General features: G+C 68.4%; 46 protein-coding genes (2 of these 46 running past the window's edge). 30 read left to right on the forward strand and 16 right to left on the reverse strand.

Features of this window, described 5'->3' with window-relative positions; genetic code table 11:
* The 5 genes in view from UAA55_RS04375 to UAA55_RS04395 are tightly spaced (at most 22 nt apart) and all read left to right on the forward strand, a layout consistent with a single transcriptional unit that may run on beyond the window.
* On the forward strand, positions 1 to 28 hold the end of the coding sequence (locus UAA55_RS04375; protein ID WP_322951927.1) for a thiamine pyrophosphate-dependent dehydrogenase E1 component subunit alpha. The gene continues 698 nt to the left of window position 1, outside the view; only the last 28 of its 726 coding nucleotides appear in the window; its start codon lies off the left edge, out of view; it ends in the stop codon at positions 26 to 28.
* Positions 29 to 32: 4 nt separating this feature from the next.
* Positions 33 to 1,046 carry an alpha-ketoacid dehydrogenase subunit beta gene (locus UAA55_RS04380; protein WP_322951437.1) on the forward strand — a complete coding sequence of 338 codons (1,014 nt, stop codon included), beginning with the start codon at positions 33 to 35 and terminating at the stop codon, positions 1,044 to 1,046.
* Positions 1,047 to 1,049: 3 nt separating this feature from the next.
* Entirely contained in the window at positions 1,050 to 2,348 is a 1,299-nt protein-coding gene (locus UAA55_RS04385; RefSeq protein ID WP_322951438.1) for a dihydrolipoamide acetyltransferase family protein, read from the forward strand.
* Positions 2,349 to 2,352: 4 nt separating this feature from the next.
* The gene (gene lpdA / locus UAA55_RS04390; protein ID WP_322951439.1) at positions 2,353 to 3,768 is read left to right on the forward strand and encodes a dihydrolipoyl dehydrogenase; all 1,416 of its coding nucleotides are present in this window, start codon (positions 2,353 to 2,355) and stop codon (positions 3,766 to 3,768) included.
* 22 nt (positions 3,769 to 3,790) lie between these two features.
* On the forward strand, positions 3,791 to 4,870 hold the full coding sequence (locus tag UAA55_RS04395; protein ID WP_322951440.1) for a branched-chain amino acid aminotransferase: 1,080 nt from the start codon (positions 3,791 to 3,793) through the stop codon (positions 4,868 to 4,870).
* 20 nt (positions 4,871 to 4,890) lie between these two features.
* Here the strand turns inward: UAA55_RS04395 and UAA55_RS04400 are convergent, their stop codons facing one another.
* A complete protein-coding gene (locus UAA55_RS04400) occupies positions 4,891 to 5,907 on the reverse strand; it encodes a DegT/DnrJ/EryC1/StrS family aminotransferase (RefSeq protein WP_322951441.1) in 1,017 nt (338 codons plus the stop codon).
* Complete coding sequence (locus UAA55_RS04405) at positions 5,904 to 7,094, reverse strand: acyl-CoA dehydrogenase family protein (protein WP_322951928.1); 1,191 nt, start codon at positions 7,092 to 7,094, stop codon at positions 5,904 to 5,906. The genes UAA55_RS04400 and UAA55_RS04405 overlap by 4 nt, the downstream gene beginning before the upstream one ends.
* A 181-nt stretch (positions 7,095 to 7,275) precedes the next feature.
* Between UAA55_RS04405 and UAA55_RS04410 the strand changes: the two genes are divergently transcribed.
* Positions 7,276 to 8,325 carry a hypothetical protein gene (locus UAA55_RS04410; protein ID WP_322951442.1) on the forward strand — a complete coding sequence of 350 codons (1,050 nt, stop codon included), beginning with the start codon at positions 7,276 to 7,278 and terminating at the stop codon, positions 8,323 to 8,325.
* 10 nt (positions 8,326 to 8,335) lie between these two features.
* Here UAA55_RS04410 and UAA55_RS04415 read toward each other — a convergent pair whose 3' ends face one another.
* Both UAA55_RS04415 and UAA55_RS04420 read right to left on the reverse strand, forming a co-directional pair.
* Positions 8,336 to 9,829, reverse strand: a complete 1,494-nt coding sequence (locus tag UAA55_RS04415; RefSeq protein WP_322951443.1) for a HesA/MoeB/ThiF family protein — start codon at positions 9,827 to 9,829, stop codon at positions 8,336 to 8,338.
* Positions 9,822 to 10,100 carry a hypothetical protein gene (locus UAA55_RS04420; RefSeq protein ID WP_322951444.1) on the reverse strand — a complete coding sequence of 93 codons (279 nt, stop codon included), beginning with the start codon at positions 10,098 to 10,100 and terminating at the stop codon, positions 9,822 to 9,824. The genes UAA55_RS04415 and UAA55_RS04420 overlap by 8 nt, the downstream gene beginning before the upstream one ends.
* A gap of 159 nt (positions 10,101 to 10,259) precedes the next feature.
* Here UAA55_RS04420 and murA point away from each other — a divergent pair, with 159 nt between their 5' ends.
* Both murA and UAA55_RS04430 read left to right on the forward strand, forming a co-directional pair.
* A complete protein-coding gene (gene murA / locus UAA55_RS04425) occupies positions 10,260 to 11,522 on the forward strand; it encodes a UDP-N-acetylglucosamine 1-carboxyvinyltransferase (protein ID WP_322951445.1) in 1,263 nt (420 codons plus the stop codon).
* Complete coding sequence (locus tag UAA55_RS04430) at positions 11,522 to 12,391, forward strand: glucosamine kinase nucleotide-binding domain-containing protein (protein WP_322951446.1); 870 nt, start codon at positions 11,522 to 11,524, stop codon at positions 12,389 to 12,391. The genes murA and UAA55_RS04430 overlap by 1 nt, the downstream gene beginning before the upstream one ends.
* Before the next feature lie 3 nt (positions 12,392 to 12,394).
* Here the strand turns inward: UAA55_RS04430 and UAA55_RS04435 are convergent, their stop codons facing one another.
* Positions 12,395 to 13,243, reverse strand: a complete 849-nt coding sequence (locus tag UAA55_RS04435) for a protein phosphatase 2C domain-containing protein (RefSeq protein ID WP_322951447.1) — start codon at positions 13,241 to 13,243, stop codon at positions 12,395 to 12,397.
* Positions 13,244 to 13,522: 279 nt separating this feature from the next.
* Between UAA55_RS04435 and UAA55_RS04440 the strand changes: the two genes are divergently transcribed.
* The 4 genes from UAA55_RS04440 to UAA55_RS04455 all read left to right on the forward strand — a co-directional run bounded on the left by UAA55_RS04440 (position 13,523) and on the right by UAA55_RS04455 (position 16,974).
* Complete coding sequence (locus UAA55_RS04440) at positions 13,523 to 14,467, forward strand: radical SAM protein (RefSeq protein ID WP_322951929.1); 945 nt, start codon at positions 13,523 to 13,525, stop codon at positions 14,465 to 14,467.
* Between the two features lie 62 nt (positions 14,468 to 14,529).
* A complete protein-coding gene (locus UAA55_RS04445) occupies positions 14,530 to 15,645 on the forward strand; it encodes an anhydro-N-acetylmuramic acid kinase (protein ID WP_322951930.1) in 1,116 nt (371 codons plus the stop codon).
* Positions 15,646 to 15,662: 17 nt separating this feature from the next.
* On the forward strand, positions 15,663 to 16,097 hold the full coding sequence (locus UAA55_RS04450; RefSeq protein ID WP_322951448.1) for a SufE family protein: 435 nt from the start codon (positions 15,663 to 15,665) through the stop codon (positions 16,095 to 16,097).
* Between the two features lie 34 nt (positions 16,098 to 16,131).
* Positions 16,132 to 16,974: a HesA/MoeB/ThiF family protein gene (locus UAA55_RS04455; protein ID WP_322951449.1), complete on the forward strand. Its 843-nt coding sequence runs from the start codon at positions 16,132 to 16,134 to the stop codon at positions 16,972 to 16,974.
* Here the strand turns inward: UAA55_RS04455 and moaD are convergent.
* Positions 16,902 to 17,153: a molybdopterin converting factor subunit 1 gene (gene moaD / locus UAA55_RS04460; RefSeq protein WP_088874980.1), complete on the reverse strand. Its 252-nt coding sequence runs from the start codon at positions 17,151 to 17,153 to the stop codon at positions 16,902 to 16,904. The genes UAA55_RS04455 and moaD overlap by 73 nt on opposite strands.
* A 130-nt stretch (positions 17,154 to 17,283) precedes the next feature.
* Between moaD and UAA55_RS04465 the strand changes: the two genes are divergently transcribed.
* From UAA55_RS04465 to UAA55_RS04515, 11 genes are all read left to right on the forward strand, one after another.
* On the forward strand, positions 17,284 to 18,438 hold the full coding sequence (locus UAA55_RS04465) for a CaiB/BaiF CoA transferase family protein (RefSeq protein ID WP_416235155.1): 1,155 nt from the start codon (positions 17,284 to 17,286) through the stop codon (positions 18,436 to 18,438).
* A gap of 30 nt (positions 18,439 to 18,468) precedes the next feature.
* Positions 18,469 to 19,707, forward strand: a complete 1,239-nt coding sequence (locus tag UAA55_RS04470; protein WP_322951451.1) for a cysteine desulfurase — start codon at positions 18,469 to 18,471, stop codon at positions 19,705 to 19,707.
* A 226-nt stretch (positions 19,708 to 19,933) separates the two neighbouring features.
* Complete coding sequence (locus tag UAA55_RS04475) at positions 19,934 to 22,666, forward strand: TonB-dependent receptor plug domain-containing protein (protein ID WP_322951452.1); 2,733 nt, start codon at positions 19,934 to 19,936, stop codon at positions 22,664 to 22,666.
* Positions 22,667 to 22,749: 83 nt separating this feature from the next.
* A complete protein-coding gene (locus tag UAA55_RS04480; protein ID WP_322951453.1) occupies positions 22,750 to 24,324 on the forward strand; it encodes a sodium:solute symporter family transporter in 1,575 nt (524 codons plus the stop codon).
* Positions 24,325 to 25,209: an N-acetylmuramic acid 6-phosphate etherase gene (locus tag UAA55_RS04485; RefSeq protein WP_322951454.1), complete on the forward strand. Its 885-nt coding sequence runs from the start codon at positions 24,325 to 24,327 to the stop codon at positions 25,207 to 25,209.
* A 37-nt stretch (positions 25,210 to 25,246) separates the two neighbouring features.
* Positions 25,247 to 25,972 (forward strand): GntR family transcriptional regulator, encoded by a 726-nt coding sequence (locus UAA55_RS04490; RefSeq protein ID WP_322951455.1) that lies wholly within the window; start codon positions 25,247 to 25,249, stop codon positions 25,970 to 25,972.
* Between the two features lie 144 nt (positions 25,973 to 26,116).
* Positions 26,117 to 27,385: an epoxide hydrolase family protein gene (locus tag UAA55_RS04495; protein WP_322951456.1), complete on the forward strand. Its 1,269-nt coding sequence runs from the start codon at positions 26,117 to 26,119 to the stop codon at positions 27,383 to 27,385.
* Between the two features lie 17 nt (positions 27,386 to 27,402).
* Positions 27,403 to 28,194, forward strand: a complete 792-nt coding sequence (locus UAA55_RS04500; RefSeq protein WP_322951457.1) for an alpha/beta fold hydrolase — start codon at positions 27,403 to 27,405, stop codon at positions 28,192 to 28,194.
* A gap of 122 nt (positions 28,195 to 28,316) precedes the next feature.
* Positions 28,317 to 29,372 (forward strand): alpha/beta fold hydrolase, encoded by a 1,056-nt coding sequence (locus UAA55_RS04505; protein ID WP_322951458.1) that lies wholly within the window; start codon positions 28,317 to 28,319, stop codon positions 29,370 to 29,372.
* 11 nt (positions 29,373 to 29,383) lie between these two features.
* Entirely contained in the window at positions 29,384 to 29,902 is a 519-nt protein-coding gene (locus tag UAA55_RS04510) for a cytochrome P460 family protein (RefSeq protein WP_322951459.1), read from the forward strand.
* Positions 29,903 to 29,952: 50 nt separating this feature from the next.
* Entirely contained in the window at positions 29,953 to 30,417 is a 465-nt protein-coding gene (locus UAA55_RS04515) for a DUF1348 family protein (RefSeq protein ID WP_322951460.1), read from the forward strand.
* Between the two features lie 31 nt (positions 30,418 to 30,448).
* Here UAA55_RS04515 and UAA55_RS04520 read toward each other — a convergent pair whose 3' ends face one another.
* Positions 30,449 to 31,654, reverse strand: a complete 1,206-nt coding sequence (locus UAA55_RS04520; RefSeq protein ID WP_322951461.1) for an MFS transporter — start codon at positions 31,652 to 31,654, stop codon at positions 30,449 to 30,451.
* Positions 31,655 to 31,929: 275 nt separating this feature from the next.
* On the opposite strand from UAA55_RS04520, the gene UAA55_RS04525 reads away from it, so the two are divergent.
* Genes UAA55_RS04525 through UAA55_RS04535 form a run of 3 tightly spaced genes read left to right on the forward strand, consistent with a single transcriptional unit; the run spans position 31,930 to position 34,918 of the window.
* A complete protein-coding gene (locus UAA55_RS04525; RefSeq protein ID WP_322951462.1) occupies positions 31,930 to 32,451 on the forward strand; it encodes a winged helix-turn-helix domain-containing protein in 522 nt (173 codons plus the stop codon).
* Positions 32,439 to 34,460: an ATP-binding protein gene (locus UAA55_RS04530; protein ID WP_322951463.1), complete on the forward strand. Its 2,022-nt coding sequence runs from the start codon at positions 32,439 to 32,441 to the stop codon at positions 34,458 to 34,460. The genes UAA55_RS04525 and UAA55_RS04530 overlap by 13 nt, the downstream gene beginning before the upstream one ends.
* Positions 34,461 to 34,495: 35 nt before the next feature.
* Positions 34,496 to 34,918, forward strand: coding sequence for a hypothetical protein (locus UAA55_RS04535; RefSeq protein ID WP_322951464.1), 423 nt, complete (start codon positions 34,496 to 34,498; stop codon positions 34,916 to 34,918).
* 112 nt (positions 34,919 to 35,030) lie between these two features.
* On the opposite strand, the gene UAA55_RS04540 is transcribed toward UAA55_RS04535, so the two are convergent.
* Positions 35,031 to 35,666 (reverse strand): Vgb family protein, encoded by a 636-nt coding sequence (locus UAA55_RS04540; RefSeq protein WP_322951465.1) that lies wholly within the window; start codon positions 35,664 to 35,666, stop codon positions 35,031 to 35,033.
* Between the two features lie 32 nt (positions 35,667 to 35,698).
* Positions 35,699 to 36,931 carry a hypothetical protein gene (locus tag UAA55_RS04545; protein WP_322951466.1) on the reverse strand — a complete coding sequence of 411 codons (1,233 nt, stop codon included), beginning with the start codon at positions 36,929 to 36,931 and terminating at the stop codon, positions 35,699 to 35,701.
* Between the two features lie 120 nt (positions 36,932 to 37,051).
* Here UAA55_RS04545 and UAA55_RS04550 point away from each other — a divergent pair, with 120 nt between their 5' ends.
* The 3 genes from UAA55_RS04550 to UAA55_RS04560 all read left to right on the forward strand — a co-directional run bounded on the left by UAA55_RS04550 (position 37,052) and on the right by UAA55_RS04560 (position 39,669).
* On the forward strand, positions 37,052 to 37,825 hold the full coding sequence (locus UAA55_RS04550; protein ID WP_322951467.1) for a DUF899 domain-containing protein: 774 nt from the start codon (positions 37,052 to 37,054) through the stop codon (positions 37,823 to 37,825).
* Between the two features lie 62 nt (positions 37,826 to 37,887).
* Positions 37,888 to 38,136 carry a hypothetical protein gene (locus tag UAA55_RS04555; RefSeq protein WP_322951468.1) on the forward strand — a complete coding sequence of 83 codons (249 nt, stop codon included), beginning with the start codon at positions 37,888 to 37,890 and terminating at the stop codon, positions 38,134 to 38,136.
* A 177-nt stretch (positions 38,137 to 38,313) separates the two neighbouring features.
* A complete protein-coding gene (locus tag UAA55_RS04560; RefSeq protein WP_322951469.1) occupies positions 38,314 to 39,669 on the forward strand; it encodes an amino acid permease in 1,356 nt (451 codons plus the stop codon).
* Between the two features lie 34 nt (positions 39,670 to 39,703).
* On the opposite strand, the gene UAA55_RS04565 is transcribed toward UAA55_RS04560, so the two are convergent.
* The 6 genes from UAA55_RS04565 to UAA55_RS04590 form a co-directional block, all read right to left on the reverse strand.
* A complete protein-coding gene (locus UAA55_RS04565; protein WP_322951470.1) occupies positions 39,704 to 41,608 on the reverse strand; it encodes a response regulator in 1,905 nt (634 codons plus the stop codon).
* 14 nt (positions 41,609 to 41,622) lie between these two features.
* Entirely contained in the window at positions 41,623 to 47,937 is a 6,315-nt protein-coding gene (locus tag UAA55_RS04570; protein ID WP_322951471.1) for a HAMP domain-containing protein, read from the reverse strand.
* 522 nt (positions 47,938 to 48,459) lie between these two features.
* Positions 48,460 to 49,413, reverse strand: coding sequence for a helix-turn-helix transcriptional regulator (locus tag UAA55_RS04575; protein ID WP_322951472.1), 954 nt, complete (start codon positions 49,411 to 49,413; stop codon positions 48,460 to 48,462).
* 233 nt (positions 49,414 to 49,646) lie between these two features.
* Positions 49,647 to 51,284 carry a carboxylesterase/lipase family protein gene (locus tag UAA55_RS04580; RefSeq protein WP_322951473.1) on the reverse strand — a complete coding sequence of 546 codons (1,638 nt, stop codon included), beginning with the start codon at positions 51,282 to 51,284 and terminating at the stop codon, positions 49,647 to 49,649.
* Positions 51,284 to 52,636, reverse strand: a complete 1,353-nt coding sequence (locus tag UAA55_RS04585) for a spinster family MFS transporter (RefSeq protein ID WP_322951474.1) — start codon at positions 52,634 to 52,636, stop codon at positions 51,284 to 51,286. The genes UAA55_RS04580 and UAA55_RS04585 overlap by 1 nt, the downstream gene beginning before the upstream one ends.
* A gap of 92 nt (positions 52,637 to 52,728) precedes the next feature.
* Complete coding sequence (locus tag UAA55_RS04590; protein WP_322951475.1) at positions 52,729 to 55,368, reverse strand: TonB-dependent receptor plug domain-containing protein; 2,640 nt, start codon at positions 55,366 to 55,368, stop codon at positions 52,729 to 52,731.
* A gap of 161 nt (positions 55,369 to 55,529) precedes the next feature.
* Here UAA55_RS04590 and UAA55_RS04595 point away from each other — a divergent pair, with 161 nt between their 5' ends.
* A complete protein-coding gene (locus UAA55_RS04595) occupies positions 55,530 to 56,270 on the forward strand; it encodes a TetR/AcrR family transcriptional regulator (protein ID WP_322951476.1) in 741 nt (246 codons plus the stop codon).
* Between the two features lie 7 nt (positions 56,271 to 56,277).
* Here UAA55_RS04595 and UAA55_RS04600 read toward each other — a convergent pair whose 3' ends face one another.
* A protein-coding gene (locus UAA55_RS04600) for an AMP-binding protein (RefSeq protein ID WP_322951477.1) crosses the window boundary here: on the reverse strand, positions 56,278 to 57,671 show its 3' portion. It continues 70 nt past the right edge of the window; the window shows 1,394 of its 1,464 coding nt (coding positions 71-1,464); its start codon lies beyond the right edge, outside the window; it ends in the stop codon at positions 56,278 to 56,280.

A 57,671-nucleotide genomic window follows, 5' to 3' on the forward strand; every position in this document is an offset into this window, starting at 1 on the left:
GGAACAGCGCCGTGAACTGGGGGTCTGATCCCATGCCCAAGATGGACATGATCCAGGCGTTGAACTCCGCCTTGGACGTGATGATGAGCCGGGACCCCGACGTCCTGGTGTTCGGCGAGGACGTGGGCTATTTCGGCGGCGTCTTCCGCGTGACCGACGGACTGCAGAAGAAGCACGGGCTGAAGCGCTGCTTCGACACGCCCATTTCCGAGGGCGGCATCATCGCCACCGCCATCGGCATGGGCGCCTACGGCCTGCGCCCGGTGGCGGAAATCCAGTTCGCCGACTACATCCTGCCGGCTTTCGACCAACTGGTGTCGGAGGCCGCCCGCCTGCGCTACCGCTCGGGCGGGGAGTTCTGGGCGCCCATCACCGTGCGCTCCCCCTACGGTGGCGGCATCTTCGGCGGGCAGACCCACAGCCAAAGCCCGGAGGCCATCTTCGCCCACGTGACGGGCCTGAAGACGGTCATCCCCTCCAACCCCTATGACGCCAAGGGCCTGCTGATCGCGTCCATCGAGGATGACGACCCCGTCATTTTCCTGGAGCCCAAGCGCATCTACAACGGCCCCTTCGACGGCCACCACGACCGCGCGCTGAAGACCTGGGCCGAGTTCCCCGGCTCGGACGTGCCGGAGGGACACTACACCGTGCCGCTGGGCAAGGCGGCGGTGGTGAGGGACGGGCGCGAGGCGACGGTGCTGGCCTATGGCACCATGGTGCACGTGGCCAAGTCGGGCATCGAGGAATCGGGCGTGGATGCCGAGCTGATCGACCTGCGCAGCATCGTGCCGCTGGACATCGACACCATCGTCGCCTCGGTCAAGAAGACCGGCCGCTGCGTCATCCTGCATGAGGCTTCGCGCTTCGGCGGCTTCGGCGGCGAGCTGTCGGCCCTGCTGCAGGAGCGTTGCTTCTATCACCTGAAAAGTCCCATCGGTCGGGTAGCGGGCTGGGACACGCCCTATCCGCATGCTTTCGAGTGGGACTATTTCCCCGGGCCCGCGCGCCTTGCCGCCGCCCTGAAGCGCGTCATGGAGGACTGACCCATGGGCACCTACCTGTTCCGCCTGCCTGACGTGGGCGAAGGCGTGGTCGAGGCCGAGATCGTCAAATGGCGGGTGCAGCCGGGCGACCATGTGCGCGAGGACCAGGATCTGGTCGATGTCATGACCGACAAGGCCACGGTGGAAATGAGCGCCCCCGTGGATGGCGTGGTCACCGCCATCCATGGCGAGGTCGGCCAGATGATGGCCGTGGGCAGCGTGCTGGTGGAACTGGAGGTGGAGGGGGCCGGCAACGCCGACGCCGCCCGCCCAGCGCCCAAGGCGGAGGCCAAGCCGGAACCCAAGCTGGAACCCAAGCCTGGGCCGAAACCGGAACCGGTGAAGGGTGAGGCGAAGCCCGCGCCCAGGCCGGTGGAGCAGCCCAAGCCCCAGCCGGCGAAGGCGGCGGCCTTCACCACCCGCCTGGCCGAGGATGCGCCCCTGGCCGCCCCGGCCACCCGGCGGCGGGCACATGAGCTGGGCATCCCGCTGCAGTACGTGCCGGGCACCGGCCCCGGTGGCCGCATCACGCCGGAGGATCTGGACGCCTATATCGCCGGTGGCGGCGCCATCCCCACGGGCGACGCGCGCTACATCGCGCGGGAGGGCGTGGAGGAGACCAAGGTCATCGGCCTGCGCCGCAAGATCGCGGAGAAGATGCAGGATTCCAAGCGCCGCATCCCCCACTTCACCTATGTGGAGGAATGCGACCTGACGGAGCTGGAGGCCCTGCGCCAGGACCTGAACGAGAATAAGCGGGACGACCAGCCCAAGCTGACCCTGCTGCCCTTCTTCATGCGGGCGGTGGTGCGCATCCTGCCCGATTTCCCGCACATCAACAGCCGCTACGACGACGATGCCGGGGTGCTGCACACCTACGAGGGCGTGCACGTCGGCATCGCCACGCAGACGCCCAACGGCCTGATCGTGCCGGTGGTGCGCCATGCCGAGACGCGGGACCTGTGGGATTGCGCCACCGAGCTGGCGCGGGTCAGCAAAGCCGCCCGCGACGGCACCGCGGCCCGCGATGAACTGAGCGGGTCCACCATCACCCTCACCAGCCTCGGGCCCCTGGGCGGCATCGCCGCCACGCCGGTGATCAACCATCCCGAGGTCGCCATCATCGGCCCCAACAAACTGGTGGAGCGGCCGGTGGTCAACGGGTCCTTCATCACCGTGCGCAAGGTGATGAACCTGTCGTCCTCCTTCGATCACCGCATCGTCGACGGCTATGACGCCGCCCGTTTCATCCAGCGGCTGAAGCGCCTGCTGGAACACCCCGCCCTCATCTTCATGGACTGACGTCATGGCCGAGACCATCAAGACACCCGTCCTCAATGTTGGCGTGCTTGTCATTGGCGGCGGGCCCGGCGGCTACGTCGCCGCTATCCGCGCCGGCCAGCTGGGGCTGGACACCGTGCTGGTGGACGCTGATCGCCTGGGCGGGACCTGCCTCATCCGCGGCTGCATCCCGTCCAAGGCGCTGATCCACGCCGCCGGCCTCTATGAGGAAATGACCTTGGCGGCGGCCTCATCCGGCCGCTTCGGCATCCACCTGGACGCCAGGCCGGCGCTGAACTTCACCGAGACCATGGCCTGGAAGGAGGGCGTGGTCGACCGGCTGAACGGCGGCGTCACCGCCTTGCTGAAGCGGGCGAAGGTGCGCACCCTGGCCGGCAAAGCGGTGTTCAGTGACGCCAAGCGCTGCACCGTGGAGACGGCGGACGGCCCCGTCACCGTGGTGGCGGAGAACGTCATCCTGGCCACTGGTTCGCTGCCGGTGGAACTACCCAACCTGCCGTTCGGTGGTAAAGTCATCTCCTCCACCGGCGCCCTGTCGCTGTCGGCGGTGCCCAAGCGGCTGGTCGTGGTGGGTGCCGGCTATATCGGCCTGGAACTGGGCATCGCCTACGCCAAGCTGGGCGCCCAGGTCACGGTGGTGGAGGCGCAGGACCGCATCCTGCCGCTGTACGATGCCCAGCTGACCCAGCCGGTGCGCCGTTGGCTGGAAAAGCACGGTGTCACGGTGCATCTGGGCGCCAAGGCCCTTGGCCAGGAAGGCGAGGGCTTGGCTATCGAGACCCGGGACGGCCAGCGCCAGGTGCTGCCGGCTGACCATATCCTGGTCACGGTCGGGCGCCGGCCCAATACCGAGGGCTGGGGGCGCGAGGCCATGGGCCTGGCCATGAACGGCCGCTTCATCGCCGTGGACGACCGCTGCGCCACGCCGACGACGGGCGTCTACGCCATCGGCGACGTGGTGGGCGAGCCCATGCTGGCGCACAAGGCGTCCGCCCAGGGCGAGATGGTGGCGGAGATCATCGCCGGAAAGCGCCGCCGTTTCGATCTCGTATCAATCGTGGCGGTCTGCTTCACCGAGCCGGAGATCGTGACGGCGGGCTTAGGCCCCGACGAGGTGCCGGCGGGCACGGAAACGGTGGTGGGGCAATTCCCCTGGGCAGCCAACGGCCGCGCCCTGTCCATGGACGCGGGCGATGATGGCGGCTTTGTCCGGGTGGTGGCGCGCAAGGCCGACCACCGCATCCTGGGCCTGCAGGCGGTGGGCCGCCACATCTCCGAACTGGCCGGCGAATTCGCCACGCTGTTGGAGATGGGCGCCGTGCTGGAGGATGTGGCCGGCATCATCCACGCCCATCCGACATTAAGCGAGGGCGTGCACGAAAGCGCCCTGAAGGCCCTGGGCCACGCTATCCACATCTGATCCCGGCACATTTGGAACCACCATGACCTTCACCATCGAGCGCACCGCCACCCCCACCGACGCCGCCACTCTGGCCCGCATCCTGGAAAACCCCGGCTTCGGCAAGGTGTTCACCGACCACATGGTGACGATCCGCTGGACGGAAGGCCAGGGCTGGCATGACGCGAAGGTGACGGCGCGGGTACCGTTCGCGCTCGATCCGGCCGCCGCCGTGCTGCACTACGCCCAGGAAGTCTTCGAGGGCATGAAGGCCTATCGCGCGGCGGACGGCGGTGTGACGCTGTTCCGGCCCGACGCCAATGCCAAGCGCTTCCGGGACTCAGCCGAACGCATGGCCATGCCGCTGATCCCGGAGGAGCTGTTCCTGGAGGCGGTGGAGCAGCTGGTGCGCATCGACCAGGCCTGGATCCCCGGCGGGGACGGCAGCCTGTACATCCGCCCCTTCATGTTCGCCAACGAGGCCTTCTTAGGAGTCAGGCCGGCCTCGGAATACATCTTCTGCGTCATCGCCTGCCCGGTGGGCGCCTATTTCAAGGGCGGGGCCAAGGCCATCACCATCTGGGCGCCGGAGAACTACACCCGCGCCGCCCCCGGCGGCACCGGTGCGGCCAAGTGCGGCGGCAACTACGCCGCCAGCCTGATCGCCCAGCTGGAGGCCAGCAAGCACGGCTGCGACCAGGTGGTGTTCCTGGACGCGGCGGAGCATCGCTGGATCGAGGAGCTGGGCGGCATGAACGTCTTCTTCGTCCGCGACGACGGCAGTCTGCTGACCCCGCCGCTCAGCGGCACCATCCTGCCCGGCATCACCCGCGACAGCATCATCCAGCTGGCGCGCAGCCTGGGCCACACGGTGGTGGAGCAGCCGTATACCCTGGCGCAGTGGAAGGAGGATGCCGCCACCGGCCGGGTGCGTGAGGCCTTCGCCTGCGGCACCGCCGCCGTGCTGGCGCCCATCGGCACCGTGCGCACGGCCGAGGGCGATTTCGTCATCGGCAATGGCGAGGGCGGGGCGACCACCGCCGACCTGCGCGAACGCCTGGTCGGCATGCAGCGCGGCACCCAGGCCCCGTTGGTGGATGGCTGGATCCGCCGCGTCATTTAAGAAAACGAACCGGGAGACCCTCACTCCGGGGACGAGCGAGGGTAGTACAGCGGCACGCACCAGTGGTTCTTGGCCACCCACTCCGTGTTCGGCAGGTCGGCCTCCACCCCCATGATGCGATGGCAGGGCAGCTCATAGACCTTGCCGGTCGAGGTCGGGATGCTCTGGAAGACGATGTACTTGTAGAAGCCGCTGCTCATGCCGTCGGGCAGCCGCACCCGGTCGGGGTGCAGCGCGTCCAGCACATCGCGGGCGTAGGCCTGCTTCCACGCCACGATTTCCGGCATGCGCCGGATTTGAACGGTGCCGAAGGCGGCGCGGAACTCGTCCATGCGGTGGTTCAGGCTTTGCACCTTGTAGCCCGAGCCCCGGCCGTAGTCGCGGTAGGAGCGGGCGTGGCGCAGCACATCCTCGTGTTTGCTGACCACCACGCCCCCTTCGCCCGTGGTGATGGTCTTGGTGGCGTAGAGGGAGAAGATGCCGGCATCGCCGAAGCTGCCGGGCTTCTGCCCGTTCCAGTCGGCGCCCACGGCATGGGCGCAATCCTCCACCAGGACGATGCCCTTGTCCCGGCAATAAGCCGCGATCTTATGGATGTCGAAGGCGATGTGGCCGCCGATATGGACGATGAAGGCCAGGGCCGGACGGTGGCGTTCCGCCTTGGCCACGAAATCGTCGAAGGACCCGCACAAATCGTGGCGGTTGCAGTCGTAGAATACCACCTCCGCCCCCGACAGCTGGGCGGCGCGGGGCGTGGCCAGGAAGGTGTTGGACGGGCACAGCACGGTGGCGCCACGCACCTTGAAGTGGTCCAGCACGGCCATGGCGCCGCCGGCCCAATTATCGAAGGCCACGGCCGGCAGCTCGTTCCACGCCCGCCAGGCATCCTCGAACTCTTCCAGATAAGCGGCGTGGCTCCACTTGTTCGAACGCAGGATGGCGCGCCAGCGGCGCATGATCTCTTCCTCATCCCGGTCGTCGTAGCCCAGGCTGAAGGGCAGGGGCGGGGAGGGGTTTTGGTCCGGCTGTCCGCTCAAAGCAAAGTATCCTTCACGTCCAATTGGAACAGGTGGGCGCCCAGCGTCCGACCATAGATTTCATACTGGTTGGCGGCGTGCTGGCGGGCGGCCTGGATGTCGGCGCAGACGCGCCCCAGCGGGTTGGCGACCGACAGGGCGGAGGCACCGGCGGCCTTGAACAGGCGCCGTGCCAGCCGGTCGCACCGTTCCACCACCGAGGTGGCGTGGACGCGATACAGCATGCGGTCGGGGATGGGCGCGTCCCGGCCCTGGCGGGCATGGTCCAGCATACGGTCGAAATTGCCTTCCAGGGTGCGGGTCATCTCGTCCAGCTCGGCCGCCGTCTCGCCGCAGGCCAGCTGGGCCACGGGGTCCGCCAGGGGGCCGCCGCCGCTGGGGCCGGCGCGCCGGCGGCTATGCTCGATAAAGGTGTCCAGCATGCCGCGCAGGCCGCCCAGCGCCGGGGTGGAAATGGCGCGGAACAGCATCTGGGGCAGGGGAATATGATAGAGCGGCGCCAGGTTCACCGCCCGGCCCGGTCCCCCAATCAGGAAACGTTCCTGCACGCCGTGGCGGCGGTGGGCGGGGACGAAGCCGTCCTCCACCGACACGTCGTGGCTGCCCGTGCCGCGCAGCCCGATGGTGTCCCAGGTGTCGTGGATGCGCACGTCGGCGCGCGGCACCAGGAAAATAACATGCTCCGGCCCTTCTCCTTCCAGCACCGCCATGGCGCCCAGCATGAACCAGTCGGCGTGGTCGGCGCCGCTGGAGAAACCCCAGCGGCCGCTGAGACGGAAGCCACCCGGCACCCGGGTCGCCTTGCCCGCCGGCATGTAGCTGGAGGCCAGCAGCGCCATGGGATCATCCCGCCAGACATCGTCCTGCGCCTCGGGCGGCAGCAGCGCCAGGTGGAAGGCCACCATGCCCATGACGCCCTGCAGCCAGCCGACGGACATGTCCCCGGCAGACAACGCGGCCTGCACGGCGAAGAAGGTGGCGGGATGACATTCGGCGCCGCCATAACGGCGGGGCTGCAGCAGGCGGAACAGGCCGGCCTGTTTGATGGCGTCGATTAGGGCGGCGGGGGCTCGGCGCTCACGCTCCCCCTCCGCCTTCAGGCTATCGACCAGGGGCAGCAGTTGGCGGGTGCGGTCCAGGATGCCGACGGGCGACAGGTCGTCAGCCACCGGCGGCGCATCCAACACTGGTTCCAACCCTGTTTCCGGCATGGGGCCTGCCCCCCGTATTTTTGTCCTGAACGGAAGGGCCGGCAACCCCGCCCGAGGAAGGCCGCCGGACCACTGGTTGCATACCATATGAATACCAGCTTGTCCAGGTCGGCCGGCCGTGCCACCCTGGCGTCAGCGATCCGGCGGGGAGGTGAGCATGCCCAACCTTGTCCTGAAGGCCGCCGTGGCCGATTACGGCCAACTGGCCGCGCGCGCCGCCTATCTCGTCTCCCAGGGGCGACCGGTACGGCTGGAGCTGCACACCTTTGGGGAGCGGGACGTGACTTCCGCCGCCGGTCTCGCCCTCGCCCGGCGGAATATCGCCCGGTTGCGACAGGAATTTCCGGTGGACGCGCTGATCGTTCACATCCCGCCGCAGTCGGTGCCCCTGGTCACCCGGGTCGGCTTCGATGCCGACCAATGCCGGCATACCCTGGCCTTCGCGGCGGAGATCGGGGCACAGGCTGTCGTCCTGCACCGCTATTTCGATATGGTCTTCGGCCAGGCCCCGCCCCGCGCCCGCGACCGGGATGAGGCCGCGCAGGGCTTTGAGGAGGCGGTGCGTGACCTGGCGCGCCTGGCGGGCGGCATGCGGCTGCTGGTGGAGAATGTCGGCCACTATTCCCTGCTGCCCCGCGACGGCCGCAATTACATGACCGGGCCGCTGGACCATTTCTTTCCGTGGGAGGTTGGACGCTTCAGAGAGGCGCTGGACCGGCACGGGTTGACGGGGGTGGAGCCGTTCATCGATGTCGCCCACGCCACCCTGTCGGCCAACCTGTTCAACCGCCGCCGCGCCCAGCTGCGCCTGACCGACGGCGACGCCCGTTTCGGCTGGATCACGGCCGATGACCTGGACCGGGCGGCCTGGCTGGATCCCTTCGATTTCGTGGATGAGCGGATGAGCTATCTGCACGTCTCCGACGCCATCCGCCTGGATGAACGCGCCTGCGCCGATCCGGGCCTGGATGCGGCCACCCTGGTGCAGGCCATTTCTTCCGAAGGGCTGGAATTAGGCACCGGTAACCTGTCCTTCGCCGACCTGCCGGCCCGCTTCGGCACCGACGGCGATCTGGTGCTGGAGGTGGAGCCGGCGGCGGGGGAGGACCATGTGACCAACGGCGCGCAGCTGCGCTCGCTGGAGGCGCTGTCGGGCCATTTCGTCGGCTGTTCCTGCCACCGCCCGGTGGCCGGGCCGGGATTCTAGAGGCGGCCCCTTACAGCCGGACTGGGGCGGGCCAGTGGGCGGGTGGCTGAAACGGGGCCGCGTCGGCCGCCTGGTCGGCATAGCCGCGCGTGGTGGTGCAGCTGCATCCCGGCCGGGGCCGTTGCGGCCGATCCACGGCGCCCAGGCAATCTGATACCAGGTCCAGTTGCAGCCGCTCGAAAGCGGGGGAGAAGCGGCCGGTCAGCCAGCCGATGACGAAGCCCGCCGCCAGCGTTCCGGCCGTGGTGGTGATATAGCCCACGGTATCGATCTGCGGCACGGCCGTCAGGATGGGGTCTGGCCGCTCGCCACGCGCCGCCGCCAGGGCCGCCTGGTCCGCCGGGGCCAGCCGCTCCACCACCGGCAGCATCTCCTGCATCACCCGGGTGGCGGAGATCATGCCGCGGCAACGGGGGCAGGGGTCGGCCGCCAGGAAGCGGACGATCTGCACCAGCTGTCCGGTGACGATGCCGTCGCGCCCCTCGATCAGGCCGCCGCAATCCACCGCCGGGATCAGGTAGCGGGTGGCGATATCGGCCACCGCCATGCGGCTGGAATGCTGATCGGTACAGCCCATCAGCACGTCGGCCTGCAGCACGGCGTCCAGCACCTCGGGCTGCGGCAGGCGGCCGTTGATGGCTTCCACCACCGTGCCGGGGGCATATTCGGCGACGGAGCGCTTGGCGATGGTGACCTTGGGCACGCGGTTGGCCACGTCGGCCGGGGTGCTGCCGTGCAGCCGTTCCAGATTGGATTCCGAGGCGTGGTCGCTGTCGATGATGATCAGGCGGCCCACACCGGCCCGCGCCAGGATGGGAATGGCGGCGGAGCCGGTGCCGCCGGCGCCGATCAGGGCGACAGTGGAGCGCTGCAGGCGCTGGTACGCCTCCCGCCCGAAGGCGCTGGTCAGGCGGGCCACCCGCTCCGGTGGGATGGGCGGTTCCGGCGGCGGTTCGCCGTGCGGCCAGGCGATCACGGTGGGGTCGCGTTCCGCCGCCACGCGGCCCACCGCATGCCAGGCGCCCTCGTGGAAGATGCGGCCAGAGATGGCGGTGTCGCCCCCGATCCTGGAAACGATCAGGCTGACGAAAGGGCGACCGGGTACCAGGTCGGCGAAATAGCCGGCCATGTAGCGGTCCATCTCGTCATCCAGGGCGCTGGGCTTGGGCGCGACGCCGGCGGGATGGGCGTGGATGAAGCCGACGGCCAACGGATGGCCCTCCGTCGCCAGGGCGGCGCGGCGCAGGGCGTTGGCCGTGATCTTGATCTCCGCCCCGCCGCCCTCGATATCGCCCGGCTGTGGCGGGTCTATGACGGCCAGGGTTATGGCCAGGTGCGTGCCTGTCACCCTCCAGCCGAAACGGGCGAAACAGCCGCCCTCCCGATCCGGCTGTCCCGTGAAGGCGGTGGCGAACAGCGCCTCCTTTTCCGGTGAGGCCAGGCGCAGCAGGCCTGTGGGCGTGGCGCGGTAGGGCTTCCCGTTCGGGGAGAGTCGCTCAACCATGTCCGCCCATCACGAACTGGCGGGTGACCAGGAAGGTGTCGCCCGGGTGGATGGCGACGATGTCGGCCAAGGGCAGGGCCACCCACTCACCAGTCGGGTCGCCGCGTTCAACCACGGCATTGTCCGCCGGCACGCCCATCAGGGCGGCGATGTCGGCGGCGGTCACCATCTGGTTGCCGATGGCGAAGCGGCGGCGGTTGACGAAAATTTCGCAGGTGGCGCCGGCGGTCTGGGTTGGGTCGACTTGATCGGGGGCCTGATCTGGGGTCAAGCTTGGATGGATCGGTGTAGCAGGCATCGCGGGGGGACTTCTGCTCGGTCGATTGGGATCGCGGGAAGGCTAACAGTATGAAACCAGTTTGTCACCACTTGGCGAACTGGCATGATAGACAGGTTGTGCGGGGCGAACGGCTAGGATGCGGAAAACCTCATGGATCGCTTGATCATCCGCGGTGGGCGGCGGCTGGCTGGCACGGTGGACATCGCTGGCGCCAAGAACGCGGCGCTGCCCCTGATCGCCGCCAGCCTGTTGAGTGATCGGCCAGTGACGTTGGCCAACCTGCCGGCCATCACCGACGTGGAAACCATGCTGGCGCTGGCGGGCGGCTATGGCGTGCGGGTGACGCGCGGACAGGCCCACCAGGTGACGCTGGACGCTGCGGCCGCCGTGAATGCCGAGGCGCACTACGACACCGTGCGCCGCGCCCGGGCGACAGCCCTGGTGCTGGGCCCCCTGCTGGGTCGCTTCGGGCACGCCCGCGTTTCCCTGCCCGGAGGCTGCGCCATCGGCGCCCGGCCCATCGACCTGCACCTGAAGGCGCTGACCGCCCTGGGCGCCGAGGTGGCGGTGGATGGCGGCTATGTCACCGCCCGGGCGCCGCACGATGGCCTGGCTGGAGGCCGCATTGTCCTGACCTTGCCCTCGGTGGGCGCCACGGAGACGGCGCTGATGGCCGCCGTGACGGCGCGGGGCGAAACGGAAATTCTGAACGCCGCGCGCGAACCGGAGGTGGCGGACCTCGCCGCCTGCCTGGTGGCTATGGGCGCCCATGTCGAGGGTGCTGGCACGCAGCGCATCCTGGTGCAGGGGCCGGCCAGCTTCCGTCCGGCGACGCACACGCTGATTCCCGATCGCATCGAGGCCGGCACCTATGCCGTGGCCGCCGCCATCACCGGCGGCCGGCTGGAACTGATCGGCGCCCGTCTGGAGCACCTGGCGGTGCAATGCCAGATCCTGGAGCGGGCGGGGGTCAGCGTCTATCCCACCGACCGGGGCCTGATGGTGGAACGGGCGGGGCATCTGCGCGCCACCGACGTCTCGACCGAACCCTATCCCGGCTTCCCCACCGACCTGCAGGCACAGTTCATGGCCCTGATGTCGGTGGCGGAGGGGGCGGCCATGATCCGTGAGACCATCTTCGAGAACCGCTTCATGCATGTGCCGGAACTGGCGCGCCTGGGCGCCGACCTCACCCTGCGGGGCACATCCGCGCTGGTGCGCGGGGTGGAGCGGCTGCGCGGTGCGCCCGTCATGGCGACGGATCTGCGCGCCTCCGTCTGCCTCATCCTGGCGGGGCTGGTGGCGGAGGGGGAGACGGTGGTGAACCGCGTCTACCACCTGGACCGGGGCTATGAGGATTTGGCGCGCAAGCTGGTGCGCTGCGGCGCCGATATCGAGCGGGTGCCCGGCTGATGGACGACGCGCTGTACTTGGGCGTGGATGGCGGCGGCACCGGCTGCCGCGCGCGGCTGGAGGATGCGGCCGGCACCGTCCTGGGGCAGGGCATCGCCGGCCCCGCCGCCACCCGTTTCGGTATCGAAGCGTCGTGGCAGGCCATCGACACGGCGGCGCGCCACGCCATCGCGGAGGCGGGGCTGGACGCGTACGACCTGGGCCGCATCCGCGCCGGGGTGGGCGTGGCCGGCATCGGCCGCAAGGGCGCCCGCGCGGCGCTGGAGGCCATCCACCACCCTTATGCCAGCATCGCCTTCACCAGTGATGCCATGATCGCCTGCTTGGGCGCGCATGGCGGCCAGGACGGCGGCATCGTCATCGTCGGCACCGGTTCCTGCGCCATCGGCCGTATCGACGGGCGGGAGATGAAGTTCGGCGGCTACGGCTTCCCCATCTCCGACGAGGGCAGCGGCGCCTATCTGGGCCTGAGGGCCCTGCAGCACAGCCTGCGCGCCCATGACGGGCGTGAGGGCGGCAGCGCCCTCACGCGGGAGCTGATGGCCCGCTTTCAGGACGATCCGGCCGAGGTGGTGCTGTGGATGGACCGGTCGACGGCCACCGACTACGCCACCTTCGCGCCCCTGGTGCTGCGCCAAGCCGACCAGGGCGACGCCGTGGCCCGCCACGTGGTGCAGGACGCGGCGGAGCATGTGAACGGCCTGGTGCGGGCGCTGCTGGCCGAAGGGGCGCCACGCGTCAGCCTGATCGGCGGCCTGGCCAGCGCCCTGGAGGCCTGGCTGGCCCCCGACGTGCGCCGCCGCCTGTCACCCACCCTGGGTGATGCCATGTCAGGCGCCCTGGCGCTGGCGGGGCGGGCGTCGGATTGATCTTCAGGCCGGGCGCACCAGGATGAAACTGGCGTCGTCCGACCGCTTCAGCCGCAGATGGCCATGGTGGGGATCGTCCGCGGCCTCGACGCGCCGCAGGTCCCGCAGGGCGGATTCCGCCTTGGCCTGATCATCCAAGCCCAGGAAATCCGCCGCCGTCGCCCGGCCGAACATGTCGATCAGGCGCAGGAAACCGTCGCTGGCCAGCGCCGCCGGGCCGCCGTTCACGGGTATGGTGGCACGGTCGACATGGGCCAGGGCGTCCGTGTCCGTGCTCAGCACCCAATAGCCGCCGTCGACATTCATGGACCGGCGGTTGGTCCGCAACTGTCCGACCACCCGTTCCCAGAGGTCGGCCGGTGTCAGCTCGGGCGCCTCATCCAGCGCCCGGCGGGCGGCGGCCAGGGTGCGTTCCTCGAAGGCGGGAATGGCGGAGGCGCCGAAGACGCGGGCCTGGCCGTCTTCGCCTCGGTGGATGATCTGGCAGTCGCCCAGGGTGGTCATCTCCAGCCGGTCCCCCAACCGCCGTAGCAGCGCGAAGGCGGCCGACGGCCGCTCTTGCCGCGCCCGGGGTGTTCCTGCCGTGGCCTGGGCGTAGCCTTGGGCGCAATCCTCCACCACCTGGCGCAACACGGTGTCGGTGGAAAGCCCCCCGCCATCGGGAACGCGCCGGCGCAGGGCGCCGTCCACCTGGCGGGCGAACCAGGCGGCATCGCTCAAGCCCCCGATAGTGGCGCCGCTGACGCCGGTGGCCCCGTCGATGACCCAGGCCCAGTCGCCGCAATGACCGGCCACGTCCTCATTGGCCGACGTGCCGCCGGCGTCCGAAATCAGCGCGCGGACCTGGAACAAGCGTGCATCTCCCTTTCCTGAGTGCGGGGTGGGTCCGGCCGCTCGGCGCCCGTTTCCCGCGAACAGGGGCAGTTTCCTCGCCGCGCGAAATTTTTTCCACCTGTACCGTGTGAATTTAATGATGTCATCCTGGTATTAATCTGGTACACATCTGGTCACGACATCCTTCCCGCCTGGGGCTAACGGGCCACCCCTGTATGACAATAAAACGGTCGGAGGTGTACGTTGTTTAAACCACTGCATGACCAGTCTGATCAAGTACATCCAATCTGGCTGTGGTTGGATCCGACAAGCCGGTGTAATTTGTCTTGTCGTCTTTGCTATACAAAGCAGAGTCATGGAAAATTGGATCTGGAGCCGGACGATCTTGAACAAGTGTTGGTAAAACTCGCGACGTCACCGGCGATGCAGATCAAGGGAATACACCTGAATTGGCGTGGAGAGCCCTTGATGAATCCCCGTTTCGCTGAATTGCTGGCGATGACGCGGCGGTTTTTGCCACATTCCCCACTCCAATGGCATACCAATGGAACCCTGCTGACGCCCAAACGGGTTAAGGAAATTCTGGCGGTGCCTTATTCCCACACCATCTACGTGTCCCTTGATGGCGGGAACCAGGCCAGCCACGACCTGAACCGGGGCGAGGGGTCGTTCCAGAAGACCATAAAGGGCCTGCGCGCCCTGCTGGACGCGCGGGGGCGGGATCATGGGCATGTCCGCGTGGGCGTATACCAGATCGACCTCAATGAGCCGCTGGAGGACTATGATCCGGAGTTCCTGGAGCTGGTGGCGCGGGTGGACAACCACGTGAAGGTCACTCCCCTGCTGCCGGGTGGCGCCCACCACAAGATCCGGGAGCTGGACGACCTGGAAAGTGACGAGGCGCTGCACCGGCGCATGTCGCAGGACATCAACCCGTCCCTGCCCGTGCCCACCGGCGCCTGCTTCTGGGCTGGTCACACCCTGTGCATGGCCCCGGATGGCGAGACGTCGATCTGCGTGATCAGCCACGGCGCGCAGGGCGTCGTCGGCAACTTGATGACGGAGACGGCGGAAACCGTGGTGGGCCGGGCCGTCGATTTCCGCCGCCGCATGGCGGAGGATGGGCGGCAATCTATCTTGCTTTGCGCAGGCTGCCGTAAGCCGGAGGGCGAGATCCATGCCAGGCACGTGGCGGCCATGCGACGCCCGGACGGGCATCATGCCGCGCGCCAATACGCCTGAGGCGGTTAGCGGTACAGTGAAGAACCTTTTGGGGAAACCAGGGAGATCGACGAATGCAACCGATGTGGGCCATCGGCCTGATGACGGGCACAGTTCTGGACGGGATGATCGATATAGCGTGCATTCGCACGGATGGCGTCCATGTGTTCGACTTTGGTCCTTGGAAATTGGCCCCTTATCCGACGGACCTGCGCGGCCTTTTGGGGGAGGCGGTGGCCCAGGCGCTCACCTGGCGCTTCGAGGGCGCGGAGCCCCCGATTTTCGCTGAGGCGGAACGGGCCCTGTCCCGCGCCCAGGCCGAGGCGGTGGCCCAGTTCCTGGCCGAGAACGGCATGCGGCCGGACGAGGTGGCGGCCGTCGGCTTCCACGGCCAGACCGTGCTGCACCGCGCGCCTGTGCCCGGCCGCTTCGGCGACACCCGCCAGCTGGGTGACGGGCAGCTGATGGCCGACATCCTGGGCATCGACGTCGTCTATGACTTCCGCACCGCCGACATGCGCGCGGGCGGCCATGGTGCGCCCCTGTCCGCCAGCTACCACGCCGCCCTGCTGAAGCGGGTCCACGCCGGGCCCGAGGTCGCGGCTTTGAACCTGGGTGGCGTGGGCAACGTCACCTGGTGGGACGGCAAGGACCATTTCGAGGCCTTCGACACCGGCCCGGCCAATGGCCCCATCAATGACTGGATCATGCGCCACGGGGCTGGGGAGATGGATGTGGACGGCGCCATCGCCCGACGCGGCCGGGTGGATGAGGCGCGGCTGGCCCGCCTGCTGGACCATCCCTACCTGTCGGCGGCATACCCGAAGTCGCTGGACCGCTATGACTTCACCGCCGACATGGCCGACGGCCTGTCGCTGGAGGATGGCGCCGCCACCTTGACCGCTTTCACGGCCGGCACCGTGGGCCGGTCACTGGACCTGTTGCCCACCCGCCCGACCAAGCTGATCGTGTGTGGCGGCGGCCGCAAGAACCCGGCCATCATGGCCGCCCTGGCCGAGCGCGCCAAGGTCGAGGCCGTGCCGGCCGAGGCGGTGGACTGGCGGGGCGACGCGGTGGAGGCGGAATGCTTCGCCTACCTCGCCGCCCGTGTGCTGGCCGGCCTGCCCATCAGCTTCCCCAAAACCACGGGCGTGAAGGCGCCCATGACCGGGGGCATCGTGGCGCGCCACGCGCGCTGATGATGGAAGGCGGACCCATGACCGACCTGGCCGATCCCACCGTCGCGGACATCGACGCCGCCGCCGCGGCGCTGGAGGCGGAGTTCGCATGCCTGGTCGACTGGTCCGCCCGCCTGAAGCACCTGATGGACCTGGGGCGCACCCTGGACGGCATCCCGCCGCACCAGCGCCGGGACCAGGACCAGGTGACCGGCTGCCAGTCGCAGCTGTGGCTGGTGATCGAGCGGACGCCGGCGGCCCTGCATATCCGGGCGGATTCCGACGCCTTGATCATGCGGGGCCTGCTGGCCCTGGTGCGGCGGCTGTACGACGGGCGGCCGCCCGCCGCGATTCTGGCCCACAGCCCGGCGGTGCTGGACCGGCTGGCCGTTGGGCGAAACCTGGCGCCTAGCCGGGCCAACGGCGTGCATCTGATCGTGAAGCGCATCCGCGAGGCCGCCGCCGCGGCCTGAGCCATCAAGAAAACCGGAACCGGAGGCTTGGGTGATGTCGACCGTTCCTGACGAGACCAGTTTCTACCGGCGCCAGGTGGTCTTGCCGGAGATCGGCGCCGCCGGCCAGGCCCGGCTGAAGGCCGCGCGCGTGCTGGTCATCGGCGCCGGCGGCCTGGGTTCCCCCCTGTTGATGTACCTGGCCGGGGCGGGGGTGGGTACGCTGGGTTTCGCCGATTTCGACTGTGTCGAGCCGTCCAACCTGCACCGTCAGATCCTGCACGGCGTCGACCGGTTGGACATGCCCAAGGTGCGGAGTGCCGCCCTCACGCTGGCCCGCATCAACCCGCATGTGCGGCTGGTGGAACACGCGGTGCCGGTGAACGCGGAGAACGCGGACGCGCTGGTGGCGCAGTACGACATCGTGGCCGACGGCTGCGACAACTTCGCCACCCGCGACGCGGTGCATGCCGCCTGCCGTCGGGCCGGGATCGTCCTGGTCAGCGCCGCCGTGCAACTGGCCGACGGCATCCTGACCACCTTCAAATCCCATTTGGGGGGCTCTCACCCCTGCTTTCGCTGTCTCTATCCCGAGGTGCCGGCGCTGGCGCCCAGCTGTTCGGAAATCGGCGTGCTGGGCCCGGCGGTGGGCGTCATGGGCGCCCTGCAGGCCATCGAGGTGATCAAGGAGATTCTGGGCGTGGAGCCCAGCCTGTCCGGCACCCTGGCAATGTATGACGCCTGGAGCTGCGAGGTCACCAAGGTGGAACTGCCACGCCGGGAGAATTGTCCCTGCTGCGGGGCGGCCCAGGAAGGAAAAGCCGGTCAGCCGCCGGTGACGGGCGGGAACAGGACCACCTCATCCGTCGCCGTCAGCGGATGCGATTTCTCGACATAGCGGCGGTTGACGGTGTAGCGCAGGCTGCCCTGCGCGGTGGCGATTTCCGCCAGGGCCGGATGCCGGCCAGACAGGTAATCGATCAGATCGTTCACCGTGTTACAGTTCTGCGGTAAGTCTATTTGTTCCGATGCGGTGCCGGTCTTGGCGCGAAGCCAGGAAAAATAAGCGATGCGCATGGCTGCCTCCTGTTTCGGATACTATTGCTCATCGGAATGATGATTTCAACAGCCTATCGTGTCTGGTCGTTCTATAGAAAAAGGCGAGGTGACTATGCTGGGATCACTTGACGGTATTCGCGTTCTTGACATGACGCGATACATCGCCGGTCCGTTCTGCGGCCAACTGATGGGCGATCTGGGCGCCGACGTGGTGAAGGTGGAACGCATCGATGGGGGCGAGGACGGCCGCCGTGTGGGGGAGGCCGTGGCCGGCGACACCCTGTTCTTCCTGTCCGCCAACCGCAACAAGCGCGGCTTCGCCGTCGATTTCCGCGACCCGAACGGCCAGGCCCTGATCCGCCGCCTGGCGGCCAAGGCCGACATCCTCATCGAGAATTTCCGGCCGGGCACGCTGGAGGGCATGGGCCTGGGCTGGGATGTGCTGAGCGAGGCCAACCCCGGCCTGATCCTGGTGCGCGTCACCGGCTTCGGGCAGAAGGGGCCGCTGGCCCAGCATCCCTGCTTCGACGGCGCCGCCCAGGCCATCAGCGGCATCATGAGCATGACCGGCGCCCATGACGGCCCGCCCACCATGTCCGGTGTCTTCGTCTGCGATTACACCACCGCCCTCTACGCCACCATCGGCGCCCTGGCCGCCCTGCAGGCACGGGGGAAGACGGGGCGGGGCCAGGTGGTGGAGGCGACGCTGATGGACAGCGGGATGGCGCTGATGACCACGGCCATCCCGGAATATCTGCTGAACGGGGCGGAGCCGCCGCGCCTGGGCAACCGCGACCGCTACCTCTCGCCGTCGCATTGCTTCCGCGCCCGCGATGGCGTCTGGATCTACGTCGTGGCCGGCAACGACGCCCACTTCCCCCGCTTCGCCAATGCCATGGGCATGCCCGGCTTGGTTCAGGACCCGCGCTTTTCCACCTTCGTGGCGCGCAACGCCAATGTCGGCCTGTTGGAAAGCATCATCAACGAATGGGCGCTGACCCTGGACGGCGAAACCATCCTGGCCCGCCTGCATGAGGCCGAGGTGCCGTGCGAGCGGGTGGCGACCATCGCTGATGTCGTCACCAATCCCCAGGTGGTGGCGCGCAAGCAGATCATCGACGTGCCCCATCCCATCCTGGGCTCCGTCCCCTTCCAAGCGCCGGCCGTGCGCCTGTGGGACACGCCCACCAGCGTGCGCCACGGTGCCCCGGCGATCGGCGAGCACAGCGGCGACATTCTGAAGGAATGGCTGGGCGCCGACGATGCGGAGGTCGAGCGGCTGCGCGACCTGGGCACCATCTGAACGGCCGGCGGCCAGGGAAGGGAGGCGGTGATGGACGGAACCGTGACGACCCCATACGACGTCGACCGCCTGCGCGCCGACTTCCCCATCCTGGCGCTGGAGGTCGACGGCGGGCCGCTGGTCTATCTGGACAACGCCGCCTCGGCGCAGAAGCCGCGCGCGGTGGTGGACCGCATGACCCAGGCCATCTACGCCGAATACGCCAATGTCCATCGTGGGTCCCACACCCTGGCCAACCGGGCGACGGACGGGTTCGAGCGGGCGCGGGACAGCGTCCGCGCCTTCCTGAACGCGGAAAGCGCGGAGGAGATCGTCTTCACCAAATCGGCGACGGAGGCCATCAACCTGGTGGCTCACGCCTTTGGCGAGGCGGTTATCCAGCCGGGGGACGAGATCGTGCTCTCTGTCATGGAGCATCACGCCAACATCATCCCCTGGCATTTCCTGCGTGAACGTCATGGCGCCGTGCTGAAATGGGTGGATGTGGATGAGGAGGGCGGCCTGGCGCTGGACGCGGTGGAACGGGCGCTGACGCCCCGGACGCGGCTGGTGGCCATCACCCACATGTCCAACGTCCTGGGCACGGTGACGCCACTGCGCGACATCGTGCGCCTGGCCCACGGTCGGGGCATCCCCGTGCTGGCCGACGGCACCCAAGGGGCCGTCCACCTGGGCGCGGACGTGCGCGACCTGGATGTCGATTTCTATGTCCTGACGGGTCACAAGCTCTACGGCCCCACCGGCATCGGCGCCCTCTACGGCAAGGCGGCGTGGCTGCGGCGGTTGCCGCCCATGCTGGGCGGAGGCGAGATGGTGCGCCAGGTGACGCGCGACACCGTCACCTATGCCGATCCGCCCCACCGGTTCGAGGCCGGGACCCCGCCCATCGTCGAGGCCATTGGCTTGGGCGCCGCATTGGACTATCTGCGCGGCGTGGGCCCTGCCGCCATCGCCACGCATGAGGCGGGGTTGCTGGCCTACGCGCAGGAGCGTCTGACCGCCATCCCCTCGCTGCGCCTGATCGGCACGGCGGCGGGGAAGGGGCCCATCCTGGCCTTCACCCTGGGCGGCGCCCATCCCTTGGACGTCGCCACCATCCTCGACGGCTTCGGCGTTGCCGTGCGCGCCGGCACCCATTGCGCCCAGCCGCTGCTGGCCCGCTTCGGTGTCGCCGCCACCTGCCGCGCCTCCTTCGCGCTGTACAACACCTTCACTGAGATTGATCGCTTGGCCGACGCCCTGCTGGCCGCGCTGGACATGTTGGGTTGACTGGTCTTAGGGCGCTCGCGTCGATGTAGACCAATAGAGTCCACCCCTTGATTGGCAATTCGCTCCGTCAACGCAGATCTATTCGGAATCCCCTCGACGTGCTGCTGACATGGTAGGGAATCTGCAACGAAGCGCTTGACGCAAGCTGGCTTTGATTGGTATTAATAAGTCAGAGATATACCGCAAAGTGGTATGTCCACGATCAAAAAACAGGGGGGCTTGGAGCATGCGGAACAAACATTGGCGTGCCGCGTTGGCGGCGCCGTTGCTTTTCCTGCCGGCGCTGGCCGGCGGCGCCTACGCGCAAACCACCGCCACGGCCGGCGCCGAGCCGGCGGATTCCGGCCTGGAAGAAATCGTGGTGACGGGCACGCGCATTCCCCGCCCCAGCCTGACGGCGGCCAGCCCGGTGGCCTCGACCTCGTCCGAGGACATTCGCCTGCAGCAGGCGCTGACGGTGCAGGATTTCTCCACCAAGCTGCCGCAACTGGCGGGTGGCGTGCGCGCCTCCTCCCAGGGCAGCGACGCCTTCGGCGCCCAGGTTTTCGACCTGCGCAACTTCGGGCAGAGCCGGTCGCTGGTGCTGATCGACGGCACCCGGGCGACCCCGTTCAGCTTTCGCAATTCCGTCGACGTCGGCAGCATCCCGGTGGCGCTGATCAAGCGGGTGGACGTGCTGACGGGCGGCGCGGCGGCGGTCTACGGCGCCGATGCCGTCGCCGGCGTGGTGAACTTCATCCTGGACCGCGATTTCGAGGGTATTGAGGGCACGGTCACCGACCGCAGCGCCCAGCATGGCGGCTCCGAATACGGTGCCGATCTGACCTTCGGCGGCAACATCAACAACGGGCGCGGTCATGTCGTCGTCGCCTTGAACTACACCAAGCGGGATGAGGTGGATTCCGGGTCGCGCAAATGGGCGCTGACCCCCGCCAGCACCATTCCCAACGTGGGCGGCGTCTTCACCGACGTGGCCAGCGGGCGCAAATTCGGCTTCGACAGCGGCGGCCAGTTCACCACCAGCCCGTCCGCCACCTCGAACATCAGCAGCGAATACCCGCTGATCGAGCCGCTGAACCGCTACAACGCCACCGCCCTCTACCACTATGACCTGTTCGACAATGTCGAACTCTACGGCCGCGCCATGTACACCCGCGCGAAGACGGAGGAGTCGGGCACGCCCGGCCCCAATCCGCCGTCCATCGACCAGGTCGTTTCCATCAGCCAGAACAACCCCTTCCTGACGCCGCAGATCGCCAACCAGCTGACCTTCGTCAACGGCACGGCGCAGATGCGCATCACCCGCTCGCTGGCCGAGCTGGGCTTGATCACCTATCACACCGATCGCGAGACGGAGCAGGTCCAGACCGGCCTGCGCGGCGACATCACCAAGAACATCAAGTGGGACGCCTATGTGCAGTACGGCCGTTCCACCGAGGATTTGCCCATCACCGGCGACGGCCTGGTCACCAGCGCCGCCGGCGTGAACAACGTCGCCTCGCTGGCCAACACCATCGACTTCTTCGGCCCCAACCAGTCCAGCGTGAAGCAGTTGGGCCTGACCTTCGACGCCTTCCACCGCACCCGCGAGCAACTGATCGGCTCGGGCGTGCTGAGCGGCACCTCGGCCGACCTGTTCTCCCTGCCGGCGGGTCCGGTGGGCTTCTCGCTGGGCTATGAGTACCGCAACGAGACCGGCAACTACACGCAGGATTCCGCCCTGCTGACGGGCAACACCTTCCGCCAGGGTGTGCAGGCCGCCTACAGCGGCAGCTTCGACGTGAAGGAAATCTACGGCGAATTGCTGGTGCCGGTCCTGAAGGACCTGCCGCTGATCAAGGGCTTCGACGTCGGCGGCGCCTACCGCTACTCCGAATACTCGCTGTGGGGGGCCGACGGCACGCCCAAGGGCGAATTCACCTGGACGGTGGACGATAACATCCGCTTCCGCGGCACCATGCAGCGCGTCATCCGCACGCCGAACTTCAGCGAATACGCGGCCGCCACCTCATCCCTGCCGTTCAACAACCTGGTGACGGTGGCCCGCCTGGCGCCGCGCTACGCCGGCGATCCCTGCGTGCTGGGCACCGGCAACGCCGCGCAGTGCGCCCGCTTCGGCGCACCGGCGGTGGGCTCCACCAATTCCTTCGCGCCGTCATACCTTGAGGGCCAGTATTTCTACGGCGGCAACGCCAACATCCAGCCGGAAACCGGCCAGACCAAGACCATCGGGGCGGTCATCACCCCCACCTTCATCCCCCACCTGAACATCACGGTCGACTATTACCAGCTGAACCTGACCGGGGCGATCGGCGTCATCCAGCCGGTCAACGCCCTGACCAGCTGCTACATCACCAACCCGACGGCCAACAACCCGCTGTGCAAGCTGGTGTCGCGCAACCCGACCAACGGCCACCTGGCGAACGCCTACGTCAACAACCAGAACCTGGGCCTGCTGGATCAGAAGGGTTTCGACATCGGCATGACCTACTTCGTGGAGCCGGACTGGCTGCCTGGTGCTGGCCTGCAGTTCGCCTACCAGGCCAACATCGTCTCCACATACCTGTTCCAGCCCAACGCCGCCGTGGCCACCCTGGAATGCGCCGGCACCTACGGTGCCACCTGCTCCAGCGACGGCACCACGCTGGTGCAGCCGGACTACCGCCACAACGCCAGCGTCAGCTGGCTGTTCGATGACGCCATGGTCCGCCTGGCCTGGACGCGCATCGGCTCGGTGCGCAACAGCGCCCCGGGGCAGAACGGCACCATCGCCGCCCAGAATTATTTCGACCTGACCGGGTCTTACAAGCTGACCAAGGACATCTCGGTGTCCGGCGGCATCCAGAACATCCTGGACAAGGACCCGCCCTTCGTCGCCGGCGGCGTGTTCAACACCTTCCCCGACACCTACAATGTCGAAGGCCGCGTTTTCTCCATCGCGCTGACGTTCCGTCAGTAAGGGAAAGGCAGGCGGCGGGCCCCGCTTCGCGGCGGTGCCCGCCGGTGGCCGGGGCGCGGAAGGATTATGGTGTTGGGGGTTGCATGAGTGGGGCTTTCTCAGGCTGGGACTGGATGGTCGTGGGCCTTTATTTTCTGGCGGTGGCCGGCGTGGGCTACGCCGTCAACCGGCAGGACAGCGGCGACGCCCGGGATTACTTCCTGGCATCGGGCCAGGTGCCGGCCTGGCTGGCCGCCATCTCGGTGCTGGCCACCACCCAGTCCGCCGCCACCTTCCTGGGCGGCCCCGATTTCGGCTATCGCGGCGACTTCACCTATCTCAGCACCTTCCTGGGCGCCTTCCTGGCGGTGGTGATCGTCGCCCACATCTTCATCCCGCGCTTCTACGCCCACAACGTCACCACGGTGTATGAACTGCTGGGCCGACGCTTCGGTGCTGCGGCCATGAAGGCGGCGGGCGGCATGTTCCTGGTGGGCCGCATCATCGCCGGCGGCGCCCGTCTCTATCTGGCGGCCATCGCCGTCGCCATGATCATCTTCGGCAACGTCACGGCGGCCAACGTCTCCATCGCCTCCGCCTTCCTCATCCTGGCCTCCTTCGTCTTCGCCTTCCACAAGGGGCTGAAGGCCATCGTCTGGATCGATCTGCTGCAGTTCATCGTCTATGTCGGGGCCGCCCTCGGCATCGCGCTGCTGTTGCTGCAACGCCTGGACATGCCGTTGGCCGCGATGATCCAGACCCTGTCGGCCACGCCCGATGGCCATGACAAGCTGCGGCTGTTCGACCTGTCGGCCACCCTGTCCGCCCCCTTCAGCCTGTGGGCCTCGCTGACCGGCATCGTGCTGCTGTTCATCGGCAACTATGCGCTGGACCAGGATACCACCCAGCGCCTGTTGGCCTGCCGGGACGCGCGCACCAGCGCCAAGGGCCTGTACATGTCCATTGGGGCGGCCATTCCCATCGTTGGGCTGTTCATCGCCATCGGCAGTCTGCTGTACCTGTTCTACCGCGGCCCGGCCGCCACCGTCGCCGGCCCCGCCCGCGCCTTCCAGGGCGAGGACATCACCGTCCTCATGCACTTCATCCTGACGGAGGCGCCGGCCGGCATCCGCGGCATGATGGCCATCGGCGTCATCGCCACGGCGGTGGGCACCACCATGTCGGCGCTGAACGCCATGTCATCGGTGCTGATCCAGGATTTCTACCGCCCTTGGCATGCCGCCCGCCATCAGGCGGGTGAACACCACTACGTCATGGCCGGCCGTTTCGGCATGGCGGCGGTCAGTGCCGCCACCCTGGCCATGGCCATCGGCTCCTACTACTGGCAGCACTACACCCGGGCGCCGTTGCTGGACTTCGTGCTGTCGGTCATGAACTTCGCCTATGCCGGCCTGCTGGGTGTCTACTTCACGGCCCTGTTCACCAACCGGGGCTCCAGCGCTTCGGTCATGGTGGCGCTGGCTGGTGGTTTCGCCGTCGTGCTGGCCCTGCAGCCGGCCGTGGCGCGGACCCTGTCCCTGCCGGCGGGCCTGCAGACCCTCGCCTTTCCATGGCAGCTGTGCGTGGGAACGCTGGCCGCCTTCGCCCTATGCGCCTGTGGTCGCGCCGTCCGCCAGACGGATGGCGCCTCCGGTCCCGCGCGCCTTCAGGAGATTTGAATGTCCACCGAAACCTACGGCCGACGCTTCGTCGAGATCGCGGAATGGCCGACCAAGGTCGCCTTGGAAGCCATGCTGGAAGGGCAGTTCTCGGCGCTCGCTTCCGTTCATGGCCAACTGGACCGCATCGCCGCCGCCAGCGAGGCCGCCGCCGCCCGGCTGCGGGATGGCGGTCGCATCGTCTACATGGGCGCCGGCACCTCGGGCCGCATCGCCGTGCAGGACGGCGTGGAGCTGACCCCCACCTACAACTGGCCAGGGAATTGCCTGGTGTTCGTGCTGGCCGGCGGCACCTTGGCGGTGACGGAAAGCGTGGAAGGGGCCGAGGATGACGAGGCCGACGCCCGCGCCCAGATCGCGGCGGCGGTCCTCGGTCCGCACGACGTCGCCATCGGCGTGGCCGCCAGCGGGCGCACCCCCTTCACCGTGGCGGGCATCGCGGCCGCGCGCGCCGCCGGCGCCCTGACCATCGGCATCGCCAACAACCCCGGCAGCCCGCTGCTGACCATCTCCGACCACGCCATCCTGGCGGAGACGGGCAGCGAGCCCATCGCCGGTTCCACCCGCATGAAGGCCGGCACGGCCCAGAAGGTGGTCCTTAATCTTTTATCCACGACAATGATGCTAAGGTTAGACTTGGTCTACCGTGGCCTGATGGTGGATATGCGGGTTTCCAACGAAAAGCTGGTGCGGCGGGCCTGTGGTATCGTACAGGAATTGACGGGCGTTTCCGAAGTACAAGCCGAAGACGCCCTGCGCGTTTCGGACTATAACATCCGAAAGGCGGTGCTTGTCGCTTCGGGCCGCCCGCCGGCGGAGGCCGACGCACTCTTGTCGCTGTACCCCAAAGACCTGAAGTCGGCCCTCGGTCATGGCCCTCTTTGACGTGTAATTGTTCCAATTTTTTCGACGTGTGGTGACGATGCGAGACAAACTGGCTCCCAAACCCGGCGACAGCACCCCCATCTATTTGCAGCTCGCGCGGAAACTGCGGGAACAGATCGCCTCGGGCGGCATCGACCCCGGCAACGCCCTGCCGTCGGAAAGAAACCTCAGCGACCTGACGGGCATGTCGCGGGTGACCATCCGCAAGGCCATTGACAAGCTGATCGAGGAAGGCCTGCTGTTCCGTAAGCACGGCTCGGGCACCTTCGTGGCGCCGCGGATAGAGGCTCCGGCCTTCCTGAGCGGCTTCAGCGACGATGCCCGCCGGCGTGGCGACAAGCCCGGCGTCATCTGGATGATGAAGGCCTACGCCAGCCCCACGGAGGATGAGGCGGCGATGCTGGAGATCCCTGCGGTCACCAAGGTGGCGCGCCTCAGCCGCATCCGCCTGTCGGATGGCGAACCGCTGGCCATAGAGCATGCGGTGGTGCCGGCGCGCTTCCTGCCGGCGCTGGAGAATCTGGGCGACTCCCTCTATGAGGCGCTGGGCGCCCACGGCTACCGCCCGGTGAAGGGCCAGCAGCGCATCCGCGCCTCGCTGGCGACACCGACGGAAGCCGGCATCTTCTCCGTCAAGGAGAACGCCGAGGTGTTGCGCATCGAGCGTGTCACCCGCCTGGGCGACGGCACGCCGGTGGAATTCACCCGCTCCGCCTATCGCGGCGACCGCTATGAGTTCATGAGCGACCTGCGCTGCGAATGACGGCCACCGGCCGGCCCCGGGTCAAATCCGGGTGCGCGCTGACAACCGCCAATACCGCATCACAAGCCATAACAGGCGCCGTGCCCGCCTCTCGCGTACTGATTTCGCCGTGGGAAGATCCTCTGCGGAAAAGGGAAGCGATCCATGAATTTCCCCCAGGCGACACGACGCCATTTCCTGGCCGCCACGGCGGCCGCCGGTGCCATCGGCACCTTGCCCGGCGCGGTGCGGGCCGCCACGGGCGACGAAGCCATCCGCCCGTTCAAGGTGCAGGTTCCGGAAGAGGCGCTGGCCGAGATGAAGCGGCGTGTCAACGCCACCCTCTGGCCCGAGGCCGAAACCGTGCCCGACGACAGCCAGGGCGTGAAGCTGGCGACCATGCAGGCGCTGCTGCGCACCTGGGGCGCGGACTATGATTGGCGCAAGCTTGAGGCCAAGCTGAACGCCCTGCCCATGTTCATGACCGAGATCGACGGGCTGGACATCCACTTCATCCACGTCCGTTCCCGCCATGCCAAGGCCATGCCCATGATCATGACCCATGGCTGGCCGGGGTCCATCCTGGAATTCCTGAAGGTCATCGATCCCCTGACCAACCCCATGGCCCACGGCGGCAGCGCCGATGACGCCTTCCACCTGGTCATCCCCTCCATCCCCGGTTTCGGCTTCTCGGGCAAGCCCTCGGCCAAGGGCTGGGGGTCCGATCATGTCGGCCGCGCCTGGGGCACGCTGATGCGCCGTCTGGGCTATGAGCGCTACGTCTCCCAGGGGGGCGACTGCGGTTCCGTCATCTCGCAGCGCATGGCCTTGCAGAACGTGCCGGGCCTGACGGCCATCCATCTCAACATGCCGGGCACGGTGCCGAAGGAGATCGCGGCCATCCTGAAGGCCGGCGGCCCGGCCCCGGCCTCCTTGAGCCCCAAGGAGCGGGCGGCGTTCGACGCGCTGGAGGCCTTCTACCGCGACAGTTCCGGCTATGCCGACATGATGGTCACGCGGCCGCAAACCATCGGCTATTCCCTGCTGGACAGCCCGGCCGGCCTGGCCGCCTGGATGTACGACAAGTTCGCCACCTGGACCTACAGCGACGGCCAGCCGGAGCGCGTGCTGACGCGGGAAGAGATGCTGAACGACATCTCGCTCTACTGGCTGACCCGCACCGGCGCGTCGGCCGCCCGCATCTATTGGGAAGACCACTCCAACAACTTCAACGCCATAGACATCAAGACGCTGCCGGTGGCCGTCACCGTCTTCCCCGGCGAGATCTACCGAGCGCCCAGGACCTGGGCGGAACGCTGCTACCACAACCTGGTCTACTTCAGCGAAGCCGGCAACGGCGGGCACTTCGCCGCCTGGGAACAGCCGGAGCTGTTCACGGCCGAGGTGCGTGCCGCCTTCCGCTCGCTGCGCTGATCACAAGGGACATCATCATGAAGAAGCTCATCACCGGCATCGCCGCGGCGGCGACGCTGGGCGCGTGCCTGACCACCGTGGCCGGGGCGGAGACGGTCGCCAAGCCCACCATCGTCCTGGTGCACGGCGCCTTCGCCGACGCGTCCAGCTGGAACGGCGTCATCCGCATCCTGGAAAAGGATGGCTATCCGGTGGTCGCCGCCGCCAACCCGTTGCGCGGCGTTAAAAGCGACGCCGCCGCCGTGGCCGACGTCGTGGCCAGCATCCCGGGGTCGGTGGTGCTGGTCGGCCATTCCTATGGCGGTTCCGTCATCAGCGAAGCGGCCAACGGCAGGGCCAACGTGCGGTCGCTGGTGTTCGTCGCCGCCTTCGCGCCGGACGCGGGCGAGACGGCGGCCGGCCTCAGCGGCAAGTTCCCCGGCAGCACGTTGGCGCCCACCCTGGCCCCGGCCGTCGCGCTGTCGGATGGGGGCACGGACCTCTACATCCAGCAGGAACGGTTTCCCGACCAGTTCGCCGCCGACCTGCCGGTGGCCGAGGCCAAGCTGATGGCCGCGACCCAGCGCCCCATCACCCAGGCCGCCCTGGGCGAGGCGTCGGGCGAGGGCGCCTGGCACCACGTCCCGTCCTGGTTCGTCTACGGCGACCAGGACAGGAACATCCCGCCCCAAGCCCTGGCCTTCATGGCGGAGCGGGCGCACTCCCACGGCACGGTGGTGGTCAAGGGCGGCTCCCACGTCGTGATGGTGTCGCACCCCGCCACGGTTGCCGCCCTGATCGAAAAAGCGGCGGCTGGCACGGCGCCCTGACGTTGGGAAAGAAAAGGTGACCCGGGCCTATCCGGCACTGGTCGCTATCCTGAACCCTGATGAAAACGCGATGCGCGGGCGGGACGGGACGCCCCCCTCGCTGGACCAAAGGTGATTGGGTCATGAACCTCACGAACCCCTTCGACAAGATCGATGAGCGCCGTCGTCAATTGCTGGGCGCCAGCGCCGCGGCGGCCGTGGCCGCCACCTTCGGCGCGGTGGTGCCCGCCCGCGCGGCCCCGCCCACCCCCACCGCCAAACCGGTGGCTGGTGGCGCCGATCCCTTCGCGTCGCTGAAGCGGATCGACGCCGGGCCCCTGACCGTGGGCTATGCCGACATCGGGCCCGCCGATGGCAAGCCGGTGCTGCTGTTCCACGGCTGGCCCTATGACATCCACGCCTTCGCCGGGGTGGCGCCCAAGCTGGCCGCCGCCGGCTATCGCGTGATCGTGCCCCATCTGCGCGGGTACGGCACCACCCGCCTGCGCGATGCCAACGCCGTGCGCAACGGTGAACAAGCGGCCCTGGCCGTGGACGCCATCGCCCTGATGGACGCGCTGAACATCCGCCAGGCGGTGGTCGCCGGCTTCGACTGGGGCGCCCGCACCGTCAACATCCTGGCCGCCCTGTGGCCGGAACGCTGCAAGGCCATGGTGTCGGTCAGCGGCTATCTCATCGGCAGCCAGGCGGCCGGCAAGGCCCCGCTGCCGCCGGCGGCCGAACTGCAGTGGTGGTACCAGTTCTATTTCGCGACCGAACGCGGCCGTGCCGGCTATGCCGCCAACACCCACGAATTCTCCAAGCTGATCTGGCGTCTGGCCTCGCCGAAATGGGCCTTCGACGACGCCACCTTCGACCGCTCGGCCGCGTCCTTCGATAATCCCGACCACGTCGACATCGTCATCCACAACTACCGTTGGCGCCTGGGCCTGGCGGAGGGCGAGGCCCAATTCGAGGAACTGGAGAAGCGGCTGGCCCAAGCGCCCGCCATCGCCGTGCCCACCATCACCATGGAAGGCGACGCCAACGGCGCCCCGCATCCGGAGCCGGTGGCCTACGCCAAGAAGTTCGTGGGCAAGTACGCCCACCGCCTGGTGACCGGCGGCATCGGCCACAACCTGCCGCAGGAGGCGCCCGACGACTTCGTCCGCGCCGTCATCGACGCGGACACGTTGTGAGGAGGGGCGCCATGCGACCGCTCACGGGCATCGTGCTGGTGGCCGGCACCCTGTGCGCCACGGCGCCGGCCCTGGTTCCGGCCGGGGCATCGGATGGTGGCGCGCGTTCCGGCGCTGCGTCCCCCATCTACGGCGTGACCATTCCCCAGGGGTATCGCGCCTGGCAACTGGTGGCGCCGGCGCAGGAGGCGGCACCTTTGGACGAGCTGCGTGCGGTCGTGGGCAACGCCACGGCCATCAAGGCCTATCAGGCGGGCACGCTGCCGTTCCCCGACGGCACCATCCTGGTCAAGCTGGCCTGGAAGCACACCCAGTCGCCGGAATTCGCCACCGCCTCCATCCCTGGGGCGGCGACCACGGTGCAGATCATGGTCAAGGACAGCAAGCGCTATGCCGCCACCGGCGGCTGGGGCTTCGGGCGCTTCATCGATGGCAAGCCGGCGGACCAGGCCCAGCATGAGACGTGCTGGGGCTGCCACCAGGCGCTGGTCAGCGACCGGGACTACGTCTTCAGCCGGTACGCGCCCTGATCCGGCGGCGCGACCTCCCGGGGGCCAATACATGGAATCAAGGACATCCCATGACCACGCATAACGCGCCGCCGCCCTTGGACCCCATCCTGATTCAACGGGTGCGGGTGGCGGAAGATGGCTGGAACCTGCGCGATCTCGACGCCGTGGTCCTCAGCCACCGCATAGACTGCCACTGGCGCAGCCGCGCCGAATTCCTTTGGGGGCGGGAGCAGATCCGCACCTTCGTCACCCGCAGATGGCGCCGCGAGATCGAGATGCGGACCATCAAGGAACTGTGGGCGGCGCACGGCCCCCGCGTCGCCGTGCGCTTCGCCAGCGAGTTCCGCAACGACAGCGGCACCTGGTTTCGCGCCTATGGCAACGAGGGATGGGAGTATGACGAGACCGGCCTGATCTGCCGTCGCCTGACCAGCGTGAACGAGCATCCGATCCAGGAGCATGAGCGCATGCTGCGCTGGCGCCTGGGTGTCCGTCCAGCCGACCACCCCTCGCTTTCGGAGCTGGGGCTGTAGCCTGGCGCGGATGAGCGGGCGGCGATGATCCTCAGGCCGCCGGTATGCCCTCCAGCTTCCGCCCCCGCGTCTCGGGCAGCAGGGAGGTGGCCAGCAGGACCAGGGCATAGGCGGCGGTGGCGTACAGGCCGATGGCATGGCTGAGGCCCATACCCAGGATGCCGCCGCCGATCAACAGGGGGGTGGCGCCGGCCATGCCCCGCCCGAAATTGTAGCAGAAGCCCAGGCCCGACCCGCGCAGCGCCGTGGGATACAGCTCCGCCAGGACGGCGCCGATGACGCTGAACATGCCCAGCGCGAAGAAGCCCAGCGGGAAACTGAGCAGCAGCAGGACCTGGTCGGACACGGGATAGAGCGTGCAGGTCAGCAGCAGCGCCGTGGCGCCCAGGGCGAAGCTGGCCAGTGTTCCCCGCCGGCCCTTGGCGTCGCCCAGCCAGGCGCCGAAGGCGTAGCCCAGGAAGGAGCCGGCCACCAGGGCCCCGAAATACAGGCTGGCGGTGGCGGTGGGAAACCCCCGCTCGGCCGTCAGCATGGCCGGCCACCAGGTGGCGATGGCCCAATAGCCGCCGTGCATGCCGGTGGTCAGCAGGCAGCCCTTGAGGGTGGACGGCAGCACCGGGGCGGCGAAGATGCCGTTCCAGGGCGCGCGACCATGGGATTGCAGGAAGGCCTCCATCTCCTTGATGCGCGTGCGGTAAAAAAATATGAGAACGGCGGGCAGCAGCCCGATCATGAAGGGGGCCCGCCATCCCCAGTCCGGCGGCAGCAGCGCGGGGACCAAGGTGGCGCTGGCGGCGGCGAGGCCCCAGCCGACGGGCCAGGCGCTCTGCGCGGCGCCCACCATGCGACCCCGGAACTCCGGCGCCGCGGCCTCCGCCACCAGGACGGCGCCCACCGTCCATTCGCTGCCGAAGCACAGGCCCTGGAACGTCCGCGCCGCCAGGAACGACGCGTAGCCGTCGACCAGGCCGCACAGGCAGGTGGAAACGGCCAGGCCCAGGATGGTGATCTTCAGCAGGCGGACGCGGCCCAGCCGGTCGGCCAGCAGCCCCGCCATCCAGCCACCGGCGGCGGAAGAAACCAGCGTGACCGTGGCCAGCAACCCGGCCTGCGCGTGGGTCAAATTCCACAAGGCCACCAGGATGGGCAGCATGAAGGCATAGAGCTGCACATCCATGGCGTCCAGGCTGAACCCCGCGAACGAGGTCCAGAATGCCAGGCGGGAATTGGTCCCCAATCTACAATACCAGTTCGTTTCCATTGCCGAGACTGACCATGTTCCGGACTGGTTGTATAGTGGCGGTCCACCCGAATTTGTATGTCTCACAAGGTCTAACGCCCTCTAACTTGCGAGGCGCGGATGAAAGCGCCACACACTTGTCCCTGGCGTTCCGCACGCTTCCAGGCGGGGCCCGACTGATGGCGGCCTCCCGACCATGGCCCTCCGACCAAGGCTCCGATGACGGCTTGTGACTCGACCGCGCTGCGGAAAGGCGGCAGTTTGTGAACGACATGTCTTCCTCTTCCCAGATCCCGCGGGCCCAAATCCCATCGGTCCAGGGTGCGCCGCCCCAGGGTGTGCCGCTGGACGGCCCGGTCGCCTTTGGTCCCTTCCGCCTGACCGTGGGCGAACGCCTGCTGACCCGGGACGGCGCTCCGGTCGAGATCGGTGGCCGCACCTTCGATCTGCTGGTCGCCCTGGTGGAACAGCCCGGCCGCGTGCTTGCCAAGCGCGACTTGCTGAAGCGCGTGTGGCCCGACGTGGTGGTGGAGGATGGCAGCCTGCGCTTCCATATGGCGGGTCTGCGCAAGATCCTGGGCGATGGCGAGAACGGCGCCCGCTATATCGCGACCCAGGTGGGCGTGGGCTACGCCTTCGTCGCTACCCTGCAGCGGGCGGTCCCGGTGGCGGAAACGCTGGCGGTCGCCCCCCGGCCCCCCGTGACGGCAGCCTCTATTCCATGGAGGCCGCCGGCCGTCTGCCGGCCCGCCTGCCGCGGGTCTTCGGTCGGGAAGCGGACGTGCAACTGCTGACGGGCCGTGTGCCGGAGACGCCGCTCTTCACCATCGTCGGCGCCGCTGGCGTGGGCAAGACCACCCTGGCGGTGGAGATGGGGCACATGCTGACGCCCCACTTCGACGGCAAGGTGCGCTTCGTCGATCTGGGCACCCTGGAGGACCCGGCCCTGCTGGCCTCCGCCATCGCGGCGGCGTTGGGCACGCTCGTCCAGTCCGAAGATCCCATGGCGGTCATCCTGGGTCATGTGCGCCAGGAACACCTGTTGCTGATCCTGGACAATTGCGAGCATCTGGTGGACGCCGTGTCGCGGGTGGTGGAACGCCTCATCGACGCCGCCCCCCAGGTCCGTATCCTTGCCACCAGCCGCGAGCCGCTGCGCGTGCGGGCGGAGCATGTGCACTGGCTGGGATCGTTGGCCTATCCCGATGCGGGGGCTGAGGGCCTGTCGCTGGACGCGCTGATGGCCTATCCGGCCGTGGCGCTGTTCATGGAGCGCGCGTCGGCCGGCAACAGCGCGCTGCGCTTCGACGTCGACGCCGTCCGCCTGGTGTCGGACATGTGCGGCCGCCTGGACGGCATGGCCTTACCTATCGAGCTGACGGCGGTGCGGGTGGCGGCCCACGGGCTGGAGGCCACGGCCCGGTTGCTGGGGGAACGGTTCAGCCTGGCCTGGGCCGGACGCCGCACGGCCCTGCCGCGCCAACAGACCCTGCAGGCCACGCTGGACTGGAGTTACAACCTGCTGCCGGAGGCGGAGCGCCTGACCCTGGAACGGCTGTCGCTTTTCCTCGGTCCCTTCTCCATCGACGCGGCGCTGCAGGTGGTGACGGATGAGGACGTGCCGACCGACGCCGCAGTGGCGTCCCTGGATGAGCTGACGACCAAGTCGCTGGTCTCCCCCGATCGCCTGGGCAACGCCAGCACCTACCGCCTGTTGGAGATGACGCGCGCCTACGCCCGGGAAAAACTGCTGGCCCGGGGGCGCGACGCCTTTCACGCCATGGCCCGGCGGCACGCCGCCTTTTTCGTGGCGGAGCTGGAGGAGGCCGGCTTCCCCACACGCCGCTGCCTGGATCGCGTGAACTATTTCTCGCGCCAACTGGGCAACATCCGTAGCGCGCTGGACTGGAGCTTCGGCCCCGATGGCGACCTCGCGCTGGCCGTCCGCCTGGCGGCGGCCAGCGTGTCGGTCTTCACCAACATGTCGCTGCTGGTCGAATGCCGCGACTGGTGCGCGCGGGCCGTGGCGCATCTGGACGGCCACCGTGACACGGCGGTGGAGCTGGAGATCCAGGCGGCGCTGGGCCTGGCCCTGATGTTCACCCGCGGCAACAGCGAGGCGGCGGAGGCGGCGCTGCGCCGCGCGCTGACCGTCGCCATCGCCCTGGATGATCACTGGAGCCAACTGCGCCTGCTGGGCCGCCTGCAGATCTTCCATGAGAGGATCGGCGATTACGCGACGGCCCACGACTGGGCCGAAATGGCGGTGAAGGTCGCCGAGGTGATTGATATGCCAGAGGCTGCGGCGGTCGCGGCCTCCCTGGCCGGCATCTCCCACCATCTGGCGGGTGACCAGTCGCGCGCGCGGCAGGAGCTGGAATCCTCCATCCGGCAGAGCATGCCCTCTGATCGGCGGCGGACCATCTATTACGGCTTCGATCACCGCAACCGCTCGGGCATCGCGCTGGCCCGCGCGCTGTGGCTGATGGGCCATGCCGACCAGGCCCGGGCCGTGGCCGCCCGCACCGTGCGCGAGGCGGCGGGGCTGGAACACGCCGTCACCCACTGCATCGCCCTGCTGTGGACGCTGTCCGTCGACCTCTGGGCCGGCGACCTGGAGGGGGCCGAGGTCAGCCTGGCCAACTTCACGCGCGCCGCCGAGGTCAACGCCCTGGGTCCCTATATCGCCGCCAGCGGCGGCCTGCGGGGGAGCTGGCCATCCAGCAAGGCCGCGCCGGCGACGCGCTGGACTGGCTGGAGGAGAGTCTGGCCCGCCTGCGCGCCGCCCGGTACGAGCTGCTGACCACCACCTTCAGCCTGGCGCTGACGCGGGGCCTCATGCTCAGCGGTCGCCAGGGGGAGGCGCTGGATCTGGTGGACGCCGCCATCGACCGCTGCACGGCCAGTGGCGAGCTGTTCACCATGCCCGAGCTGCTGCGCGTCAAGGCCGACGTGCTGCGCACCTTGCCCGGCCGCGACGTGGGTGAGGTGGAGACGCTGCTGCAGGACGCGTTGGTGTGGAGCCGCCGGCAGGCGGCCAAGGGGTGGGAGCTGCGGGCGGCCATCGACCTCGCCCGCCTGTGGATGGACCAGCGGCAGCCGGCCCGGGCGCTGGCCCTGTTGCGGCCCCTGCGCGACGGGTTCCAGGAAGGGCTGGACACCGCCGATCTGCGCGCCGCCGACCAGCTGCTGCTCATGCTGGCGGATCTGCCGGGAACGGCAGATGGCGGCGGCGCGCTGTCGGCTTGGCCATGGTCGTGACGGGATCGGCTTAGGGATCGTAAACGTTGACGGCGGGGCCGCCAGGGCGTCCAACGGGCGGGCAAGCGCCGCCACCTATGCCGCAGGCCCAGGTGGTCCAGGTGCGGCAGCCCTAACGTCCGGGCCGGCGGACGGCGCGCAGCACGCCGCTGTCGCCGCCGCCACAGAAGAAGCGGTCGCCGCCGTCGGATTCCAAGCCGGATATGCCGGTGCCGGCCGGCATATCCAACTGCTCCAGGACCTCGCCTGTGCGCGGGTCGATGTGGCGCAGATCGCTTTCGCCGCCTTCCCAGGTGCCGTGCCACAGCTCGTTGTCCACCCAGGTGACGCCGGTGACGAAGCGGTTGGTCTCGATGGAGCGCAGGATGGTTCCGGTCTCGGGATCGATCTGGTGGATCTTGCGGGCACGGTATTCGCCCACCCATAGCGTCCCCTCCGCCCAGGCCAAGCCGGAATCCGCACCCCGCGCCGGGGCGGGGATGGTGGCCAACACCTTGCCGGTGGCGGGATCCAGTTTCTGGATGCGGTCCTCGGCAATCTGGAACAGGTGACGACCGTCGAAGGCGGTACCGGCATGGGCGGGAACGTCGATGTGGCGCCGCACGTCGCCGCTTTCGGTATCCAGGGCGTTCAGCCGATCACCGGTGGCGAACCAGACCTGCTGGCCGTCGTAGGTCACCCCGTGCACGCGGTCGACGCCGGGGAAGGGGCCGTATTCGCGCAGGATTTCGGCCGCGGATCGTTTCATGGGTGTCGCCTCCATTGGGTGTCCGCCCCACGCTAGTCCCCCGGCAGGAAGGCGGGGAGTAACAAGGTCGTCGTGAATCCCGGCAGGGGCGGGGTGGTCCAGCGCCGCGCCCGGCCCCGACCGAAGGATTGCGCCCTGCCGGCCGCCGCCAGCGCGTCCAGCGCGCGCTGGACGGTGCGCTGGCTGGTGCCCAGCGCCAGGGCCAGGGCGGAACTGGACCACGGTTCGCCGTCCGCCAGGAAGGCGAGCACCCCGGCCAGCGCATCCTCCCGCGGCAGGGTCAGCACCGCCACGTCGACCGGTCCCTCGGGCGGTCCCAGCGGTGTCAGGGTGAACCCTTCTTTGGTGGCCCGCACCTGGGCCAGCGGACGCAGCAGGGCGCGCAGCCGCCCGATCTCCACCCGTAGGCGCGCCCGGTGGGACTCGTCCGCGTCCTTGGCGCGAAAGGCGCGAGCGACCAGCGCACCTCTCGGCACGTCGCTCGGCCAGGCCTCGGCCAGCGCGCGGGCCAATGTGAACAGGATGGGGCGGCGGGCCAGGGGGACGAGGGTGCCACCGGCGCGTACCGTCAGGCGGCAGGCATCGACGATGAGCGTCGGCGATGCTTGCAGCGCCTCGACCTCCTCCAGCGCCAGCAGCCGCTCAGCACCCCGCGCCAGCAGGCGGGCGGCCGGCAGCGTCAGCGCGCGGGCCGCGTTCTCCACCTCCGCCACCAGGGCGGGGATGCCCGCGTGGCGGGCCGCGTGCGCGGCCCGGGCCAGGGCGACGCGGGCCGGCCCCGTCCGCACCCGCCGCAGGGCGATGCCGGCCACCACCAGCTCATGGGCGGCGCGCAGGGCGGGCGGGAAGGGGGCGGGATCCAGCACGGCCAGCGCCCGCTCCGCCTCCTCCAGCCGGCCGATGAGAACCAGGCGCCGGACCTCCAGATGACGCGCGTGCGCGGCGTTCAGCCGGTCGCCGCGCGCCTCCAGCATGGCGCGGGCCCGGTCCAGGGCCGCGGCGGAAAAGCCGATGTCGCGCGCGGCCAGCGCCACCTCCGCCTCGGCCACGGCGCACCGCGCGCGGGCCACGGCCTCCTGCGGGCCGAAGCCGCGCGCGGCGGCGCGCAGCAGCGCCCGCGCCCGGCCGAGGTCACCCAGCTGCGCCATGGCGATGCCGCGCAGGGCCAGCGCCGGCGGGTCGTCGCGCAAGGCGACCCGGTTCAGCGCGCCCAGCGGATCGCCCGAGGTCAGCGCCCGCCCGGCGGCCGTGATCAGCGAGTCCATGCGAATCCCGTCACACTTGTCACTCCCGGCTACGTGGCGCCGGGGCCCAGTCTGGCCCTCGACCACCGCCCACCCACTCCCTGGCGAAAGGCGGATGGGCATACTGATGGAGAGGGAACGATGACACCACATGTGACGGCGACGCGGGAAGAGTGGCTGGCGGCCCGGCTGGACCTGCTGGAGGCGGAGAAGGAGCTGACGCGGCGGAGCGATGAACTGGCGCGGCGCCGCCGGACGCTGCCCTGGGTACGGGTGGACAAGGACTATCGTTTCGACATCGACGGCGGTGGCGCCACGCTGGCCGACCTGTTCGACGGGCGGTCGCAACTGATCGTCTATCATTTCATGTTCGGGCCGGACTACACGGCGGGTTGCCCCTCCTGCTCCATGATCGCGGACGGGTTCAACGGCTTCGCCATCCACCTGGCCAACCATGACGTGGCGCTGGTGGCCGTCTCCCGGGCGCCGCTGGCCAAGCTGCAGGCGTACAAGCGGCGCATGGGCTGGACGTTCCCCTGGGCGTCGTCGGCCGGAAGCGACTTCAACTTCGACTACAACGTCGCCTTCACCGAGGCGGAACAACGCGATGGACGCATCGAGTACAACTACCGCCGCGGCGGCCACGCCATGGACGAGGCGACGGCGGTCCCGGAGCCCGTGGCGCGGTTCGCGGCGACCTGCGGCACCGATGCGCCCACCTACACCCGCGACCGGCCGGGAATGAGCGCCTTCGCGCGGGGCGACGACGGCGCCCTCTACCATACCTATTCGACCTATGCGCGGGGCCTCGACACCCTGTGGGGCGCCTACCAATGGCTGGACCGCGCGCCGCTGGGCCGCAATGAGAGCGGCGTCTGGTGGCGCCGGCACGACGAGTACGGCCAGCCATGCTAAGGCGAACCACGGCTCGGGCGCCCAACGCCCGAGCCGCTTTTCCCTTCATCAGGACACTGGACATGCCCCAAACCGGATTCCTTGGCGCGGCGGAGTGGCTCCGCCTCGCCGCGGCGCCGACCTTCGCCCTCATGGCGGTGGTGACCGGCGTTCAGGAGGCCGCCCAGCCGGCCATGCTTTGCATGACCACCGTGGATGCGTGGCCCTTGGGGGCCATGACGCAGATGTATCTGCTGATGGCCGTTTTCCATGCGGGGCCTTGGCTGGTGCTGGCGTCGCGGCGATCCCGCGCCGATCCGGGCCCGCGCTGATCTGGGGCAGCCACCGCGCCGAAAAGGTGATATGAACCCCTCTGCCCAAGTAAAGATTGGCTCCCTGAAACCTTGAATTACCTGGGAACGGGCAAGCGTTGGGGTTTGGCCAAGTAACATAAGAATTTTTGGGAGAGGGATTTTAATGTTTTGTGATCAAACTGTCGGCGGTGCCGCGTGAGCGAAGTGTCGGAAGGGCTGGTTCGCGGCCTGAAAAGCCGTCATGTGCAGATGATCGCGCTGGGTGGCGCCATCGGATCGGGGTTGTTCCTCGGATCGGCGCAGGCCATCCATAAGGCCGGACCCAGCCTGCTGCTGGCCTATGCGATGGGTGGCATGGCGGTGTTCTTCATGGCGCGGGCGCTGGGCGAACTGCTGCTCTATCGTCCCGTGGCCGGCTCGTTCGCCACATATGCCGGCGAATTCGTGGGGCCCTGGGCGGGCTTCGTTTCCGGCTGGTCCTATTGGTTCCTGTGGGTGATGGTCGGCATCGCCGAGTTGACGGCGGTCGGCGTCTATATCCGCTATTGGTTCCCCGGCCTGCCGCAGTGGGTGCCGGTGCTGGCCATGCTGGGCGTGCTGCTGGTCGCCAACCTCCGCAGTGTCAAGGTGTTCGGTGAGTTCGAGTTCTGGTTCGCCCTCATCAAGGTGCTGGCCGTCTTCGCCCTGCTGGTGTTCGGCGTCGCCGTGCTGGGCTTCGATGCCGGCGGCCTGGGCACCCACGCCAGCGTCACCAACCTGTGGACCCACGGCAGCGTCTTCGCCAACGGCACCATGGCGACCCTGATGGTCTTCCCCACCGCCCTGTTCGCCTTCGGCGGCATGGAACTGATCGGCGTGACGGCCGGCGAGGCGGAGGATCCGGGCAGAACCCTGCCGCGCGCCATCAACGGGGCGCTGCTGCGCATCCTGGTCTTCTACATCGGCGCCATCGTGGTGATCATGTCGCTGGTGCCGTGGGACCAAATCTCGCCGGACTTCAGCCCCTTCGTCACCGTGTTCGACCATTTCGGCATCCCGGCCGCTGCGGGGGTGATCAACTTCGTGGTGCTGACCGCCGCGGCCTCGGCCTGCAACAGCGGCATCTTCTCCTGCGGCCGCATGCTGCACACCCTGGCCAACGCGAAGGAGGCACCGGCCTACTTCGCCACGCTCAGCGACCAGCATGTGCCCACCCGCGGCATCGTCGCCTCGGTGGTGTTCATGCTGGCCGGGGTGTTGGTGAACTACGTGGCACCGGAACAGGCCTTCATCTACGTGATGAGCACGGTGGTCGTGATCCAGCTATGGACCTGGTCCATCATCATCATTTCCCACCTGCTCTACCGCCGCGCCGTGGCGGCGGGCCGGGTGGCGCCCTCGCCCTACCGCATGCCCGGCGCGCCGTGGAGCGGCTACCTGACGCTGGCCTTCTTCGCCTTGACCCTGGTGCTGCTGGCCTTCGACGACAGTACCCGCCTGGCCATCTACGTCGCCCCCGCCTGGGTGGCGGCGATGGTCATCGGCTGGCGGCTGGTGAAGGCGCGGGGCTGACGCCGGACGGCGGCCCGCCGGTGGGGCGGTGGGATCAGCTTCTCGCCAGCGAAAGCCGAGGCGGGGGAACCAGGTCGGCCATCCGGCCGCCGAGCCCCAGCAGGGCGCGTTCCAGATCGGACAATCGCACCGGCTTCTGCAGCACCGGCGTGCCCTGGTAGCGGTCGTCCAGCGTCACCCGGTCATAGCCGGTGAGGAAGACGAAGGGCACGCCCGCCTTGGCCAGCAGGTCGGCCACCGGGTAGATCGGCGCGCCTTGCAGGTTGACGTCCAGGATGGCGCAATCGATCCCGCCGGCCCTGGCCAAATCCAGGGCCTGGGGCAGGGTGCCCACGGGGCCGACCACCGTCGCGCCCAGGTCCAGCAGCGCCTGCTCCATCATCATGGCCACCATGGCCTCGTCATCCACCACCAGGACGCGCAGGCCGGGGGGCAGGTGATCGGCGTGGGCGGCGGGTTCCGGCGTCGGCGGCGGGGCGGGGGCGGTGTCGTCGGCGACGGGCTCCCCCACCTCGCTCATGGGAATGCTGAGGGTGCAGACCAGGCCGGTGGGCAGCCAGTTCATCTCGACCCGGCCGGACAGTTGCCGCTCCACGCTTTCGGTGATGGCGCGGATGCCGAAGCCGCGCGCCAGCGGCGGCATGGCCGCCGGGCCGCCGGTTTCTCGCCAGATCAGGGTCAGCGCGTCCGAACGGCCGTGCCATGTCAGCTGGACGTTCCCGCCCGGCACCGACAGCGATCCGTATTTGGCGGCGTTGGTGGCCAGCTCATGGATGCTAAGGGCCAGCGACTGGGCGGTGGCCGGCAGCAGCATCACGTCCGGGCCGTCGAACGCCACGCGCGGCGTGTCCCCGGACTGGTAAGGGGCCATCTCCTCGCGCACCAGCCGCACCAGTTCGGCGCCCTGCCAGCGGGAGTTCGACAGCAGCGTGTGCACCCAGGCGATGGCGCCGATGCGGCCCTCGACCGATTCCACGAATTCGGGCACGGAAGCGGCTCGCGTCAGGCGCAACACCGACTGCACGACGGCCAGGGCGTTCTTGGCCCGGTGGTCGACCTCGCGGGCCAGCATCATCTGCCGGGCCTCGGCATCCTTGCGCTCGGTGATGTCGAAGGTGACCCCGCTCAGCCGCCGGGGCCGGCCGTCGGCGTCGTCGCCGGTGGGGGCGGCGGCCGCGAAGCACCAGCGGATGGCGCCGTCGGGCCGGACGATGCGGAACTCCTCGCCATAGCGCTGGCCGGTGGCGGCGGCCAGGCGCATGGCGCGGATCTGGCTCTCCCGATCCTCTGGATGGAACAGGGCCCAGGCGCTGGCGGCGGTGGGAACGAAGCGGCTGGGGTCCGTGCCGAAGATGCGGTGTTGGGCGTCATCCCACATCAGTTCATCGGTATCGGCGTTCCAGTCCCAGGAGCCCATGCCGCCGGCGGCCAGGGCCAGGCTGCGCCGCCGCTCGCTCTGCTGCAACCGGGCGGCGGTATGCTCCAGGTCGGCGGTGCGTTCGGCCACGCGGCGTTCCAGCTCGGCGTTCAGCTGCTCCAGCTGGCGGGTCTTGCGGTGCAGCTCGACGAAGACGCGGACCTTGGCGCGCAGGACCTCCGGCACCACCGGCACGGGCACATAGTCGACCGCGCCCGCCTCATAGCCCCGCAGCCGGTCGACGTCCGACATCATGACCGCGGAGATGAAGATCATGGCGGTCTTCTCGAAGCGGGGGTGGCTGCGGATCATCTCGGCCAGTTGGAAGCCGTCCAGATCGGGCATGCAGACATCGACCAGGATGACGGCGATGTCGTGCCGCAGCAGATGCTCCAGCGCCTCCCGGGCGGAGCCGGCCTTGATCAGGTTCTCCCCCAGCTCGCTCAGGATCACCTCGTAGCTGAGCAGCTTGGCGGGCTGATCATCCACCAGGAGTATGTTGGCCTTGGGTGTGACGTCCATGGCGAAGCGTCCCCTCAGCGATGCAGCCACATGCGCAACGCTGACAGCAATTGCTCGGTGTTGACCGGTTTGGCCAGGTAATCAGAGGCGCCAGCTTCCAGGCATTTCTCACGATCGCCCTTCATCGCCTTCGCCGTCAAGGCGACGATGGGCAGCCGGCGGAAGGCCGGGTTGGCGCGGATCACGCCCATGGTCTGGTAGCCGTCCATCTCCGGCATCATGATGTCCATCAGCACGATGGCGATGTCCGGCGTCTGCTCGATCAGGGTGATGGCCTCGCGGCCGGTGGTGGCGGCCAGCACGCGCATGCCCCGGCGTTCCAGCACGCTGGACAGGGCGAAGATGTTGCGGGCATCGTCGTCCACCAGCAGCACGGTGCTGCCCACCAGGTCCTCGTCCGAGCCATGCAGCCGTTCCAGCATGCGGCGCTTGTCCGCCGGCAGGTCGGCCACCACGCGGTGCAGGAACAGCGACGTCTCGTCCAGCAACCGCTCCGGTGATTCCACGCCCTTGACGACGATGCTGCGCGCCATGGCGTGCAGTTTGGCATCCTCTTCCGCCGACAGCTCGCGCCCGGTGAAGACGATGACCGGCACGTCGCACAGGTTGCTGTCGGCGCTGATGACCTCCAGCACCTCGAACCCGGTCATGTCGGGCAGGCGCAGATCCAGGACCACGCAGTCGCAGGGGTTGTCACGCAGGGTTTTCAGAGCCTCGGCCCCGGTTCCGGCGGCCACGACCTCGATGTCGTCATGGCCCAGCAGCTCGGTGATGCTCATCAGCTCGGCCGTGTTGTCCTCCACCACCAGCAGGCGCTTGCGCCGGGGCTGGGCATACTCCTTGATGCGGTCCAGCGCGCTGTCCAGCACCTCCGGCGAGGTGGGCTTGGACATGAAGGAGAACGCGCCCCGGGCCAGCCCGTGCTGCCGATCCTCATCCAGGGTGATGATCTGCACCGGGATGTGGCGGGTGGCGGGGTCGTGCTTCAGCTGGCTCAACACCGTCCAGCCCAGCATGTCGGGCAGGAACACGTCCAGCGACACCGCCGTCGGCTGGTACTGGCGCGCCAGGTCCAGGGCGTCGACGCCGCGCATGGCGACCAGCACCTTGAACCCCTTGTCGCGGGCCAGGTCGACCATCACCCGGCCGTAGTGGGGGTCGTCCTCGACGATCAGCAGGATCGCGTCGCCGGGATGGATGTCCAGCCGGTCGTCCGGCACCGGTTCCATCGCGCGGTCGGGCAGACCGGCGGCGTGGCGCCAGTTGGCGTCCGCCGGCACCAGGGCCGGGCGGTGGTCGTTGACCCCGGCATTGGGGGCCACGGCGCGGGCGGTGTGGACGGGCGCCAGGTATGTCGCCGGGATGTACAGGGTGAAGGTGCTGCCGGCGCCGGGCGTGCTGCGCAGGTGGATCTCACCGCCCAGCAGGTTGGCCAGCTCGCGGCTGATGGCCAGGCCCAGGCCGGTGCCGCCGTACTTGCGGCTGGTGCTGGCGTCGGCCTGCTGGAAGGCTTCGAAGATGATCTTCTGCTTCTCGGCGGGAATGCCGATGCCGGTGTCGCTGACCTGGAAGGCCACCACCTTGGGCGACTGCTTCAGGATGGGGTGGTCCGACGACCAGCCGCTGGCCGGTGCACCGACGGTCAGGCGGACGCCACCCGTCTCGGTGAACTTGAAGGCGTTGGACAGCAGGTTCTTCAGCACCTGCTGCAGGCGCTTGCTGTCGGTGGTCAGCGTCCGGCCCAGCGACGGGTCCAGGTGCACGTCGAAGGCCAGGCGGCGGTTTTCCGCCTCGTGCCGGAAGGGCCGCGCCACGGTGTCCAGCAGGTTGCTGAAGAAGATCTCCTCCGCCTCCACCGAGACGGTGCCGGACTCGATCTTCGACAGGTCCAGGATGTCGCTGATCAGGTTCAGCAGGTCGGTGCCGGCGCCGTGGATGGTGCGCGAGAATTCCACCTGCTTGGGCGTCAGGTTGCCGTCCGGGTTCTCGCTCAGCTGCTGCCCCAGGATGAGGATGGAGTTCAGCGGCGTGCGCAGCTCATGGCTCATGTTGGCCAGGAATTCGGACTTGTACTTGGAGGTCAGGGACAGTTCCGTCGCCTTTTCCTCCAGGGCGCGGCGGGCCTGCTCGATCTCCTGGTTCTTGCGCTCCACCTCCACGTTGCGCTCGGCCAGCTGCTGCGCCTTCTGTTCCAGCTGCTCGTTGGTCTGCTGCAATTCGCCCTGTTGCGCCTGCAGTTCGGCGGCCAGCTGCTGCGACTGCTTCAGCAGGCCTTCCGTCTGCATCGTCGCCTCGATGCTGTTCAGCACGATGCCGATGCTGGCGGTCAGCTGTTCCAGGAAGGTCATTTGCAGGCCGGTGAAGGCCGTCATGGACGCCAGCTCGATGACCGCCTTCACTTGGCCCTCGAACTGCACGGGCAGGACGATGACGCTTTGCGGGATGGCCTTGAACAGGCCGGAGGAGATGGGCACGACGTTGGCCGGCATCTCCGTGATCAGGATGCGGCGCTTATCGGCGGCGCACTGGCCGATCAACCCCTCGCCGATCTGCAGGCGCTGCGGGTGGCCGTGGGTGGCGTCGTCGGCATAGCCCGAGACCAGCTTCAGGCTGCGCGGGCCTTCCTCATCCATCTGGTAGATCACGCCCTGGTGGGCGCCGACCAGGGGCGTCAGTTCGGTCAGCAGCATGCGGCCCACGGTCGACAGGTCGCGCTGGCCCTGCAGCATGTTGGTGAAGCGGGCCAGGTTGGTCTTCAGCCAGTCCTGTTCGGTGTTGCGGTCGGTGGTCAGCCGCAAATTGTCGATCATCGTGTTGATGTTGTCTTTCAGTTCCGCCACCTCGCCGCGGGCGTCGACCTGGATCGAACGGGTCAGGTCGCCCTTGGTCACGGCGGTCGCCACCTCGGCGATGGCGCGCACCTGGGTCGTCAGGTTGGCGGCCAGCAGGTTGACGTTGCCGGTCAGGTCCTTCCAGGTGCCGGCCGCACCCGGCACGTTGGCCTGGCCGCCCAGGCGTCCTTCCACGCCCACCTCGCGCGCCACGGTCGTCACCTGGTCGGCGAAGGTGGCGAGCGTATTGGTCATGTTGTTGATGGTCTCGGCCAGGGCCGCCACCTCGCCCTTGGACTTCACCGCCAGGTTCTGCTTCAGGTCGCCGTTGGCGACGGCGGTCACCACCTTCACGATGCCGCGCACCTGTTCCGTCAGGTTGGCGGCCATGACGTTCACGGTGTCGGTCAGGTCCTTCCAGGTGCCGGCCACGCCGGGCACCTGGGCCTGGCCGCCCAGCTTGCCCTCGGTGCCGACCTCGCGGGCCACGCGCGTCACCTCGCCGGCGAAGGCGTTCAGCTGGTCCACCATGGTGTTGATGGTGTTCTTCAGCTCCAGGATTTCGCCCTTCACGTCCACGGTGATCTTGCGCGACAGGTCGCCGCGCGCCACGGCCGTGGTCACCTCCGCGATGTTGCGCACCTGGGTGGTCAGATTGGCGGCCAGCAGGTTGACGTTGTCGGTCAGGTCCTTCCAGGTGCCGCCCACGCCGGGCACAACCGCCTGGCCGCCCAGGCGGCCTTCGGTGCCGACCTCACGCGCCACGCGCGTCACCTCGGCCGCGAAGGAGCGCAACTGCTCCACCATGGTGTTCAGCGTTTCCTTCAGCAGCAGGATTTCGCCGCGCACGTCCACGGTGATCTTCTTGGACAGGTCGCCGTTGGCGATGGCGGTGGCCACCTCGGCGATGTTGCGCACCTGGGCCGTCAGGTTGCCGGCCATGAAGTTCACGCTGTCGGTCAGGTCCTTCCAGGTGCCGGCGACGCCGGGCACCTGGGCCTGGCCGCCCAGCTTGCCTTCGGTGCCGACCTCGCGCGCCACGCGCGTCACCTCGGCGGCGAAGGCGTTCAGCTGGTCCACCATGGTGTTGATGGTGTTCTTCAGCTCCAGGATTTCGCCCTTCACGTCCACGGTGATCTTGCGCGACAGGTCGCCGCGCGCCACGGCCGTGGTCACCTCCGCGATGTTGCGCACCTGATCGGTCAGGTTGGACGCCATGAAGTTGACGCTGTCGGTCAGGTCCTTCCAGGTGCCGGCCACGCCGGGCACCTGCGCCTGGCCGCCCAGGCGCCCTTCGGTGCCCACTTCACGCGCCACGCGCGTCACCTCGCCGGCGAAGCGGTTCAGCTGGTCCACCATGGTGTTCAGCGTTTCCTTCAGCTGAAGGATCTCGCCGCGCACGTCCACGGTGATCTTGCGCGACAGGTCGCCGTTGGCGATGGCGGTGGCCACCTCGGCGATGTTGCGCACCTGGCCGGTGAGATTGCCGGCCATGGAGTTCACGCTGTCGGTCAAATCCTTCCAGGTGCCGGCCACGCCGGGCACCTGCGCCTGACCGCCCAGTTTGCCGTCGGTGCCGACCTCGCGGGCCACACGGGTCACTTCGGCGGCGAAGGCGTTCAACTGGTCCACCATCGTGTTGATGGTTTCCTTCAGCTGCAGGATTTCGCCGCTGACGTTGACGGTGATCTTCTTGGACAGGTCGCCCTGGGCCACGGCGGTGGCGACCTCGGCGATGTTGCGCACCTGGCCGGTGAGGTTGCCGGCCATGGAGTTGACGTTGTCGGTCAAATCCTTCCAGGTGCCGGCGACGCCGGGCACCTGCGCCTGTCCGCCCAGCTTGCCCTCGGTGCCGACCTCGCGGGCCACGCGGGTCACCTCGGCGGCGAAGGCGTTCAGCTGGTCCACCATGGTGTTCAGCGTTTCCTTCAGCTGCAGGATTTCGCCCTTCACGTCCACGGTGATCTTGCGCGACAGGTCGCCGTTGGCCACGGCGGTGGCGACTTCGGCGATGTTGCGCACCTGGTCGGTCAGGTTGCCGGCCATGGAGTTCACGCTGTCGGTCAGGTCTTTCCACGTGCCGGCCACGCCGCGCACCATGGCCTGGCCGCCCAGCTTGCCCTCGGTGCCGACCTCGCGGGCCACGCGCGTCACCTCGCCGGCGAAGGCGTTCAGCTGGTCCACCATGGTGTTGATGGTTTCCTTCAGCTGCAGGATTTCGCCGCTGACGTTGACGGTGATCTTCTTCGACAGGTCGCCGTTGGCGATGGCGGTGGACACTTCCGCGATGTTGCGCACCTGGGCCGTCAGGTTACCGGCCATGAAGTTCACGTTGTCGGTCAGATCCTTCCAGGTGCCGCCCACGCCCGGCACCACCGCCTGGCCGCCCAGCTTGCCTTCGGTGCCGACCTCGCGGGCCACGCGCGTCACCTCGCCGGCGAAGGCGTTCAACTGGTCCACCATGGTGTTGATGGTGTTCTTCAGCTCCAGGATCTCGCCGCGCACGTCCACGGTGATCTTGCGCGACAGGTCGCCGCGCGCCACCGCCGTCGTCACCTGGGCGATGTTGCGCACCTGGTCGGTCAGGTTGCCGCACATGGCGTTCACGCTGTCGGTCAGGTCCTTCCAGGTGCCGGCCACGCCGGGGACGATGGCCTGGCCGCCCAGCTTGCCGTCGGTGCCGACCTCGCGCGCCACGCGCGTCACTTCGGACGCGAAGGACCGCAGCTGGTCCACCATGGTGTTGATGGCTTCCTTCAGCTGCAGGATCTCGCCCCGCACGTCCACCGTGATCTTCTTGGACAGGTCGCCGTTGGCGACCGCGATGGTCACCTCCGCGATGTTGCGCACCTGGGCCGTCAGGTTGGACGCCATGGAGTTCACGGACTCCGTCAGGTCCTTCCACACGCCCGTCACCTCGCGCACCTGGGCCTGGCCACCCAGTTTGCCGTCGGTGCCCACCTCGCGCGCCACGCGCGTCACTTCCGAGGTGAAGACGTTCAGCTGCTTGATCATGGTGTTGACGATGGTGGCGGAGCGCAGGAACTCGCCCTGCAGCGGCCGGCCGTCCACATCCAGCGGCACCGTCTGCAGCAGGTCGCCGCGCGCCACGGCGGTGATGGCGCGGGTCACCTCCGTCGTCGGCCACAACAGGTCGTCGATCAGCGAATTGACCGACCCTTCCATGTCGCCCCAGGACCCGCTGGACAGGTTGAACTTCACGCGCTGGCGCGTCTTGCCCTCGCGCCCCACCACCTGGCCCACCCGTTCCAGCTGCTGCGCCATCCGTTCATTGGCGGCGACGATCTCGTTGAAGGTGTCGGCGATCTTGCCCAGGACGCCGACATGGTTGCCGGACATGCGCACGGAGAAGTCACCCACCTTCACCGCCTGCAGAGCCTCCAGCAGCTGGTACAGCTCCGCCCCGCCGGGGGGAGGGCCATCCAACGTCACGGTCGAAACGGGAACGGCGTCGGCGGTTTCGTGCTGGAGCTGCAAGGTAGCCTCCCGGCGTGGGCCCGGCATGGGCCAAGGATTGATGACGCACCACCCCGGGGGCGTGACCGGGGCTGTTCTTCCCTATAGAGGCGCCCGCATCCGTTCCTGCCTTGGAATTGCCGACTGGAGCACCCCAATTGGGTCGGTTTCACAAGTACGGATATTTTACAGGTATGATTTTAGCATGTCGTTCTATTCACATGGTCTAGCAGCTCCCAAGAGTTCGATACAGCTTCTGTCCGGCTATGACGCCCTATAACTTAGGTAAGTGGGATAATGGGATGACCATACATCTGATTTGAATACGCCTTTCCAGGCTCGCCCGGGCGTCCAGGCTTGGGACGCCCGCCCCCCGCGTCGGCGCGGGCCCCCAGAATCATGGGGTACTCCCCGTCGTGTCCCAAGGTGTACTGCTATGAGGTGGTACCCGAAGGAGCGATACGGCGATACCCACGGAAGCGCGAATGCCGGTTCCCCCGATGGCGGGCCGATCGCGGCGGCCTCGGCCCCGGCCCCCGTAGCTTATCGGGATGGCGACCGGGCGGGTACGCCCGCCCGCTCATGGGCGCGACGCCAGGCGCCCGGCGCCTGGCCGCACAGGCGGGAAAAGACCCGGGTGAAGTGGCTCTGGTCGGAAAAGCCGGAGCGCAAGGCGATGTCGGCCAGGGGCAGCTCGCCCGTCGACAACAATGCCTTGGCCACATCCACCCGGCGGCGGGTCAGCCAGCGGTGCGGGGGTTCACCCACCGACTGGCGGAAGGCTCGGGCGAAATGCGCCACCGACAGGCCGCAGGCGTCCGCCAGTTGCTTCAGCGTCACCGGCGCCTGCAGGTCCGCCTCCATCATCTCCTTGGCCCGCCGCTCCTGCCACAGGGCCAGGCCGCCCCGGCGCCAGCCGTCGGGCGGCTCCTGCCCCATGATGCGGACCAGATAGCTGCAGAAGGCGTTCAGGATATAGTCGACGAACAGGGCCGGGGCCCGGCCGGGCGTGGCCAGGGGTGCCATCAGCGCCATGCCGAAGTGGGTGATGACGTCGTCGATCATCGTCAGGCCGGACTCGTATTCCAGCCCATGGAAGCCGCGCAGCCCGGCATCCTGCGCCCAGCGGGCCATGGCGCCGCGCGGCAGCTCGAAACTGATGATGTCGACGGGATGGACGATGCGCCAGACGCAGGGGTCGCGCATGTCGCGGAAGGAGCATTCCATGGGCGCGCGCGGTGCCAGCTGCAGCATGCGCCGGCCCTGCTGCATGGTGCAGGCGGGGGTGGGCCGCAGGTAAAGCCGCGCCAGGTGCGCATCGATGCCGCCGTAGCCCATCTCCACGTCCGGAAGGGCGTCACAAGTGGTGCGGCGGACGCTGAGCCGCTCACCATCGTCCGTCAGCTGGGAATGCAGGATGGTCGCGGAAATGAAATTCGTTTCCGCGACGCTGCGGGTGTTCGATGCGGGGGAAGCGGACAGGGTGTGCGGCTGCATCTCCAATTCCCCTCGGCGTGACGGGTGCCGGTCCAACGGCGGTTCGGAGCGGGCAGCGTAGCAGCCAAGGGCCTAAAAATATTGTCAAATTTAACCCGGGGAAACGTGGGGGCGCAGCCTCGCCTCATCGCGCCATCCGCTCCCGTCGGGGCCGCCATGCCGGCCCAGCCCGCCACCCGCACCCGTGACGATCGCGACGCGTCCCGTCAGTGGCGTGGTCAGCCCCTTCCTCATCAACATCCCTCGACCTTCTGCGGCAGCACCGGGGACACGACGCCCGTGTTCCAGTTCCAGGGTAGGGTGCCCGCCGCGCGGCGCCGGCACACGGCGGCCTCGTGCAGCGCGTACATGCCCGGCATCACCGCCCGGCCGGGTTTGGGCACGTCGGTGAAGGCCATGTAGCCCTCGTCGGTACCGAAGACGGGCCAGGCGGGCTGGCCGTTCGCCACCGGCTTGCCGTCGCGGGCGAAGCTGGCCCAATAGTCGGTCATGGCGGCGGTCAGGCGGCGTTCGACCGGCGTGTCGGGCGCCTTGGGCCAATAGGCCGGGGTCTGCGCCATGGTGCCGAAGACATAGGGGATTTCCGACGCGTGGAAGCCGTGCAACCCCTTGTCGTCCATGGCGGGATAGCCGTGGTCGAACAGGTAGAGGTATCCCGGCCGCCCCAGCCTGGTCTGGTCCCGCACCAGCCGTTCCGCCGTCCAGCCGTAGAGCGCGTCGCGGGTGGCCGCCAGCTCGCTTTCCTCCAGCGTGTCGGACGCGGGATACAGTTTCAAGAACTGATCGGCCAGGTCGCCGTACCGCTCCCGGATCATCGCCTCATAGGCCTTGGCGTCGGCCGGCGGCGGGGCGATCAGCCAGCGCAGCGACCGGATCTCCCCGCTGTTGAAGCCGGCCAGGATGGGGACGGGCGCCTGCTCCCCCTTGTCGAACACGTCCACCAGCTGGCCGGTCAGCACCTTGCCGTCGACGGTGCCCAGGGGGAAGTAGTTGACCTTGGCCGCCGCCTGCACCAGCGTTTCCGCGTCCATGGCCCGCAGGGCGGCCACGTCGGCGGCCCCCACTTGGCTGGCGATGTAGGACCCGATGGCCTCCGCAGCGAACTCGCCATGGTTGGGCTGCTTCAGCTCGGGCATGGAGATCATGTAGCCGCTCTCCACCACCGCCTTGGCGAACAGGCCCTTCGCCTTGGGCGAGGCCATCAGGTACATGACCGACAGCGCGCCGGCGGACTCACCCGACACCGTGACGTTGCCGGCATCGCCGCCAAAAGCGGCGATATTGTCGTGGATCCAACGCAATGCCGCGATCTGGTCCAGCAGGCCATAGTTGCCGGAGATGCCGTCGGGGTTCTCCGCGCTCAGGCCCGGATGGGCCATATAGCCCAGCACGCTCAGCCGGTAATTGATGGAAACGACGATCACCCCGCGCCTGGCCAGGGCGGTGCCGTCGTACATCTCGTTGAAGCCATAGCCGTTGAGCAGCGTGCCGCCGTGGATCCAGACCAGGACGGGGGCGTTCCGTGCCCCCTTCGGCGCCGTGATGTTCAGGGTCAGGCAGTCCTCGCCCATCGCCGGGGGCGGGTTGGTGTAGACGGTGGTGCCGGCCGCCCTGGGCTGCACGCAGGCCAAGCCCGGCGCCCCGGCGTCGCGTACCCCCGTCCAGGCCGGCAGGGCCTCCGGCGCCTTCCAGCGCAGGGGGCCCACCGGCGGCTTGGCATAGGGGATGCCCTTGAAGACGCTCAGGTCGCCGTTGGCGCGTCCCTCCACGGCGCCGGCCGGCGCGCGCACGGTGGGATTGTTCTCGGCCATCGCGCCGAGGGACAGCAGGGCCGCGGCGGCGCAGGTGCCCAGGCGTAGGAAAAGACGCATCAAAGACCTCCGGTTCGGTTGGCCTCGCCCTTCAGCACCCGTGCCAGCACCAGGAACAGGGCGATGGCCAGGAAATAGAAGGGGATGAGGGTATAGAAGGCGAGTTGCAGGGAATTGGCGGGATGATCCGCGCGGAAGTGATCGCTGGCGGCGCCCAGGTAGGTGGGGCCGAAGCCCAGGCCGATCAGGTTCATGACCAGCAGCAGCAGGGCGCCGGAAAGGACGCGCTGGTTGGGCCGCACCTCCTCCTGCACCAGGGTGACCGCGGGGGAAAGGAAGAAGTAGTTGAGGATGGTGGGGCCGATCAGCAGCAGCAGCGCCAACTGCCACCCCGGCGCCCAGATGAAACCCACGAAGAAGGGCACGGCCCCCGCGAGCCCCAATGCCGGAACCAGGGCGTAGGCCTGCTTGGACCGGCGGGTATACCGGTCGATCAGCCGGCCCGACGCGTACATGCCGATGGAAATGCCGATGCCGATCAGCAGGGCGTAGTACACCGCCACCTGCTGCAGGCTCATGCCTTTTTCCCGCATCAGGAACAGGACGGTGAAGTTCATGACGGCGTAGGTCACGAACTGCGTGGCCCCGCAGGCCAGCGCCATCAGCAGCAGGGCCGGCCGGCGGAAGAACGTGGCGACCGTCTCGATGAAGCCGGCCTTGGCCTGCGCCGCCGCCGGCGGGACGCCAGGCACCGGCAGGTCCAGCCCGCCACGCCTGGGTTCCCGGATGGTCAGCCAGACGATCAGCGCGGCGGCGACGCCGAACATGCCCAGCACCAGGAAGGCCTGACGCCAGCTGTAGGCGGCGGCGATGGCGGCGCCGAAGGCCACGCCCAGGGCCTGGCCCAGGGGTGGGCCCAGGTTGAAAAGGCCCAGGGCCGCCCCCCGTCTCCCGGGTGGGAAATAGTCGGTGATGATGGCGTAGGAGGGGGGCACGCCCCCGGCCTCGCCCACCCCCACCGTCATGCGGGCGATGACCAGCTGCGGGTAGGTCGCCGACAGGCCGCAGGCCACCGTGGCTGCACTCCACAGGGCGCAGGCGATGGACAGCACCCGCACGCGGTTGGCACGGTCGGCCAGCCAGGCTACGGGGATGGAGATGAAGCAGTAGAACAGGGCGAAATACAGCCCGCTGATCAGGCCCAGCTGGCCATCGGTGACACCCAGGTCATCCTGGATGGGCTTGGCCAGGATGGACAGCAACTGCCGATCCAGGAAATTCAGCACGTAGACGAAGCAGAGCGCCGCCAGCACATACCAGGCACGAGCACCAGGGGTGTGGGTATCGGGCGGCGGTGCCATGCCCAAGGGCGCGGCCGAGATCGGCTTCGATGCCGGGGGAACGATGGTCATGTCTTATACCTGTGGCTGGTGCGGACGCCCAATTCCGTCCCGCGACGTCGCCGCGGCCGACGGCGGCGCCGTCAGGAGCGCGGCCCAATTGCCTAGAAACCTTTTCTTATATTGAGGGCGACGAAACGGCCGATGGGATTGTAGTTGCTGCCGATGCCGTCCGTCGCGGGGAAGTAGGGCGGTCGCTTGTCCAGCAGGTCGTTGATCTGCAGGGCCAGTTCCGTCTTCGAGGTCACGCCGCTGTCCGGCAGGGTCCAGGTGACGCGCAGGTCGACCGTCGTGTACGGGTCGGCGCTGTACACGCTGGTGCCTGTCGGGGTGGCGAAGGTGTTGGTGACGCCGTCCTGGTAATTGACGAAGGTCACCATGCTGACCGCGCCCACGGTCAGGCCCGTCGTCGCCCGGAAGGTCCATCGCGGCAGCCCCAGCCGCAGGGTGTCCGACACCGGGGCGGTGGGCGACAGCTGGGTGTCGAACTTCAGGATGTAGTTGCCGGCAAAACCTGCGAACAGCGTGCCGAAGCCAACGTCCCGGTGATAGCCGAAGTCGAAGTCCAGGCCGTTGGTGGCGCGGCTGCCGAAATTGCCCAGCCGTTCGTCCAGCAGGTTGCCGATCTGGGGCAGGGGGGTGGGCAGGTTGACCGGCGTCGCCACCCCCAGCAGCTTGGCCAACTGCGCCGGGGTGGGGTTGCGGTAGACGACGGACGCGAACGTCGGGTCGGTGAAGACCAGCGACGCCGGTGGCGTGCCGATCGCGCCATCGAACTTGATGTCGTAGAAGGTCACGCTGGCGCGGAAGTCCGGCAGGAAGTGCGGCTGCCAGTCGACGCCGGCGGAATAGGTGCGGGCCGTCTCCGGCTGCAGATCGCGATTGCCGCCCGCCAGGTAGACGGTATTGACCTGCGCCGCGCTCCGGGACGGATCGCGGGCCAGGACGGCGGCGCTGGCGGCGTCGAGATAGTAGGCGCCGACGGTCGCCCCCACCTGGCGCATGCCCGGCGCCCGGAAGGACTTGCCGTACGAGCCGCGGATGGTCAGGTCCTCCACCGGGTCCCAGTTGACGCCGACCTTGGGGTTGCTGGTCGATCCGAAGTCGCTGTAGTGGTCATAACGGCCGGACACGGACAGCGACAGGCGGTGCAGCAGCGGCGCCTCGTTACCCACCCCCACGATGGGTGCGAAGATTTCGCCGAAGGCGGAATAGATGTCCCGGTCCAGATCCTCCGGCACCGGGGCCGTGCCGACGTAGCCCCGCTGGGTGAAGGTCTCATTCCGGAATTCGCCACCGGCCGCGAACTTCAGCGGCCCGCCCGGCAGGTCGAACAGCGGTCCGTCCAGCTTGATGGCGCCCAGGTTGGTGCTCTGCTTGACGGTGACGGTGGTGGGGTAGGTGGTGATGGCGGCGGCGACGCCGGGAGCGGTGCGCTGGCCGAACGGGTCCAGGGCCGTGGCCGTCGTCGTCCCGGCCGCCGCCACGGCCAGCGCCACGGGATTGACGCTGGGGATGAAGGCGTCGTTGGTCGCCCAGTCGAAGGTGCCGTAAACGCTCAAGTTCAGGTCGGCGGGCAGTTGCACGTCGACGCCGACCGACGAATTGCCCACCCGGGTGTTGTCGGTGTTGTTGAGATGGTCGGACCCGAAGAGCTTGTCGGTCCGGAATAGCACGGTCTCCACCGTGGCGCTGGTGCCGGGCGGGGTAACGAAGAAGGGGTTGGCCTTGGTGATGGTCAGGGTCTCGACGGGCGGGGCCGCCTGGATGATGTCCTCGCGGTCGGAGTACAGCAGGTCGGCCCACACGGTGACGCGTTCGCCCAGTTCCTGTCGGCCGGTCAGGAAGGCGCTGTGCAGGCGTGACCGGGGCACCAGGTCGACCGCGGCGTTGTTGTCGCAGTGATTGATGGTGCCGGGCGTGAAGTTGGGCGCCGCATAGGTCAGCGCGCCGGTCTGTGGGATCACCACGTTGGCCGAGGGGCAATTGTACGACCGGGCATCGACGCCGCCCGAAGGCCGGAAGTCCTGGACGCGGTAGTCGCGCTCGCTGCCGGTGATGTGGGTGTTCCGCATGAACTCATAGGCGGCCAGGATGGACCCGGTGGCCCAGGTCTGGCCGATCACGCCGCTGGCGGATGTGGAGTGATAGCCGTCGGACATGCCGTAGCGGACGTCGGCCTCCGCGCCTGAGAAGCGCTGACGGGTGATGAAGTTGACCACACCGGCGATGGCGTCCGAGCCGTAGACCGACGACGCGCCGTCGGGCACCACTTCCACCCGTTCCAGCGCCAGGCTGGGGATGTTGGGATAGTCGGGCCCCGTGTCGTTGGCCGCGGCGCTGGCCAGCCGGTGGCCGTTCATCAGCGTCAGCGTGGCGCTGGACGGCAGGCCGCGCAGGCCTGGCGCGAAGGTGCCGAAGCCGGCGCTGCTCGCCCGGGGGGCGGTGTTGAAGCTGTTCAGCTGCGGCACGGTGGCCAGCAGGTCCGCCGTCGTCGTGGCGCCGATGGTCTTGATGTCGTCGTTGGACACGCTGATGAGGTTCGAGCCCACCGGCGGGACGCCGCGAATTCTGGAGCCGGTGACGATGATCTCTTCCAGCTCGCCGCCCGATGCCCCGGCGGGTGTTTCCGTCGGCGCGGCCGATGTCTGGGCCCACGCGGGGCCGGTTGCGAAAAACGCCACGGCCATGAGCGACGCGCCGGACAGCGCCATGCGCCGCGCGGCTTTCCAGGTCCCAAGCATGCGTTCCCTCCCCTGTTTATTTATAGGTTTCTCAAAGCGATATCCGATGGCCGCCAGGCCGTCAAGTTCATTCATTTAGTGATAAATGAAAAAGTTTCGCGGGTAATGTCATCGCTTGACCGAATGGGGCGGGCGCCCCATCGTCCCTGCTGAATGAAGGGGTGGATGACGTCTTTTCCCGACGCGTCCGATCAGGAAGGCCGGAGATTATGGCAGCAGAGCCGAAGCCCGAAGGACGCCGCACGCGCGCCGAACAGCGGGCCGCGACCATGAAGTTGATCCTCGACACCAGCGAGGACCTGTTCGCCCAGCTCGGGTACTTTGGGGTGACGATCAAGGATGTGGCCGACAAGATGGGCATCCATCCGGCGCTGATCCACTATTACTTCGACGGCAAGAAGGCGTTGTTCGACGCGGTCTTTGAACGCCGCGTGCAATATGCGGTCACCACCCGCACCGCGGCGTTGGACGCTTACGAGGCGGCGGCCGGTGACCATCCCACCGTCGAGGGGATACTGCGCGCTTATTACGAAGGGGCGTTCGACATCTACATCAGCGGGGGTGACGGCTGGCGCCATTTCGGACGGATCTTCGCGCAGGTGAACAATGCGCCGGGCTACGGCGCTGAGTTGATGGACACCTATTTCGACCCCCTGGCGCTGCGGCTCATCAGCCTTCTGCAGAAGGCTCTGCCCGACGCCACGCCGGAAGATCTGTTCTGGAGTTTCCAGTTCACCTCAGGCGCCTACACCTTGATCCTGTCGCGAACCGGCCGTATCGACCGCCTGTCGGGCGATCTTTGCCAGTCCGAGGATTTCGAGGCCGCCCGCGCGCGGTTCGTCACCTTCATGGCGGGTGGCTTCGAGGCCCTGTACAAGCGCATGACGCCCAAGCCGGCGTGAACTCCCGTCAGGGCGGGGGGCCCAGGCGGGCATCGCGGAGGGCGGCCCGGCGCACCTTGCCGGCCTCGTCGCGCAAGGGTTCGCTGGTGAACTCGATGCTCTTGGGCAGCTTGAAGCGCGCCAGCCTTTCGGCCACGAATTCCAGAAGGTCCGCGCCGTTCAGGTCCGCGCCCTCGACCGGCTGGACGATGGCGTGGACGCGGGCGCCCCAATCCTCGTCCGGCAGGCCGATCACCGCGCTGGTCCGCACGCCCGGATGCGCGTCCAGCGCCGCCTCCACCTCCGCCGGGTAGATGTTGGCGCCGCCTGAGATGATCAGGTCGTTGCGCCGGTCCGACAGGTAGAGATAACCATCCTGGTCAACGGACCCCAGGTCGCCCGTGGACTCCCAGTCGCCGATGCGGCGGGAGCTGCTGCCCAGGTAATGGTAGGTCGACCCCGGCCCGCCCCGCGGACGGAAATGAATCTCGCCCACCTCGCCGGTGCGCCGCCGGTGCCCGTCGCCGTCCAAGATGGCCAGCTCATATCCCTCACGCACGCGCCCCACCGAACCGCGATGCGCCAGCCAGTCGGTGCCCGAGATCATGGTCGACCCGATGCCCTCGGTCGTGCCGTAGTACTCCCACACCCGCTCGCCACCCAGCCAGCCGATCCACGCCTCCTTCAGCCAGGCGGCGCAGGGCGCGGCCATGTGCAGCATCATGCGCAGGCTGGGCAGGGTGAAGCGCGACAGGGTTTCCGGGCCCAGGCGCCAGATGCGGTGCATCATCGTGGGCACCATGGTCACCCAGTTCACCTGCTGGGCGTCGATCAGTTCCAGCGCCCGCAACGCGTCGAACCTGCCCATCTCGACGATGGTGCCGCCGACGAACATCCCCATGAAAATGCAGTGGAACGGGGCGTTGTGGTAGAGCGGGCCGGGGTTGAGGATCACATCGCCGGGACGTTGGCGCAGGAAGCCCTCCTCCGGGTTCCAGCGCGCCGGCATGGCATCGACGATCACCTTGGGCCGTCCGGTGGAACCGCCGCTGGTCATCGCCTTCCAGTGGGGGGAGACAAGCTCCGGCAACGGATCGGTCGAGTATCGCTCCAGCGCCGCGCCCTGGCCGGGGGCCGGTGCCGGAATGCCGGCCTGGGGCAGGGCGCCGATGACCAACCTGGGGCGGACGATGTCAAGGATCGCTTCCAATTCCGGGCGGGGCAGCTTGGCGGAAACGATGTTGGGAATGGCGCCCAGCTTCCAGAGGGCGAAGGTGGTCTCATAGAAGTCGAGACCGTTGGGCAGCGCCACCGTCACGAAGTCCCCCGGACCGGCGCCCTGGGCCGCCAACTGGCGGGCGCGCGCGTTCGAACGCGCGTCAAGTTCGTCATAGGTGACCGGGACGCCCTCCATGACCAGTG

Source organism: Nitrospirillum guanabarense (assembly GCF_034653355.1).
GTDB lineage: Bacteria > Pseudomonadota > Alphaproteobacteria > Azospirillales > Azospirillaceae > Nitrospirillum.

Bases quoted from the DNA above. Each gene is read 5' to 3' on its own strand.
- UAA55_RS04510 (WP_322951459.1), top strand. From the start codon at position 29,384: ATGCGACCGCTCACGGGCATCGTGCTGGTGGCCGGCACCCTGTGCGCC.
- UAA55_RS04450 (WP_322951448.1), top strand. From the start codon at position 15,663: ATGACCGACCTGGCCGATCCCACCGTCGCGGACATCGACGCCGCCGCC.
- UAA55_RS04525 (WP_322951462.1), top strand. From the start codon at position 31,930: ATGTCTTCCTCTTCCCAGATCCCGCGGGCCCAAATCCCATCGGTCCAG.
- UAA55_RS04565 (WP_322951470.1), bottom strand. From the start codon at position 41,608: ATGGACGTCACACCCAAGGCCAACATACTCCTGGTGGATGATCAGCCC.
- UAA55_RS04485 (WP_322951454.1), top strand. From the start codon at position 24,325: ATGTCCACCGAAACCTACGGCCGACGCTTCGTCGAGATCGCGGAATGG.
- UAA55_RS04380 (WP_322951437.1), top strand. From the start codon at position 33: ATGCCCAAGATGGACATGATCCAGGCGTTGAACTCCGCCTTGGACGTG.
- UAA55_RS04495 (WP_322951456.1), top strand. From the start codon at position 26,117: ATGAATTTCCCCCAGGCGACACGACGCCATTTCCTGGCCGCCACGGCG.
- UAA55_RS04415 (WP_322951443.1), bottom strand. From the start codon at position 9,829: ATGGTTGAGCGACTCTCCCCGAACGGGAAGCCCTACCGCGCCACGCCC.
- UAA55_RS04550 (WP_322951467.1), top strand. From the start codon at position 37,052: ATGACACCACATGTGACGGCGACGCGGGAAGAGTGGCTGGCGGCCCGG.
- UAA55_RS04580 (WP_322951473.1), bottom strand. From the start codon at position 51,284: ATGCGTCTTTTCCTACGCCTGGGCACCTGCGCCGCCGCGGCCCTGCTG.
- UAA55_RS04385 (WP_322951438.1), top strand. From the start codon at position 1,050: ATGGGCACCTACCTGTTCCGCCTGCCTGACGTGGGCGAAGGCGTGGTC.
- UAA55_RS04515 (WP_322951460.1), top strand. From the start codon at position 29,953: ATGACCACGCATAACGCGCCGCCGCCCTTGGACCCCATCCTGATTCAA.
- UAA55_RS04545 (WP_322951466.1), bottom strand. From the start codon at position 36,931: ATGGACTCGCTGATCACGGCCGCCGGGCGGGCGCTGACCTCGGGCGAT.
- murA (WP_322951445.1), top strand. From the start codon at position 10,260: ATGGATCGCTTGATCATCCGCGGTGGGCGGCGGCTGGCTGGCACGGTG.
- UAA55_RS04475 (WP_322951452.1), top strand. From the start codon at position 19,934: ATGCGGAACAAACATTGGCGTGCCGCGTTGGCGGCGCCGTTGCTTTTC.
- UAA55_RS04395 (WP_322951440.1), top strand. From the start codon at position 3,791: ATGACCTTCACCATCGAGCGCACCGCCACCCCCACCGACGCCGCCACT.
- UAA55_RS04540 (WP_322951465.1), bottom strand. From the start codon at position 35,666: ATGAAACGATCCGCGGCCGAAATCCTGCGCGAATACGGCCCCTTCCCC.
- UAA55_RS04575 (WP_322951472.1), bottom strand. From the start codon at position 49,413: ATGCAGCCGCACACCCTGTCCGCTTCCCCCGCATCGAACACCCGCAGC.
- UAA55_RS04500 (WP_322951457.1), top strand. From the start codon at position 27,403: ATGAAGAAGCTCATCACCGGCATCGCCGCGGCGGCGACGCTGGGCGCG.
- UAA55_RS04555 (WP_322951468.1), top strand. From the start codon at position 37,888: ATGCCCCAAACCGGATTCCTTGGCGCGGCGGAGTGGCTCCGCCTCGCC.
- moaD (WP_088874980.1), bottom strand. From the start codon at position 17,153: ATGCGCATCGCTTATTTTTCCTGGCTTCGCGCCAAGACCGGCACCGCA.
- UAA55_RS04470 (WP_322951451.1), top strand. From the start codon at position 18,469: ATGGACGGAACCGTGACGACCCCATACGACGTCGACCGCCTGCGCGCC.
- UAA55_RS04410 (WP_322951442.1), top strand. From the start codon at position 7,276: ATGCCCAACCTTGTCCTGAAGGCCGCCGTGGCCGATTACGGCCAACTG.
- UAA55_RS04590 (WP_322951475.1), bottom strand. From the start codon at position 55,368: ATGCTTGGGACCTGGAAAGCCGCGCGGCGCATGGCGCTGTCCGGCGCG.
- UAA55_RS04465 (WP_416235155.1), top strand. From the start codon at position 17,284: ATGACGCGATACATCGCCGGTCCGTTCTGCGGCCAACTGATGGGCGAT.
- lpdA (WP_322951439.1), top strand. From the start codon at position 2,353: ATGGCCGAGACCATCAAGACACCCGTCCTCAATGTTGGCGTGCTTGTC.
- UAA55_RS04490 (WP_322951455.1), top strand. From the start codon at position 25,247: ATGCGAGACAAACTGGCTCCCAAACCCGGCGACAGCACCCCCATCTAT.
- UAA55_RS04455 (WP_322951449.1), top strand. From the start codon at position 16,132: ATGTCGACCGTTCCTGACGAGACCAGTTTCTACCGGCGCCAGGTGGTC.
- UAA55_RS04505 (WP_322951458.1), top strand. From the start codon at position 28,317: ATGAACCTCACGAACCCCTTCGACAAGATCGATGAGCGCCGTCGTCAA.
- UAA55_RS04445 (WP_322951930.1), top strand. From the start codon at position 14,530: ATGTGGGCCATCGGCCTGATGACGGGCACAGTTCTGGACGGGATGATC.
- UAA55_RS04535 (WP_322951464.1), top strand. From the start codon at position 34,496: ATGCTCAGCGGTCGCCAGGGGGAGGCGCTGGATCTGGTGGACGCCGCC.
- UAA55_RS04430 (WP_322951446.1), top strand. From the start codon at position 11,522: ATGGACGACGCGCTGTACTTGGGCGTGGATGGCGGCGGCACCGGCTGC.
- UAA55_RS04585 (WP_322951474.1), bottom strand. From the start codon at position 52,636: ATGACCATCGTTCCCCCGGCATCGAAGCCGATCTCGGCCGCGCCCTTG.
- UAA55_RS04480 (WP_322951453.1), top strand. From the start codon at position 22,750: ATGAGTGGGGCTTTCTCAGGCTGGGACTGGATGGTCGTGGGCCTTTAT.